The sequence below is a fragment of the Yersinia sp. 2553 StPb PI genome, from assembly GCF_052217105.1.
GTDB classification, from domain to species: domain Bacteria; phylum Pseudomonadota; class Gammaproteobacteria; order Enterobacterales; family Enterobacteriaceae; genus Yersinia; species Yersinia enterocolitica_E.
Genome location: NZ_JAZGPX010000002.1, coordinates 4,780,286 through 4,837,956, shown reverse-complemented (window position 1 = coordinate 4,837,956; position 57,671 = coordinate 4,780,286). Strand labels below are relative to the sequence as shown.

Sequence of the window (57,671 nt, the reverse complement as noted above, 5' to 3'; positions counted from 1 at the left end):
CGAACAACTCAAAATGGAAGTCTATAATCCAGGCGAAAAGAGCATCTTCCCAGTCTCTTCTGAGATTATCAGCGGCAAAACCGAAGTGGTTCTGATTGATGCGCAATTTCAGCGCAATGACGCCGAAGCACTGGTGAAGAAAATCCAGCAAAGTGGCAAAAAACTGACCACCATTTATATCAGCCAAGCCGATCCTGATTTCTATTTCGGTCTGGATGTCATCACAAAAGCATTCCCACAAGCCAAGGTACTAGCCACACCCCAGACCATTGAAGAAATAGAAGCGACCAAAGACGGCAAAATGGCCTATTGGGGACCGATTCTAAAAGAAAATGCGCCTACCCGGATAATTGTTCCGCAAGCACTACAGGGCAAGAGTTTCACTATCGATGGGCAAAACATTGATGTTGAAGGGCTAGACGGCCCATCACCTGAAAAGACATTTGTCTGGATCCCATCCTTGAAAGCTGTTGTTGGCGGTGTCGCTGTCTCCGGTAATATCCATTTATGGGTCGCGGATACTCAAACCGCAGAATCACGCCAGCACTGGCTAACAACATTGGAAAAGATTAAAGCACTCAAACCAGTGACCGTGGTTCCTGGGCATTATCTCGATAACGCGCCACAAACATTGGCATCAGTGACCTTTACTCAGAACTATTTAACCACACTGAATACAGAGATTCCTAAGGCGAAGGATTCCGCAGCACTGATTGCGGCGATGAAAAAACACTATCCAGAGTTGAAAGATGAATCTAGCTTGGAGTTAAGTGCTAAGGTACTGAAAAACGAGATGAAATGGCCGCAATAAGCGGCGCTTAAAATGAATCAGTACGGCATTACCCTGTCATCAACCAAAGTGCCAGAAGGCGGTAACTTGAATGGTGACGGGGACTAAGAGGAGAACATAATGACCCCGCTAACTTTACATTACATTTTCGACCCTTTATGCGGTTGGTGCTATGGCGCAGCGCCATTGGTGCAAGCCGCACAAAGCATTCCTGATCTGACACTGGTACTGCACGGTGGTGGGATGATGTCTGGACCGAATCGTCGCCAGATAGATAGCCAATGGCGTGGTTATGTGATGCCTCATGACAAACGTATTGCCGAACTCACCGGACAAACGTTTGGTAAGGCTTATTTTAATCACTTGCTGAATGATACTTCAGCGATTATGGATTCCACGCCACCTATTGCCGCCATTTTAGCGGCTGAACAATTGGCCGGACAAGGCGCGGATATGCTCCATCACATCCAGCAAGCTCATTACGTAGAGGGCCGCCGTATCGCCGACACCTCGGTATTAATTGAACTTGCCACTGATATTGGGTTAAGCCGGACAGCATTTATCAACGCATTCAGTTCCGCCCAGACAGCATCGACTCAGCATATTGCTGATAGTCGCGCCTTACTGGCGAGGGTGCATAGACACGGCTTCCCAACCTTTGTACTACAAGATAGGCAGGGAAAACTGTCCGCCCTACCCGCAAATGAATATTACGGTGATCCAATTGGATGGACCAAGATGCTGAAAAGCATGCTGGTGCACTAAAAGTTGGCAGGGGCCGCTTCATAACAACCTTGAGCCGACCGCCCAGTAGTCGGTAAACAAAAACGAGCAACAGATTGATTGAGCTGGAATGCTTGTTTTTGTAATACCTCCGATGCACCGGTGGATTGCTGGGCTAACTCAGCATTCAATTTTGTCACTTCATTAATCATCCCCACTTGTGTGGTTATCCCCTCAATACCTTGACTCTGATCGTGTGATGCAGCAGATATTTCCGCCATCAAATCAGTCACCTTTTTAACTGCATCAATAATAGCCCGTAAGTTATCACCTGACCGCGCTACCAAACCGCTCCCTGTGGAGATAGAGCTGGATGAATTATGAATAAGCCGCTTAATATTCAGCGCGGAATTGCCACTTTGATGTGCCAACAAGCCAACCTCTCGTGCTACAACGGAGAAACCGCGCCCATGCTCACCGGCGTGCGCTGCTTCAATGGCAGCATTTAATGCTAAAATATTGGTCTGAAAAGCCACCGATTCGATGAGCGTAATAATTGCCGTTATTTCCTGCGAACCGGCAGAAATATCAGCCATTGATACCACGACGCTAGACATCATTTCCCCGCCTTCACGGGCGATAACGCCGGTTTCATTAGCCAGAAGATTGGCTTGATCGGCACTCATCGTGTTCTGTTTTACCCGGGTAGTGAGCTGATACATGCTTTGTGTTGTTGCGGCCAGTGATTGTGCTTGCGACTGTGTTTGCTCAGCAAGACGATGGCTATCTGCGGCGATTTGATTAACACCTGTCAGGATGATTTCTGCACCTGCGCGAACCTGACTCACCAAGACAATTAAGCCTTGTTGCATTTGGCATATGCTATCAGCCAATTGACGAGCCTCGCGGCTGGTAAACGATGAATATGTAATCTGGCGTGATAAATCACCGGCGGCAATAATGTTAATATGGGAAATAAGGTCATTAAGTGGCCGGATAATTAAGCGTGTAACACCGAGCCAAACCGAAAAGGCAAGGCACAGCAATACCGCCAATGCTGTAATAACCCCCTGCTTTGCTGACGATAAGGACGATAATAGCTGGCTATCCATTACAGCCCGATTACTCTCACTTTGCTGCAAATAGTGGTAATACTTTTCGGTAAAATCACTTTGAAAGCCTTGTATCGGGACTTCAAAAAACCGATCAATATTACTGTTCTTTGACAACCCCTGCCCAAGCTCAGTCAAACCTTGATATAACTGCTGATAACTTTCCTTTAATGCAATGAATTCTGGTCGTTTATCGTGAACAGAAAGAAGTAATAACTCACGATAATTTTGCTGTGACTGCTGCATAGATTGCAGTGCTTCATTCAAAAGACTATGCCAGCTCCCCTCAGAACCGGTCTCTTTGTCCTCCATATAATAGATACCGGCCCGATTGAATTTGTCGCTAGCAATTAATAGCTCCATTCTGGCGCGATCCATCAACACTTCTTGCTGATGGCTATAGTGCGTTTTTTCAACATTAACGGTGGTACTATCCAATATATGAGATAAATACCCGATGGAAAATAACTGCAATAAGGAGAAAAGGCTAATAACGAGTATTAGACCAAACAATATACCGATTTTTCCATCGGAGATTGGGCCTAATCCTTTAACATGCGAGAGAAGCCTTATAACAAACAACCTGATGTGATATAACATTATTTTTACACCGACGATAATTAATATACCAACATTACTCGCCAAATATTACAAGTATATTTCAGGAGATTACATCATGTATCACTGCGTGTTAATAAGCGAAAATTATGAATAGGATGCCCCTGGGATTGTTCAATCAAAATAGTATTTTCATCTAATTTATAGAAAACAGGGTAACTTATTGCATAGGGTGTATTAAGGAAATCATATAAACAATTATCGTCATTATTATATATTGATAGAGATAACACATCACCGATAAAAACTCCTTTACTCGCATCAACCACACGAAAGACAATATTACGCCGTGCTTTCAAATCATGATTTTCACCATACACATCGGCAGATGAGTTTATCTCTCTTCCCATAATATTAACTCTGGAGTAAACATGATAAGTGTTAGGTGAATGATTAAAACAATAGTTAACCTCCCAATAGCCTTCAATCTCTTTCATTGGGTGAATATAAGAATATATACGCCCAGCGCCATACCCTAGCCCTATTGATATAAAAACACTAAAGATCAAAATAAATATTATTTTCGCTCGCATATCAGCTCCCCAGTTTGATATTTACAAGCAATATACTCCCCCTGTTTTGTTTTCTTTAAGTAAACGTAGGGTGCCTTGCGGTATGTGGATAAGAAAACTTCATCTAGCGTGTTATCCAAACCTATCAATATAGGCATGATTGTAGGATGTAATATCTTAATTGTATGGGAATTTAATGTCACATATAACGAAGTAAAAAAACAACTTATAAACACTGCCAGTAAAACAACTTTATAACGAAAACCAACGCCGGATAAAATATATTTATTATTTTTAACAACATCAAGACAATCTACTCCTCCCCCACCACCTCTTTCTTTTTCTTTTTCTTTTTCTTTTTCTTTACTTGAAATAAAAATCGGTTTAATACCAATGCAATATCCTTTTTTGGGGATAGTCGTCACTAATTCATGTGCTTTATCATCTAATGCATTACGCAAGTTACTAATTGTTTGTGTTAGTGTGTTATCTGTTACATAGCTACCTCCCCATATCTCCTTCTCAATATCATCGCGGGTGAGAGAGTCTGGATAATTATGGCATAATAAAAATAACACTTCAGACTCTTTATTCCTCATTTTTATGAAAGAACCCCCTTTATTGATTATTCTCTTTTGTGGAGTAAAGAGAATATCTCCAATCATTATTTCATCCATTTCCTTCCCCACATGGTAGTCATCACTAAATAAAATAGCAGAAATAGTGTTACCTGACAGTCTCCTTCAAACATTAATAAAGTTAAATTCGTTAGTTTTAAGCGAAAAATGATAGAGAACATAAGAATCAATAGCAAAGGTGAAAGTCTATCAATAAATATTGATAACCAACAAAAAATATCCACCATGAAAATTACATTTTTGAGATATTATTAGTAACAATGAAAAATCAAGAAGGTGAATGATCATAATGAAACTCAGGGTGATTTTATTTTTCACACCAATTATTTTTGGATGCCAAACACACAAAAATGAAAATTTAACTCAAAAAGTAAAAATAGAACAATTAACTGCATTAACGGCTGGGATGCGTTATCTAAAAGAAATATGTGGTATGGAAAAGTTACCAAGTGAAGAGAAAATAGTGAATAGTGCCATAACTATGATGAATTCTGATAACTCTCTCAGTTTACAGCAGAGTAGTCATTCGCGGTCAGAACTAACAGAGGTAAGATATGAAAAATTAAAAAATGACGGTATGAATAACGATTACAAATGTAAAGAGTTGAGCGAAATATTAAATAAATTCATTATTAAAATAAGCTAATAACCTCCCCTAGAAATAGATGAGCCACACTAGCCAGACAAATATAAGGGCCAAAGGCGATGTGTTTTACTTTCTTCTTTGACAAGAGAGAAATCACCATAGAGATAATGATACCTAAACTAGAGGATAACAATATCAACATGGGTATTGCTGATACACCAAACCAAGCTCCCATAGCTGCCATTAATTTAAAATCACCATATCCCATTCCCTCGACACCCTTAAATAACTTAAATAACCAATAGGGTAACCACAAAAAAACATAACCCACTACAGCACCTAGCACTGCAGATGACAGAGAACAAAAAACATTATTTATATTAAAAACAAGTCCTATCCATAATAATGGCAATGTAATACAGTCTGGAAGTAAGTAACAATCAAGATCGATAAAAGACAACGTAATCAGCGACCAAATTAAAAGTAAACAGGCAACTGTTGAATAATCGCTTTCAGCCCAAAAGGCAACAAGTAAGGTTAAAATAGCCGTCAATAACTCTACAATTAGATAACGAGGATTAATTCTCTGATGGCAGCACCGGGATCTACCACATAATAATAACCAACTGACTACGGGGATATTGTACCTAATAAGTAACTGGCTATTGCAATTTGGGCAAAATGATTTTGGAAAACATAAATTAATGTTGTCTTTGAGGCTATCATCCTTAATTCGTCGACTGACGACCCTATGTTTGGGTGCAGTAGCAGAAAGCATAATTGGTAGCCGATAGATAACAACATTCAAAAAACTCCCTATGCATAGCCCAACAACAGTATAAAATAAAAAACCGACCAGACTATAAGTATCAATCATAATTTAATTATATTCCTTTTGATTCTCGCTTTACAAAATAAATATTCCCCATTACATACTCACCACTTTCACTGTCATTACGATAAATATTCACATCACTAATATAAATATTATAGTAGTGAGACATAAAATGAATCACATCTAGTACGTTAGAAAATTTAACCCCATCAAATTTTATAGCAGCAGTTCCATCGGATAATGTCGATATCTGCAAGATGTTATTCCCGCCGTTAAAAATATTAATAATCTCTTTATCAAATTTGTCATGTGAATAATAATCATGCCATACCTTATACTGCCGACGTAGATTTAGATTTGTAGATTCTGTAGAATAATGAAGAATTTCATCCCTTAATAGCACCTGTTTCTGCCGTAATATATTACAATCCACCAAAATTTTAATTGTATAAAGTACCACAATAACCATCAATAAGAATGATAGGATGGTTCTTAATTGCCAAAAATAGTATAGAATAGAATGTGAATTTAACTTCATGGTGTATTATTAAAAATAATATCATGCGTACTATGGCCATTGGCTATTTTATTTAAAATCACTCCTTTAAGACTTTCATTTCCTTCGTTTAATTCAATTGCTATAGCATCAGGTTCACTTGTGGAGATATTATATGACATCATTTGTGTATCTCTATTAAAATTAACACTATTTACATGCAAATTAAACCTATCAATAACAACACCTGATTTGTGCATTAAATCAAGAAAGCTGGTTTTTGATAACATATCTCTATGATGACCGATGTAATCATTAAAATGACTTATATCATCAATGTCACTTTCATTAACTGGAAAAAAATTAGTATAAAAATATGTAGATTCTACATTTAGCATATCAATATCCTTCATTATTTTATATCTATCAACCCCATAATTTAGGCATACAAAAATAGATAGAAGCAAACACAGAAAAATAGGTTTAAAAATAGGTTGGCACTTAATAATTCTTTTAAAGAAATTATTATACTTACCGCAGAGAAGATTAACATCAGTATGAGCGACATTTTCAGCCATAACTCGGAGCACATCGCAATATTGTGTTGATTGCCAATTGATAGCTTTACTGCTAGCCGGATAAAAGGTATTTTTATGAACAGATGACAACCTTGAAGCATATATTTTTTCTAATATTTCACTACAAATTGAAAAGCCTGACATTTCACTATCTCTGATCAACCATTCATGGTCTAATTTTACCGCAAACCATTGTCCAAGACTAAATGGTAGAGCCAATACATCAGGCACAATAGTTTTTGCAGTGATATCAGCATCCTTTAACCATCCTATCCAGCGATTCATTAATTGATGTTCGACAGCGGCTACATAACAGAAATCATCATCACATTTTAAATTAATAGTATGAAATTTATCTATATCATCCACAATTGATTCCTCAAGTAAAAAAGAAATAACTTTCATATTTTTACTTGTTGCCACTCCTTTGATATCAATTCGTCTGAATATTATACAACTTGCTGGAACTAATATTTTAACGGTATATTTAGGATCTAATTTTAGATTTTTAATTTCAGTATGACTCTTGAGTTTACCATAACTACTCTTTTTACCATCATGCGTTTTGATATACCAATAAACAGAATCGTGCTCATAATTCCCGAGTCTAATCAGTAGAGTAGCCCGAAAGGCAACACTATTCATTATATGGTTCGCCAATACCATACATCCGCTGCAATACCGTAACTTGTTTCTTTTTAATATGAAGGAAGTTACTTAATTGATAATATTCATCCTTACCATCAAGACCAAATGATAATGAGATAAAATACTCATCTGTTGCAAAGTTTGACATGGAAATATCTCTTATCTTTTGTCTATCATTGATTGCCACCACTGAATTATTTAACATCGAATCAAAGAAACTTTCAACATTACCCCAGCCAGTTGCTGGTTTGGATAATATAACCCTGACAATATCTTCTTCACTAAGAGTATTCATGAGCATTGCCTGAACGAGCTTGGCATGTTGTATTTCAAGCGTATTTATATTAACTAATAATACGTTGTCATTTCTAGTACAGATCAGTGGTGTCAGTTGTAAAAGTAACTTATTACTATAATCGGGTAAAAAAACAGCTAAATCATCATTGGAATTAGTATACTTTGGCCTAAGTATTGAACCAGTATAGATATTATATTTGTTATTTTCGCAACAATCACGGTTAATAAAACCAGAGATATATTCCATAATATTATTTATTTCTTCTTTTCCTCCCCCTGAATTAATTAACATGTTTTTAAAAACCGTCCTGGCATAAGATTCCACTGTATTATTGCATGACTTATATTTAATAGAGTAAATATTTAAGCAGTTAGTTCTATCAACCAAATTATAATATATATCATTCTCGTTTATTTTAATGGTTTTGGGATGGGTCAAACTGTGACCTAACTCATCACCTATATATTTAGAATTTAATAGAGGCCCAATGATTCTGTTTAACATCTCACCTTCAATTTCTAATAATATCCATTTCTGTGACTTTCTTATTTCACTTATCTTAAATAGATTATATAAATCAGACCAGTGATAAAGTGACGTGAAAGCCATTGCGCTAATCAATAATAGAATAGATAATACTAGCAATAGTGCAGCACCATGCTGTGTCTCTAAACTATCCACAATTATAAAACTCCACTATTCAATAAAATAATAACTCGTCTTACCATGCCAATACCTCCCAATTCTATGGTAAATTCAACGGCGTGAGGTAAGACAACGTCGCTCCGCCACTCATTTAGCCATTTTCTTTCATGATATATCTGCATTCTAAATGCTGAGACTCCATCTATAGCATCTAAAATCTTGTATTCCGGATCTTCTATGCAACCAATTTTAGTATAAGATAATTTTTGTAAAACTTTATTTTTCAACCTATAGCCTATACTTTCTGGCATATAGTCAAAATCGTATTTTAAATTATCATTATTATTTAGTAAGAAATAAACCCCAAAATCATCACTTCCCAAAAGCCCCTTCCCTATTTGGAAGGAAACGCCTTGGTAATCATTTGAAATAAAATTTTGATATGTTATCGCGTGAGATATATCATCTTGAAGTTTTTCTATTACTTGGTATATTCTATATAATATTTTTGCCTTACTACTCGCGGCGGCACTTCCTTTCGCAATAACAATAACAGCCTGATAGATAGTTAAACTCATCATGGTAAAAATAATAACAGCAAGTAGTACCTCTAACAATGTAAAGCCATAAGATAAACGTTTAGTCATTAGTAATCCGGTGTCTTTGTACTATATAATTAGGATGTTCGCTATTTTCCTGACTACGAATTTCAACGATAACTTCATGATATCCTTTACTATGATTATATACTTCCTTCGTTTGCCAATACCAAAATTGGTTAAGCATAAAATGACGTCCCTTCGCCAAATCTCCGCTTTGTGTAACATTCATTATTTTAATTTCAGCTAAAACGTTATCTGCAACCCAAGAAGATGCCATCTTATCTTCTAACGCTTTGGTCAAAATTAATTGTTCACTAATATTTTTCATAATGCTGATACCCGCAATAGCAAAAATAGCTAATGAGATCATAACCTCTAACAATGTAAAACCTGTATAATATCGCAAGTAATTACCTATGCGTTGTCGGGACTCAAGTTACTACGTATATCTGTTTTAATTATGATGATACACTCCAGTTGCCAATATCATCTTCACTACCTATTTCTCTATCCGGTCCTGCAGAAAATATATCTATCTCTCCATTCTTTCCGGGATTACTCATTTGGTAAGCGTTTCCCCACGGATCTTGCGGTAATCGCCGAATATAACCATATTGAGGATAAATTCTCGGGATGGGTACCTCTGTTGGTTTGACAACCAATGAATGAATACCTTGTAACTCTGTAGGGTAATGGCCATTATCCAACTTATACATGTCCAATGCATTTTCTAAAGCAACAATATCGCTTAATGTCTTTTGCCGGTCAGCTCGGTTTTTATTAGACATCAGACTGGGTATCGTTAAGCTAGCCAAAACACCCAAAATCATGATAACCACCATAATTTCCAGCAATGTAAATCCATCCGATTTCGTCTCCTTCATCATCCATCCTCGATATATATTATGAAATTAGGCTGTTAATCTGCAATATTGGTTGAAATATTGACAAAACAATAAAAAAGATAAATGCAGCCATGAAAATCATTATTGCTGGCTCTAGTATTGTTATAAATATATTTATCTTAACCATCAGTTCATCTTCTTGGACAGCAGTCACTTTTTCCAACATAACATCCAATGTCCCAGTTCGTTCACCTGATGCAATCATATGTATTATCATAGGTGAGAATACTCGGCTAATAGTTAAAGAAGACGATAGACTACTGCCTTCGTTAATTAACTTAGCGGTGCTTTTTAACTGTTCTTTAATATATTCATTTGTCAATGCAGAGTTGCTTATTTTTATTGCCTGGATTAAATCAACGTTATTGCCGTTTAAAATAGTTAATGTTCTTAAATAACGGGATATGTTCAACCTAATAATCACCTCTCCAACCAGAGGGATCTTCAAATAATAATATTCAAAGAGTTTATTTACCTTCTTTATTTTCAATATTCTATTAATTACAATTAACACAGAAGAAATTAACATTAAAATAGTCAATATGTTATTTTTTATCACGTTGCTAACTGTCATGAGAACTTGTGTAGAAAAAGGCAATGCATTACTCTCTAAGTAAAACTGCTCTACTATATTAGGGACAACTACCGATAAAAGGATAATAATCACACTGAGAGACATTAAAATTAGAATAATCGGATATATAAGTGTTTGTCCAAGTTTTCGTTTCACTTTCTGCGCTTGTTCTATATGGTCTGCAAGTCGAGACAACACCATACCTAAATGCCCCGATAGTTCACCAGCAGTGATCATTGACCTATATAATGGATTAAAAACATTTGAAAAATTTGAAAGTGAATCTGAAAATGAATAGCCTTCTATAATCTTCATCCTTATGTCATATATTATACTATTCATTACATTCATTTTATTTTGCTTCTCGATAATTGCCAATACTTCGTCTAATGGTATTGCTGCATTCACTAATGTCGACATTTGTCGAGTAACTAACACAAGATCATCATTATTAACAGTGTTAAAGTACTTCATTACTCTTGTAAAATAATTTAATTTTATGATATTAATCTTTAATAAATACCATCTTCTTTGATAGATAATATTCCTGGCAGCCAACATACTTTCGGCATCAATATTACCTTTTATTTTCACTCCGTTATTATTGATAGCGACATATTTAAATACAGGCATGCTTGTCCTCTAAGCTTATCCTGACCACTTCTTCAATTGTTGTTAAGCCAGTCATAACTTTATCCACCCCATCTTGTTCAATGCTGCGTATAGTTTGCTGCGCCAACTGGACAAGATCATGCTCACTATAGCCTTTATAAATACCTTCCCGTAAGCGATTATCAACAACTAAGAGCTCATGCAAAGCTATTCGCCCGCGATAACCGGCCGCATTACATTTGTCGCAACCTATCGCACGATGCGTATTTCCTGCTATGGTCATTCCATAATTTATGCCCAAGCTGTTTAGTTGCTCCGGCATAAATGTATACTCTTGCCGACACTCGATACATAGTCGGCGCACCAAACGTTGAGATAATACTGCCAATAATGAGCTTGATAGCATAAAGGGTTCGATCCCCATATCTCTCAGCCTGGTTACAGCACCAACAGCACTGTTAGCATGTAACGTTGATAAAACTAAATGGCCGGTTAAAGAGGCTTGTACTGCTATTTGTGCAGTTTCCACATCTCGTATTTCGCCAATAAGAATAACATCAGGGTCCTGTCGCAGTATTGCTCTTAGGCTTCGAGAGAAAGTCATGCCAATTTTTGAATGAACCTGTGTCTGAGATATACCATCAATATCAAACTCGATGGGATCCTCGACAGTCATAATGTTCCTTTCACCTGAATCTATTCCCATTAGAGCTGCATAGAGTGTAGTACTTTTGCCTGCACCCGTAGGGCCAACAATCAATATAATACCATGAGGCTTGAGCACCAGTTTTTTCATCAAGCCATAGTTTTTTGCTGACATATCTAAAGATTGTAAGTCCAACTTAATACTGCTTTTGTCCAGTAAGCGCATAACTACGCGCTCACCATGATTTGACGGTAGAACAGACACGCGAACATCTAAAACTCGCCCGGCCAAGTTCAGTGCAATACGTCCATCTTGGGGAATACGCTTCTCTGCAATATCTAATTTCGCCATAACTTTAATCCGAGAAACTAATAATAGTGCTACACTGTGTTTCAGTTCTAATATATTTTTTAATACTCCATCAATACGAAATCTGATAGCCAGTTTTTTTTCGAAAGATTCTATATGGATATCTGACGCTAAATTTTTAATTGCTTCTGTTAAAATGGTATTGATTAGTCTTATTACTGGAGCCTCATTATCTGAGTCCAATAGGTCTTCACTGTCAGACAATTCACTAGCAAATGAATAAATCGCGATCTCATCACTTATTGCATTCATTATTTTATGTGACTGCATTGAACTATTTTGATACGTGGCCGTCAGAGTATTATTAAACTCATCATCAGTAACAAAATCAAGGCCCATAGGTTGATAGGCGACTCTATTCCCTTCAAGTATTGCCTCAAGCGAAGCTGAATGGCGGCATATAATTTGATATCCATTTTCTACTGGGAGTAAGATAACACCATTATCTTTAGACCAATTCAATGTTAATGGTACTAACTTCTTCTCATCTTGGTTCATAACTCAATCCCTACGTCACGGTAAAATGCCCTTATATCCTTTTTAAGTTTATTGAAATCATCATGATTTCTTTTTTCTCCCCCCTCTCCTTATAATACTTTAGAGCACTATTTATAAAAGGCTTATTTGTATTCCCATGATTATATTCAGTGTATTTCTCTGCGGTCACCAAGTTATAGTCATTTGTTTCCCTGAGTATTGTTGGCTTAATGAATAAGATAAGGTTACTTTTTTCAATTTTCTCTTTTTTCTGCCTAAAAAAACCACCAATAAAAGGAATATCCCCCAAGATAGGAACTTTATTTACTGTTTTATTTATCTTTTTATCTAATAGCCCACCCACAACAACCGTCTCACCACTTTTTACCAGAACTGCATTATTAACGACTCTCTTGTTAAAAATAGAGCCTAAATTATTAGCAGTGACGTCAGAACCGTCAGCAATACTTGATACCTCCTGTCGGATTTCAAGAAGAACCGAATCACCTTTGTTTATCTGTGGTTTCACTTTCAACATGACACCAACATTTTGCCTTGAGATTGAGTTATAGACCCTATCTGTAGATGTTGTTTGTGTCGATGTCAGTACAGGAACCTCTTGACCTACATTAAACTCAGCCTCCATATTATCCAACGTGACAATACTCGGTGTTGCCAGAATATTATTATTTGAATTAGTTGCCAGGGTAGTAAATAAACCACTCCAGTTACCTTTATAAAAGCCTGCAGTTAATCCTGTAATTGCCATGGGCAGTAGACCGTCACTATTATTTCTTGTCCTTCCTGAGTTTGGGATAAAGTTGACCCCACCAGAAAATTTATTTTCCCATTGTATGCCAAGGTTTAATCCCTCTCCATTTTGGGTCTCAACTATGATGGCCTCGACCAAGACTTGAGCTCGTCTGATATCTAACTTTTCGATAACCAAGTCTAACTCTCTCATCATTTTCGGTTCAGCTGTAATGACCAAAGCATTTGTTTGATCATATGCCTTAATGGCAATATTTCCACTCTGTTTCTTGCCTGTCGAGTTTGTTTTTTTGTTACTGAGAAAACCTTGGCTAATGCCAGTTAGCACCTCCAAAAGTTTCGATGCTTGAGCATATTTCATATATATAACTTTTGTGTTTCCATAACTATTCTGTTGATGGTCAAGCTCCTTTATCATTTTAATGGCTTTTTTTCTGATATGGCTATCACCACTCACCAATACAGAGTTAGTCCTATCATCAGCAATCATTCTTCCTAAATTGAATGGCTCTTGTTTGTTGGAAGTTGTTTGATTTATGATTTCATTGACTAGTTTAGTCACATCAACAGCATTAGCATGTTTCAATTTATAGTATTCAACATCTATATCTCCGGCTTGGTCGAATGTATTGATTATCGAGTACAAGCGGTTTACTACAGCAGCGCGTCCCGTAATTAATATAGTATTTGATGGCTCATAGTGAATAATATTACCAGATTCAGAATTATCATTTAATTGGCGCAATAGTGGGGCAAGACTCTTGGCAGAGATATGTTTAAGTGGGAATATTCTATTGATAAGTTCATCCCCATAAGTTTCCCCCGATTCTCTTAGTGTAGGAACAACTGAACCTTTAGCTCGTTTTGATGGTATTACCTTCAAGATATTATTAGGCATTTCCACTACGGTATATCCGTAAACATCGAGTACATTAAGAAAGAATTGATAGTATTTATCTTGATCTAATAGTTCATAACTACGGACGCTAACCAAACCTTGAACTTTAGGATCTATTATTATAGTTTTATTGATATTCTTGCTTACTGTATTAATAAACTCTTTTATATCTGCATCTTTGAACAGCGCAGAGAAACTTTCACTATTTACACCTAGTGGTAAGAAAACTAGCACTATAGTTATTTTTGATAGTGTCAGTGATGTGATTTTAATAAAATAACAAAATATACGACCATATGCCAAGAAGACATTATTGATATGCATTCACACTCCCCTTACATTTTAATTCAGGGCGTACTCACTCCAATATAACCAGTGAATAATAAACCTCATCATCACTAATAATTACTTTATCCTTAAGTATTTTTACAATAATAACACTATTAGTACCGGCTACTCTATCATGAGTAAAGTAGGTTTCTTGTGCCACGCCAGAGTCTATTATGGCGATAGATTTTGACTCGTCTGCATGTTCGAGTATACCAACCAGTTTCAGCCTCCCCATATACAAAGGAGCATTAGCTATATCGTTAGTAACATTGTTTTTTTGTATGTTATCTTTAATGCCCTTGCTAAATAACTTTAACCTTTTGATCTCTTTTATCATTATTTCTTTATTTTTTACCTTATCATTCTCACCATTGTAACCTTTATATAATATTGGAACTGGCATTTCATTTTGACTTGACACTGCATTAATAAGCATTCCGAGGCAATATAAAATAAGTAAGATTAAGAGCACATCTAGCAAATTTATTTTATTACTAAACAGAGTTTGGCTGGGTGTTATAACTATCTTCTTAAAAAATGATAACACCCTAACCTCTCATTTATAATGAGGAAAACACAGATGTGACAAGTCTATTTTAGTAGCCAATAAACCTATCATTCATTTTGTTTGATACCATATTTTTTAATATCCCTGCATCTAATCTAAGACCGTATCTGTTTATGGTTTTAACAATGCCATCAGGTATCCCTGCACTTTTTAAATGTGCTCTAAACTTATGTATTAATTGATGATAATTATTATCTGAAATACTTTTATGATTTTCATACCATACTACTTTTATGATATCTTGCTTACGGTTGACATCACTAAATAAACACATTACCAATCTCTTTTGTTTTTCATTAATATCAATTGTTAGCTTTTTAGTATGAAAATGAATCTTGTTCATACAGCAATCCAGTGATATCTCTTTTTCATAATCAATCACTCCTTTCCCATTGACATCAATAAATTTACTGCCAGAGACAACAGAGACTGTATCGACATACATAAATAACCCCTCAAATACATTCACTCGGTTAATAAAGACCAATCACATACAACATTGATGTGATAAGAAAACAAGTGATTATTATTACTTTTGTTTAATGAATAAAACAAATTAAATTATATATTATAATTATATTTTATATTAAACGATAATTTAATACATATATATAATTCTTAACGAATAAAGTCACCAGATAATAATTGATCAAGTCAATAATTAGACAAAAACCATTAGTCATGAAAATGCATTATTCATAGTAATAAGATAATACAGCATCATGATGGTATCATTCTTATTGAAAATGTTTGAAACTTGTTTTATTCATCCCAAAAGAAACATGCAACCACAGAGGTTAAAATACAATAAAGGCGAAAAACTTCAAGAGATAAATACCATTTAACAATATGAAAGCAAGTTATTTACTTAAAAACAAAATTATAACAATTATATGCTTTGCCTTTACAAATATTCATATACTTATTTTATGCACCCGCGATTCAATTTAAAAAATAATCTTTACTAGACACTCTGCTATCAGCCGTTGATTATAACACCGTCTCATTTATATAAGCATAAATACTATTCTTAGCCAAGCAGGTGTGTGTAATAAAAAAAATAACAGGATATCTAATTTAATACCCTATCAGAAGTAATTATTATTCCCCTTGACGTTTATCAAGGGGAATGGGATAGAATTAAAGCAAACATATTACATAATGAACTCGACCACACCACCATTTAAGTTGTACATGCTACCTACTATTTTTACTTTCCCTTCTTTTTCTAAGTTTCTAATTATTTCGCTATTTTTACGTATCTCATCTATGGTGTGTTTGACATTATTCTTCGCTACAGCATCGACGTATTTTTCATTTTTACTGCTTTTCTCTCCATCAAATTGCGTCGACTCAATTGCTGGCTTAATCTTATTAAGCAGACCAGTCAGGTTGCCAAGTTCAACGTTATCAATAGCTCCCTTGATTGCACCACAAGCCGTGTGCCCCATAACCAGGATGACTTTAGCTCCCGCAGCAGCACAAGCAAATTCCAGGCTACCTAATAAATCATCATTAGAGATGTTACCGGCAATTCTGGCATTAAAGGTTTCACCGATCCCCGTATCCAGCACTATCTCTGCTGGTGCGCGGGAATCAATACAACTCAAAATGACAGTGGTAGGGAACTGCCCTTCTGCACTACTGCGTTTTTGTGCAAGATAATCATGTTGTTGCATTTTACCAGAAACAAACCGCTTATTGCCCTGTTTTAAACTCTCAACTATTTGATCTGGCGTTAACTTATCACGTTCTTCTCTGGTCATAGCCGCTGCATATGATATTTGGGGTAGCCCCAAACCAATCCCACCGATGACGCTCGCAGCAGTGATACCCAATGCAGCTTTTAGTACATTCCGTCGGCTATTCGGGTGGTTATCTTCTGAACAACAACTTGGTATTTTACTCATACTCTCTCCTTGAAACTATTGTTGCCATTTTTGTTACTGCCGAATTAGTGAGCAGTCTTTTAAATGTAGTACATACAACTTGTATTACGCGACTGCCAATAGCGGAATTGAGAAAAAATAGGATCTTCTTGGCACGACAATAATCCTAGTCACTCCTTGCCCTTGAGGGCTTGATGATGGTCTCTCATCCATTGGGCCAACGAATCCAATGTTGGCTGTAATGTTTTGCCCAATGACGTAATTTCATATTCAACACGTGGGGGAACTTCGGCATAGATCTTGCGATAGACCAAACCGCGTTGTTCAAAAGCACGTAATTGCCGGGTAAGCTCTTTTTGGGTGATAGGCGCAATTGCCCGCTGCAACTCACCAAATCGGATAGGAGCCGCAGTGACGATCAAACGATAAAGAATTGGGATAGCCCACTTCCCCGCGATAAGTTCGACAAATTGCACCATCGGACACTTTTCTTCCACAATCGAATTGCCCGGCTCTAATTTATTTTTTGCTGTCAGCGGCTGATAGGTTGTCATTGCTTTCCTGTTGCATCATTAGTATCCAATTGGTACCTACTATACTTTAGATACTTTTGTATTAAAAATGGTCTTCCATTGTTATTAATGAGAAGACTCACCATGAATCGTTTAAATGATAAATATGCACTAATTACAGGAGGAACCAGTGGCATCGGGCTGGAAACTGCTCGTCAATTTCTGGCTGAAGGTGCAACCGTAGCAATCACGGGTAGAAATAGCGCAGCCTTGCAGGCCGCATATGAAGAGCTTGGCGACCAAGTTTTGCTGCTAAATAGTGATGCCAGTAATATTGCCGATCAATATCAGCTAGCGACAAAACTTACCCTGGTTTGGCCACGTCTCGATATCGTCTATATCAACGCAGGCGATGTTACTCATCGTTCGATAGAAGAGTGGGATGAAGAAAGTTTTGAGCGAGTATTATCAACTAATCTGAAAGGCCCTTTCTTCCTGTTACAAGCACTGTTGCCACTGCTGGCTAACCCTGCCTCGGTGATTCTTTGTGGCTCCGCCAGTGTTCATATCGGTTTACCGCAAAGCAACGTTTATGCCGCCAGCAAGGCGGGGTTACTCTCTCTTGCGCGAACCTTGTCAGGCGAGTGGGCAGACAGAGGAATCCGGGTCAATGGCTTGAGTCCTGGGCCGACACAGACGCCGGCACTGCAAAAACTGGGATTATCCGGCAGTGAACAAGAGCACCTTGCTGAACAAATCCGCCAACTGGTACCGATTAAGAGAATGGGAACATCTAGTGAGATTGCCCATGCTGCGGTCTTTCTCGCCTCAGATGAATCCAGTTTTATCGTCGGAACAGAATTACGGGTAGATGGAGGCGTCAGCAGCCTTTAAATACCTTATCTAACAAGAAAATTAGTCACTTACTGGGCATATTGTCTTCATAATAAATTGGGTGCAGATTGGTGACTATTGCTAAATAGCACACTAATGTGAGGTGACACGATGAAGGCTGCAATAGTAGAGGCATTGGGTGAAGCGCCGGTTGTGGGGCAGTTTGTGGAGCCAACACCGCTGCACGGTGAAACGGTGATAAATGTTGCGGTTGCTGGTATCAAACAACTTGATCGCGGTATCGTTAAAGGCACCCATTATTCCAGCCCGAAAACATTACCTATCGTTCCTGGTACTGATGGTATCGGGCATTTACCTGATGGTTCACGTGTTTATTTTGCTTCATTTCGCCAACCTTTTGGTGCCATGGCCGAACGCACAGTAGCATCCTGGTATGTTCCGGTTCCGCCAGAAGTTGACAATGCGACTGCGGCAGCCTTGATTAACCCGGCATTGGCTGCCTGGTTACCGCTTTCCTGGCGGGCCAAGATCCAACCGGGTGAATCCGTGCTTATCCTTGGTGCGACGGGCACCTCAGGCAAACTGGCCATCGCAGCAGCACGTCATTTAGGGGCGGGCAGAGTCATCGCCGCCGGGAGGCGTCAGGATGTATTGGCAACACTGGGGGCCGATGCCACAGTAGACCTGACATTGCAGGGTGCGGAATTGACGCAGGCATTTACTCAAGCGGCGGGTCCCGCTGGGTATAACGTGATTGTGGATTATATCTGGGGGCCTGCTACCGAGGCTCTCTTCGCCGCACTGACCCATCATGACCTTGCCTCTCATGCTGGTGGCTCTGATCAAGGCATACGTTTAGTCAATGTTGGTTCCATGGCATCTCCAACACTACAACTCCCCGCCGCGGTGTTACGCAGCGCAAATTTGCACATACTGGGTAGTGGTACAGGTAATTTCCCAGCGATCCCTGAATTAAAACAAATTGTTTCAGATATTTTCGTTCTGGCGGCACAACAAAAGCTCGCTATTGAGACCCAGCTTCATTCACTGGATGATGTCACGGCAGTCTGGGATATCAATAAAAACAGCGATATCCGCTCGGTGCTATCCATCGGATAATATCTGAGATAGAAAGAGCAAAATACGGGTTGGCCGAAATGGGCACAACCCGTGCTATCGCATTAAGATATCTGCAAGAAACGATCGAGCTGCCTGCGCAGTTGGTCATTTTCTTTCTTTAGCTGCTCAACCCTTTCCAGCAATGTTAGGGTCATTGCTACACCAGACCAGTCCAGATCCAACTCATTTTGTAGCCGCTGGGCGCGTTGAAGGCAACTCAGTGCATCAGCGTCAAAAATCCAGACGCTGTCAGCAGGCTCAAGTGGCACAATCACACCCAACCCGACCACCTCGACCAGTTCATCCTGCATTATTCCTGTTGACTGACATAATTCAGTCACGGTATAGGTGATTTCTATTTCAGCCATAATCTGTTACTCCCACCCGGTGCGAGGATTAAACGATGCCTGATCTGACAGTTGTTGCCAGAGCGCTCGCATTTTCTCGTCCGGTTTTGGCGGCATCACTACCTTGAGGATCGCGTACAGATCGCCGGTGCCTTTTTTGCTGACTAGCCCCTTGCCTTTGATACGCAATTTCTGACCACTTTGGCTACCTGCCGGGACCGTTAACGTTATTTTGCCCGTCAGTGTTGGCATCTCGACATTGGCACCTAATGCTGCTTCCCATGGGGCTAACGGCACCACTATTTGCAAATTCTGACCATCAACATCAAACAATGGATGCGGCGCAATACGAATAACCAGGAATAAATCGCCATTGGCTCCCCCGGCAAAACCCGGTGCACCCTGCCCTTTAAGACGAATACGCTCGCCATCTCCCACACCCGCAGGAATTTTCACTTTTAGCGTTTTGGCGGTCTCCGCTCCCGGATACCCCGAAGCATCAACTGTCGGTATTTTATAAGAAATAGAACGCGTCTGTTCCGCTAAAGTCTCTTCTAAAAAGATGGGTAACTCCATCTCAAGATCCTGGCCGCGTACACCGCGAGGTGATCGCTGAGAGGTGTGATGAGCGGAAGCACCACGGTTGGCAAAGAAAGATTCAAAAAAGTCTGAGAAATCTTGGGAACCGGCACCCGCACTGCTGTGCCATTGTTGATTACCTGAATTATAGGCAGCCTGTTGCTGTGTAAAACGCGGGTCATTACGGTGTAGCCTTAACTCGTCGTATTCGGCGCGCCGTTCAGTATCTTTTAATACCTCATAGGCCTCAGCGACCTCTTTGAACTTACTTTCAGCATCGGGTTCAGAGCTGACATCCGGGTGGTATTTACGCGCTAACTTGCGATAGGCCGTTTTAATATCTTTCAGGGAAGCGGTTGGTTCTACTCCCATCACGGCATAATAGTCTTTAAATTCCATGCGGTAATATCCTTAAATTCAATGTGCTATACCCAATAGATTTCAAGGTGCAGGAAGGCGGCAAGAAAAAGACAAATCGGTGGTGAACCGATTTGAACAACGTTGATACTCGCCCCGTCAGGTGAGCCTTAATCAGGCTCACTAATCCCGATCATGCTCACTCACGACAACTCAGTGATTAGGGGGACAAATCTGTCGGGAGCAGATTTGAACGCTGCTTGCAGCGGCCCAGAGGCAAGCCCATGAATGGGCCAAGTAACGGGAACAGCCAACCCACCTGCATTCTGAAAGATGACGGGTAAGATATAAGATATCCCCATCTGACTTATATAAAACTCATTTATGCATATTTCTCTCTTTGCCCGCCGTAAACAGTGCAAAGCTAACTGTAAACTATAGCGGTAATTGCTATTTTATGAGATAGACATTGATGATTTTCCATACTAAGAATTACAAATCATATAACTGATCCAATGGCTTATTTGCCGTAGACATCACTCTTTTCTGATTGACCTGCTTGACCGAAGCACGAGCCACTAATTTGCCCTGCAATAAGGTATTACTGAAGGGCGCATCTGGGCGTAATAAGCGTCGTTGCAATAACTGTATAGCTTCAGCCCCCAACTCATCTCGGGGAACATGCACCGCCGTCAGTGGAACATCATGAATCTCTGCCAGATTAAAACCATCCATACTCATAACGGATACGTTATCAGGCACGTTCATGTTCAGTTTATTCAATGCATTAACCGCACCAACCGCCATATAGTCCCCCCCGGCTAAAATGGCTGTCGGCAGTTGGCTCTTATCTTCACAACCTATGATAAAAGCGGTTAACGCTTGCTCAGCCTCTTCCGCGCCAAAGCCATGAGTGGTAATCAGATGCTGCCCATCATCAAAGCGCATATTGTTATCGGCGAAAGCCTCTTTTATTCCCACCAAGCGCAGTTCCATTGTGTTGCGGCGTAAACATTGCAGGGTCAGAATGCGCCGATGCCCTTGCTGTATCAAGTAGTTGGCAGAAAACTCACCAATCAGTTGGTGGTCTGGCGACACACTATCCAATGACATTTCTTGGTCACGGCAATTAATTAACACCGACGGCTTATGCACCCCAGCTGCTAATGTATGAATGCGTGGATCGTCGATACCAATAATGATTGCTGCTTCGGTTTGAGGATGGGTTATTTTTTCCAAAAATAACCCAATATCACAGTGAGTTTCGGATAATCCACAGTAGCGAATCATGACTTCATGTTGGCTGACCGCCTCAATAATCCCCTGAATAACTTTGTAGTAAAAAATATCGGTACGTACATCAAAGGCGCGATGAGGAGCAAATACCATAATATTATTTAGCATCAACCGCCCGCTGGACAAATTCTGCAATATCCCCTGCGACTGCGCATACGCCATTACCTGCTGTTTTGCTTTCGCACTGGTATTGGCTTTACCGGCTAATACTCTCGATACCGTGCTAATTGAAAGGCCAGTCTGATTAGCAATTTCTTGTATTTTTAGCTTTCCATTCATTTTGTGATCTCTCTCAAATTAGCAAATGAAAAAATTCTCATAGCCGGTGAATAGCTTATTCAGGCCGTTATTCAATATAAATGCTGAAATATTGCCCAGCTTATGAAAATCCTTTCAAAAAAATGCGTATTAAAGCCAATTTAAGCTAGCTACCTTGTTTTGGTAAACCAATTTTAAAAACTTATCAGTCCGGTTAACTTTGATTAAACATACAAAAAACAAATATTATCAATAAGTTGAGTTTTTTAAATCGAGTTTAATGTGAACGGAGTCACATTAAAACTCAGCGTAATCTTAATAACCGAGAATAGATCATACCAAAACAATAAGTTGGTCCGGTTAATTTACTGCCGACTAACATCAGGAGGCTGGGATGAGTGTTGAGATTAATCAATCCGCTAAAGTTGTCGAGCGGCGAAAAATAAAATCATTACGCTGGTGGATGCTGGCACTATTTCTACTCGGGGTCACCGTTAACTATATTACCCGTAACTCTCTAGGTATTCTGGCCCCTGAGTTAAAAACCAGCCTGAATATGACCACTGAACAATACTCGTGGATTGTGGCGTCTTTTCAGTTGGCTTACACCGTCTTCCAGCCACTCTGCGGTTGGCTGATTGATGTCATCGGCTTGAAAATGGGGTTCCTGATCTGCGCCAGTGTCTGGGCGGTGGTATGCATGATGCACGCAGGGGCTGGTACCTGGTTTCAATTGGCGGTGCTGCGCTTCTTTATGGGTAGTGCTGAAGCGGCGGCAACACCGGCAAACGCCAAAGCGATTTCTGACTGGTTCCCGAAAAAGGAACGCCCCATTGCTGCTGGCTGGGCGGGGGTGGGGTTCTCTATTGGTGCGATGTTAGCCCCACCAATTATCGTATTGGCTCATGTGGCTTTCGGCTGGCAAGGTGCATTCTTATTCTCCGGTGCTTTGGCTATGGTTTGGGTTGTGCTGTGGTGGCGTTTTTATCATTCACCTGACACCCATCCAAACCTGAGTAAGGAAGAGTTTGAACTGATTCACCAAGACAATGAACCGGTACTCCCTCGACTGCCTTTCCTTAAATCATTGGCTATTCTGAGTAAGAATAAGAAATTTTACGGTATCGCTATCCCGGCATTTTTAGCCGAGCCAGCATGGGCAGTATTTAGCTTCTGGGTTCCACTTTATTTGGCAACCGAGCGGGGCATGGACCTGAAACAGATTGCCATGTTCGCCTGGCTCCCCTTCCTGGCGGCAGATATCGGCAGTGTTGCCAGTGGCTATTTAACCAAACTCTACCAAAAATGGTTCGGTTGCAGTCGTATCAACTCAGTGGTTGCCAGCTCCGTAACCGGTGCCTTTATGATGGTTTCACTGGCCTTTGTTGCCATCACCAAAGACCCTTATCTGGCTATTGCTTTAATCTCTATTGGTGGCTTCGGTCATCAGGTTATCTCTTGCATGCTCAGTGCGTTAGTAGTTGATTCTTTTGATAAAAACCAAGTGGCCACCGTCAATGGTCTGCGCGGCTCTTCCGCCTGGATTGCCAGCTTCCTGTTTACTTTATTGATTGGGGCCGTATCCGACACCATTGGCTTTAACCCGCTGTTTATTGCTATGGGTTTCTTCGATTTGATTGGTGCTGTGTTCCTGGTTGCCCTGTTTGCTGAGCGCCGCAATAAAACACAACCGGTTGCCTGATGCTATTAACCCGGCAACGGTGCACCCGTACTGTTGCCAGAAAAAAGATGAGCTGTGATGAAAACATTAAAAAACTGGCAGTTAATAAATCAATATCCCGACCATTTGGAATTACTGGTCGATGATCATCATATATTTTGTCTGTATATATTAGAGCAAAACCTCTGCCGTGTGCTGATTAAAAAGAATGGTGAACTGGCCTTAAACCGCACCTGGAGCATTGCCCCACAAGGCGATGTGCCATGGTCTGGCCGTGACCGACTTAGCCTGGACGGTTTCTCCATCCCAGGTTATCAATTGGAACACCATGAACAACAGTTGATAGTCACCACTGAATGTTTGCGAGTGACCATTTATCAACCGCTATATCTGGCATGGGAATATAAAAATCAGCACGGCGAGTGGCAGCCACTGGCGGCGGATCGGCCCACCAGCGCTTATTTACTCAGCCCCCATGGAGAAGCTATTGCTCACTATCAGCGGCGATATCCCAATGAGCAATATTACGGATTAGGTGAAAAGGCCGGTGATCTTAACCGTGCGGGTCGCCGCTTTGAAATGCGCAATTTAGATGCTATGGGTTACAACGCCGCCAGTACTGACCCACTCTACAAGCATATCCCGTTTACCATCACTCGCCGTGATGATGTCAGCTTTGGTCTTTTTTATGACAATTTAAGCAGTTGCTGGTTAGATTTAGGGAATGAGATTGATAACTACCATCTGGCCTATCGCCGCTATCAGGCTGAAGCTGGCGATCTCGATTACTATATGTTCCTCGGCCCGAAAGTGTTGGATGTCACCAAGGCATTTGTCCGCCTGACCGGCAAAACCAAATTTGGCCCCAAATGGAGCCTTGGGTACAGCGGTTCAACCATGCACTACACCGATGCTCCCGATGCACAGGTGCAATTGCAAAAATTCATTACACTCTGTCAGCAGCATGATATTCCTTGCGACTCTTTCCAGCTCTCATCGGGCTATACCTCAATCAACAACAAGCGTTATGTTTTTAACTGGAATTACGACAAAGTGCCGCAGCCCAAGGTGATGAGTCAGGCTTTCCTGCAAGCGGGCATTAAGTTAGCCGCCAATATTAAACCGTGTCTATTACAAGATCACCCACAATATCAGCACGTTGCCGAACGCGGATTATTTATTCGTGATGGCGAAAGCGGGTTGCCAGAGCGCTCTTCATTCTGGGATGATGAAGGCTCCCACCTTGATTTTACCAATCCGGCAACCGTGGATTGGTGGCAGGAGAATGTGACCAAACAACTGCTGGAGATGGGGATCGGTTCTACCTGGAATGATAATAATGAATATGAAGTGTGGGATGGTGAAGCGCGCTGCAATGGATTCGGTGAATCTATCGCTATCAAACATATCAGACCGGTAATGCCTTTGCTGATGATGCGTGCCTCAATGGAGGCTCAACAAGCATTTGCACCAGATATACGCCCGTATTTAATATCACGCTCTGGTTGTGCCGGTATGCAACGCTACGCCCAGACCTGGAGTGGTGACAACCGTACCAGTTGGCAAACGCTGCGCTATAACATCCGCATGGGGCTGGGGATGAGCCTGTCAGGGTTATACAACCTCGGCCACGACGTCGGTGGTTTTTCGGGTGACAAACCCGAAGCCGAGCTATTTATTCGCTGGGTACAAAATGGCGTGATGCATCCACGATTTACTATTCACTCATGGAATGACGACCACACGGTAAACGAGCCCTGGATGTACCCTGCTGCCACGCCGATGATTCGTGATGCTATGGCGCTGCGTTATCGGTTACTGCCCTATTTTTACACCTTACAGTGGCAGGCCACCCATGATGATGAGCCTATGTTGCGCCCTACTTTCCTCGATCATGAGCACGATAGTGGCACGTTTACAGAAAATGACGACTTTATGCTGGGTCGCGACTTGTTAGTTGCCAGTGTGGTAGAAGCCGGACAACGCCTGCGGGAAGTGTACTTACCTGATAATAGCCAGCCTGATAATAATGGCGGCTGGTATTGTTTCCACACCGGCCAATGGTATGGCGGCGGGCAAAAGATCATCCTTGATGCGCCACTGGAGCGTTTGCCACTATTGGTACGAGCCGGCGCAGCGCTGCCGCTGTCACGCCGCATCGCCTTTGTTAATGCCAAGTTGGACTCACAACGCGAGTTGGCACTCTACCCCACCAAGGGCGCGGGGCGATCGAGTGGAATGCTGTTTGAAGATGATGGCGAAAGCCACCGCTGGCAGCAGGGCCATGCATTGTGGCTGAGTTGGCAGGTGACTACCGATAATCACCGTATTGATATCACCTTTGCGCGCACCGGCAGCTATCAACCGGCGTGGCGTGAATTATCCGTTAGCCTGCCCGCAAATGAATATCGCAAGTTGTATATCAATGGTGTCGCCGGTAACGTATTGCAATTAAGCCAGTTAACTTAACCCACTGATAGCCAATAAAGAAACGGGTTCCATGCCAGAACCCGTTTTTTTTCCATTGATAACCGACCTGACTAGCGCAGCAGTTTTAACGCGCCAGTCAATGATCGAATCCATTTTTCTGGCCCGACCAATCCCAAACCATCGAGCTGTTCATCACAGAGAGAGTGTTGCGGGAACGCATCTGCATAATCCTGAAAGCTGTGCATTGCACGCGCAAATGCCGGGAAAGGCACAATTGCCCGTTCATTGGTCGCCGCCAATGCTTTCAACAACACCTCTCTCATCTGCGAAGCATTTGCCTGTAAAATAGGTACCGGTAATTTTGAGCTAACATCAATTTCTTTCCCCCCTGAATCGGACAACATTGTCCCCGCCAGTTGCGGAAATTTTGCTGCTAAACCAATCCCTACCGCGCTGGTGGTATTGGCAATTAAACCAACAGGGAGTTCAGGGTTAACCATAATCGCGATCCGCATTTGCTCTGCCATAGCCACTGTCCTTTTACCGATAATATATGCTCATAATCATATCCCTCGCTGGTAGATAAGTGCTTTCTTTTATCACCTAAATTCAGCTAATATTGGTAATACATTCCCAAATAAAATAACAATCAGGTAGAAAATGCCATCATCACTCATAACACCGGCAGATATTAAAATACTGAAACAGTTACAGCATGCTGGCCGTATGACGAACCAGGAGCTGGCCGATAAAGTCGGGATGGCAACCTCCCCCTGCTGGCGGCGGGTAAAGCAATTAGAAGAGAGCGGAATTATTACCGGTTATCAAGCCAATATCGATCGACGAAAAATTGGTTTGGGAATCTTGGCATTTATTCGGGTGAAAATTGACAGCCACAGTGAAGAAGAAGCCAAGCTATTTGAAATGCAGGTAGGGGAGTTAACGCCGGTTATCGCTTGCTATGCTGTCGCTGGAGATGCTGACTTCCTGCTGCAAGTGGTCGCGGAAGACCTCGATAGTTTCTCCACTTTCGCCATGTCAGTTATCCGCCGATTATCGGGCATTAAAGAGATGCAAACCACCTTCGTCCTGCGCGAGGTAAAACCACTCGATCATTTGCCGCTGGAATAGATAAATGCTACGACCAGGCTATGGTGTTCGTATAGCGGCTAGTTATCGGTAAAGAGAGGTCAGCTAATCCCCCACTTATCGGCCTATGCCGCCAGCACCCTATTTCGCCCTGCCGCTTTTGCACGGTAAAGAGCCTCATCCATGCGTTTGAATAAGCTATCAGTATCTTCGCCAGCCTGATGTTGTGCTACACCAATGCTTACAGTGAGTCGCGGCATATTGGGTTGACAGACTAACTGAACAGCCTCACGAATAGACTCCGCCACTTGTAATGCGCCCGCTAAATTGGTTGAAGGAAGCAGAATGGCAAACTCTTCGCCTCCCCAGCGGAAAATCATGTCACTTTCACGAATGCGAGATTCCAGGGTTCTTGCCAGTAATATCAAGACTTCATCACCCTTATGATGCCCGTGCAAATCATTTACTTGCTTGAAATGGTCTGCATCAACCAACATCAAGCTGAAGCCTTGTGCATAACGTTGGCTTTGCGCATTAGCATGTTCAACAAGATTAAAGAATTGCCGCCGATTCCCCAAGCCAGTCAGTGGATCCCGTAAGGCCGCATCTTCTAATGCCTGTTCAAGGCGTTTTTGTTCAGTAATGTCATGAATGATACAAAGCATTAACCGCATACCATCCAACTCAACGGGGCCGGCGTAAGTTTGCACGTGGCGGGTATTTCCATCGGCTAATTTATGGATGAAGTTGAGAGGCTTGTGCCCACCAGGTAGCTTGGCCACTTCACGCATTACGGGCAAAACATCCTTACCCATGGTATTAATTTCCCAAGTATGTTTCATACACATCTCATCCCGGGAATAACCATAGAAACGGGTTGCTGCTTGATTAGCATCCACAATTTGGCCATCGTCCGATGGATCAATCAATAACATCGGGGCGGTGTTGGTGTCGAAAAATTGCTCATAAAAACCCCGTTCGTCGCGACAGTAGGGTTTAGAGCACAATCGACCGACATTGGGGCGAGTAACCTCCGCACCTGCAATATAAAGCCCTTCGAAAACAATAACGTCTCCGTGCGGTTCCAATTGTGTCAAAGAGAGCCGACAACTCAGGGGAAAGCTATTGCCTGCTGTTTGAATAGTCCAGATTTCAACGATTTGATCTTCTTCTGCCAAAGCCGGCAGGTATGCATCCAAATGCTGCTGTGCATGTGCTGAAAACCGGCCATTGCGCAGTAACTGGAGTGGGCTATCACCTGCAATTGTTCGGGCTTCCTTGTTAGCAAAAAGTATTTCCTGATTTTTGGGTAAAACGACCCAAACAGGCGTGCTCAAAATATTTAACGCATCTAAGTAGGCTATCAACATAGGGAATACCGATAGATATTTGGCATAAGAACAGAATACAGTTAATTACTTTGGTTTCACTACTTTTTAACGGCCGGCAAACAAACAGATCAGAGAGAATCACACTTCCTTCTTTTGTAGGTTATTCAGCGTAAAAACAATCACCTTCTAGCCGTAAATAGCGAGTGAATGTGATCTTTAAGCGATCTGATTCGTCACAGGCTATTACCAACAGAACTGAACGTATCGGGTGTTTTATCGTTCCTAGTGTTTTGGCTGGTTTTGAAGTGAGGAGCATAAAGAATCGCTCCTTTCAGTATGGCGATATCTGCGTTAACGTGCTCACGGTATCGAGCGTAATTTCATATTCCGAGAAGAGGTTTATAAAATAAAACAATAAGTTAAAAAGAAAAAATACAATCGAATCAGATTAATAATGCGTTTTCTCTCACATCTTTTCCAGAAAGTGCTCGCGTAGGCCCCTCTCCGTTGCCAAACTCGCTGAATATCCCAACAACTAGGGAGGGAATTCTCATGGGTGTGCCACAAACCAAATTAGAACTCCTATTAGCAATAGACAAAAACTTTAATAAATTGTCAGGTTATCTCGCATCAATTCCGCCCGAATCAGCATCAGATGAATCAATGGAAGGACATGCGAAAGACACTGTAATGAGCGTTTGCAATCTTGTCTCCTACTTACTTGGCTGGAACAATTTAGTTATCAAATGGATAACGCTTGATGAAAAGGGAAAGCCTGTTGATTTCCCGGAAACGGGTTATAAATGGAACCAACTGGGTCTTCTCGCCCAACGGTTTTATCGCGACTATAGCTATTTGGATTTACGCTCGCTAAGCAGCCAACTACAGAACGCTAAAAGCGAAATCGTTGAATTGATCAATAAGCGATCTGACGATGACCTGTATGGAAAAGCTTGGTATGGCAAATGGACCATGGGAAGAATGATTTCTTTCAATACATCTTCCCCCTACTCCAACGCCTGCGGCAGGTTAAGAAAATGGGCAAAGGAAAACAGCCTCAAGCTATGAGGGAAGCTGCCGGGAAAGTGGGGCGCGGGAAGTGGTTCTTCTGGGTTTGGTACCTCCTCTCAGGTATAGCGTTCAAAAACTGCGACGACGTCCTTATCTCTGCACGACAAACTGGTTACCAGACTCAACCAGATGGCTATGTGCACTTTGACTGGCGCGGTAAACCTATGGAAGGGGAGTTTTACCGGTATGAGTCGTTTGGCGCTGAAATTGATCCTAAACTTGGATATGTCCGGCCATTTGGTAAAGCGTTCAGACAGCAACTGGTTGATAATTTGCAGGTAACTCAGAGATAGCCTTAACTCCACACCATGACTTTTCATTACCCGGAATTAAAAACGTGCCAGGGAGGCTCCCGGCGGCGTTTGGTGCATGTTATGGTTTATGTCTGCAACGTGCATTGACGATAGCTGGTATGAAACAACCGGGCGAACCAATGGCGAGTTGAAACTGCGGGTAACTTTTGGGTGGTACAATTTGATACCCCCATATATACCCCCCGCTATAAGTAGATTTAAATAGACGAACATGTATATAGGAATAACTAGATTAGCCTGAGAAGTGCGAATTTACTGGGTTTGATGTACTTCGGGAGATACTGCAAGACGTTAGATTGGAGCGGGTGAAGGGAATCGAACCCTCGTATAGAGCTCGCTGTAGCTCTCGTTCACTCTATCTCACCAGTGTAACTAAATGAAGTACCTGATTGCGGCATCTTAGAGGATTAATATGATGTCGATCAAGAACAATATGTACCTTTTCCAGAGAAATGATGGAATCTATGTTTTTCAGGTATTTGTGCCAAAGTATATGAGACACCTTACTGAGGGGAAGAGGGTTTTTAGGCGTTCATCTGGAGAACGAGAGCTACAGCGAGCACAGAACTTTCGTGACCATATGATTATTGAATTTAATAAAATTAAGAACCAGCTTAAACCCGATACTCATCAAATCAAGATACAAAGGGGCATTACTGCATTACATGCCCTGATAAATAAAGAATCTGAAAAACAGAATAATAGTAGATTGTGTATTAACAATATTAGTAATAATCACAGTGATAATAGTAAGTACATCACACCTGTAATCTGTCCCACACTCTCACAGATAAGAGATGAGTATCTATCTGAGTATAAAGATAAAAGAAAGCTATCAACGTTATCTAAAACACTTTTAGCAGTTAACTTATATTTGGACTCATCGAACATTATTGACGTGCCAATGGACAGCATAAAGCGGACTCAAGTTGCTGCATTTATCAGAGAACAAAAGAAAGACAAGTCACCACAAACAATACAGAACTATTTATCTTCCTTATCAGCCATTTATACTTATGCAAGACAGGTATATGACTGCATACCTTCAGATTGCCCTTTCATAGGGTACACACTGGAAGCAAAAGCAACGGTAATCAGCTATGAACCATTTGAATCACATCAGATTGATAGTCTATTGCAGGAAGCAGAAGAAGAAATAAGGGACGTGATACTTATCGGATTATATTCAGGAATGAGATTAGACGAGATTTGTAGTTTAAAAAGAACTGAAATCATTACTATCGAGGGTATCACCTGCTTTAACATCACCAAGGGCAAGACCAAATCCTCTGTAAGATATGTTCCTATCCATACAAAACTTATTGACATAGTGGATAAGTATCTTTCTATGGCTAATGGCGAATATCTATTAACCCATGCAAATCTGGTCAAACGTAAAGATGGCAAAACAGGCCCATATTACAGTCAGAAATTTACAAGACTCAGGAATAGTGTGTTACCTCTAGCTTCTGATAGGCAAGTTTTCCACAGTTTAAGGGGGATGTTCATCACGGAATTAGATAGGCTAGGAGTGCCGGAGCAACGGATAGGAGCTATAACAGGCCATGCAGAGCAAAAGGCAAAGACAGAGGCTTTCAGGACGTATAGCAGAGGTGCGATTATGAAGGAGTTAGCGGGATATATTGAAATGGTAAATTATAAATTAGAAGACAACCTTTGTTAGATAAAAGGCGGGGATTAACCCGCCCTCTGTTCGTTCTGTTTAATCAGTACGCAGGATATGAAGTCATGAGGTCGTTGATCTGACGGTCGTTGTAGCTTGCAATCTTGTTATCCGCTAGTACAGAAAAAACCCCCTCTAAACGCCCTACGTCTGTACTAATATGCACGTCCGCAGGTTTAACAGTTATATGGTTTACTGGTGCTTGGTATTGACTACTAGCTTGATACGGTGTTGGCTGTAGACTGCTTGCTGTAGGAATCATTGCCTGTGGAGATAGTGAGTTAGCATAGGGTTGGTAGGCTTTCATCCCATCACGTCCAACTTCTGCAATCCATTGACGGATGCCACCTTTAGTTAGATTTTCTTGATGATTTTTTATGCTATCCGCTCTAATCTCTTCCTGCGAGCGCAAGAAGGGCAGTTTAGAGACAATCCAAGAAATCAAGAGAGTCAACTTGCCTACGGCAGTTCCAAGGGCTTCAATTAGTGGGGTGAGGTCTTTCAGGCTCTTACCTACTCCCTCACTACCGCCGATGGCCTCTGATAAGGCTATGCTGAACCTATCCCCTAGTGTTTGCCCTGCGGCCCCTACGGCCTGCCCGAACTCTCTAAGCTTTACTAGCTGCTCAATCTCAGAAGAAGTTAGTAGCTGTCCCTTTCGATCCATATCTTCCCAAGTATTAACCAATTGTTTTCCTTGGTCTTTAAAGGCATCCATGAATAATGAGGCATCATCAACTCCTTCGAGGAAGTAGGTCATTTCTGCGTTGGTTTTCTTCAATTGCTTGCCTGACTCGACAACCTGAACCATAAATTCTGTTGGACTCATGGCTTTAATATCATCCATGGATATACCGGTTTTCTTCAGTAACCGTTCGTATAAATCAGAGAATTCCCCACCATTTTGAATTTCACCAGTCTTAGGATTCACTTTCCCCATCTCGGTTAATTCTGCCTTCTTCTCATTGATATCTTTCAACAGATCGATAGGGTCTTTTGTAATGTTGTTCTTCGATGCATAGCGGATAAGTGATTGAGCCTCAAAGCTTTCAACGTTCTGTTTCTGAATCTGTTTGATAAGCATGGCACGGCCTGTACTGCTTTCTGCTGCCGAATATGCGGCGAAACCGCCTGCCATGGCAGCTATGCCAGCCATACCAGTACCAGCGGCTAGCCCAAATCTACCACCCTTAGCACCTGCTGATAGACGTGCTTGGGCTTCACTACGAGATATGGCCCTCGTTGTTTGTAATAATCGTTTAGCTTCAAAATTTAGCTCTTTCATGTCTAAACGTTGTTCTCGGTACTGTTGGCTTAAAGCTTTGGCGGCTTGTACCGCTTTCAACTTCTCCCCAGCGCTCAGTTTATCCATTCTTCCAATATCTAAAGCCATATTTTTTAGCTTCATCGTGGCTGTGATATCTCTGTCAGTGGCTTCCTTCAGGGCTTTGCGATATACCAATCTCTTTTTCTCAGCCTGTGCTGCCTCTCTAGTTGCCTGAGTTTGTGCTTTGCCTGTCTGTTCCATTGCTCTAGTCTGCAATAAGCTTGTCTGTAGCCAGTCTTTTGACGGTTTGCCCAGCATCCCAGTACCCAAGCCACCCTTTACGCCTGCGCTGCCGTACACCTGCCGGACAGCTTTGATTTGTGCCTTTGCTGATTGCTTAGCCATCTTGACACTATTAGCTGCACTTCTTGGAGAGACGGCATTATCTAGAACACCAGCCGCCTCTTTTTTAATGCGTTTCATGTCGTCCCTGACCTTCTTCATGCTCTGTACGTCTGATTTCCATTTCACCATGTTGGTGAGGACTGCTGCTTGAATATTTACACTCATATGTTTATCTTCCTCTTGTTTTTATTATTTCCGTTCGCTCTATTTAGATAAAAAAATAGCCAGCGGTTTAAGGCTGGCTTTATTACTTGGTCAGGACTGGAGTCGTCAGAGCCGCTTCCAATGTCATATTCTGCTCACGCATTCTCCAATGAACGGTTGACTCTGAAATGTTGAATAACTTTGAAAGCTGTCTGATGTTTAATACATTAAGTACATCATTGCCAGATATGCGTCGGATGACTCGGTGCGAGCTACTACCCTCTAAAGTTAATACCATTTTTTATTCCTCTATATAATTCAAATAGCAACAAAAATAGAACGGGACTTATGTAAACCCCGCTCCAGATAAGAATAAGCAGGCATGTAAAGAGGGTAAGCATAAATACCCTCACACCTAACTTAAGCTTTAATAGACAAGCTGAATGTAGCCTGAGGCAGGTTATTTACAGCTAACATGCTGAATTCACTTACAACAGTTGGGAAGCCCCATTCATTAACAGGCAACATATATTGCAAGAACTCACCTTGCTCACCAATCATGGATGTTGACTTGATTGCTGGCCCTGCGTGGTGAACGTGGACTTTAGAGTTTCGGTTAAATTTCGTAATCATATAGCCGCCAGAATCGGCCACACCGTACTGTGCGTTTTGCCCAGTCACGTCAATAAACACGATATTTTTGAATACCCACATCTGATATGCTGGCAAGAGTTCTTTATACTGAGTCAGGAAATTATCAGCTGAAAGTGTGCTAAGATTGTAAATCATAGTCTCTGTAATTGACGGATGATAGCGGAGCTGGTTTGCAAGTTCACCTGAACAGATAATGAAGCGCTGCTCGACGTCACCATTCTTACCTTGGCATTCAATCTGTGATTTCTGAATCAAACTATCTAGTTGCATGGGGACAGAAGCAGATGCAGCGAAATCAAATTCAATATTAGTCTGAGTAGTCCCAGCAAACTCTGTGAAATAGTTCAAATCTCCTTGTCCGGCGAATTGTGATTGGCTCACACCTCTTAATACTGAATCAGCCAGAATCTTATCTTTTGTGTTGTAATATTGAATTACCTGTTTTTCTACCAATTCCAGTTTTGCTTGCTGTAACGATTGGTCATTATCAGTACCAGCACGACGGAAGCGCTCAAGGTCTCGTGAAGTTAATTCATCGATAGAAGCATAATAGGGGAGCTGGTATAAATAGTTTGAGAATTGACTACGTTGGATCGTGTTAAAATTGCTTGAAAAAGGTACATTCTCATTAAATACCTGTTCTGCACGGTCTAATAAACGGTCTAGACTAACATTCAATGTATCATGAGTTTCAACACCAAAGAGGTCGAGGGCGTTAAATAGACGATTTGGTACTTTAATTTTGGTATACAAATCACCAAGGGAAACAATCTCGTTAGATGGGTTATTTGGGGCACGATTAAAAGCCATATTATTTATCTTCCTTATTATTGTTATTATTGTTTGCTCTGCAAATGCTAAAAGTTCTGTTAACTGTTAGCACTCACGTTAGTGAGCATTTTTATTTTTATATTTTATTTTTAGAATCTATTGTGACTGTCTGTTACTGAAGACGGAAGCCATCAGCAATAAGTAATGTTTTTGCTTTCGTCAGACCTGCGATATCTGCTGCCTGCAATACAGCCTCGCGCAATACCACTCCGAAAGGATTTGCGGCGCGAATTGTCTGTACTTCACCTGCTGGATAATCCTCAAGGAGAACGTAGACCTTTATACTTGATGAGGTTGCTAGTGCACCGCTGGTAGCATCAATTACTGAACCTGCATAGGTGACAGTTGGGAGCGTCATTTTGACAAGCTTTTGGCAGAAAATGTGGTCTGCTGCATAAGCGAGGATGTCATTCTGCGAGAGGGGACTTGTTCCGGTCTTACCGTATTGTTGTAGTGACATATTATTATTTCCTTTTATTGTTGTTTGTATTTTTTAGATAAAGAGTCTTCGAAAGATTTTCGAATATCGTTATTACTTTCTTCTTCTTTTACTTCTACTTCTTCAAGCGTAATACCTGCAATTTCCAGAGCTTTAAGTAGTTCCTCTGTAATATCAGCGCCGTGCGCCTTGAATAAGAGCGCCTTATTATGGCCCGAAGCTGCACCACCCTGTTCTGCCAGTGTGTAGGCCAAGTGAGGCCCAAGGGGAGCTTTTTCATCTTTATCAAAATCAAAGGTGACATCTTTTAATAGTGTTTTGGGTTTCATTTAACCTCAATATTGTTTAATGTTGTTGTTTACAGGAACTTTGTTTAAGTTCACTTTGATAGTTCAAAATGATAAGTTATAACTTACTGAATTTCCTTGACTACAGTTTATTGTAGTGCAGAGCCGAAATAAAAGCCCTACTGCAATCCATGCAATAGAGCCATTATCAAGGAGCACAAACAAAAACAATAACAAGGAAGTAAACAAGAAATCAGATTATCAGAGGAAATGCACGTGAGTACATTTATTAAAGTCTCTTTTATGAAAAGAATTTAAGAAATGCATCTGTAGCAGTGCGGGTGCCACAAGGATTTGTCTACAGATAAACATTGATATGTAATTAAAGTTCGATGGCTATTTCGACTTTGATTAATTTTTAATAATTTAAGGAGAGGAATTCTTATGGCTATAAAGTACGTGGTGTGAACTTTAGTTTTAAATCATTCCCCTATATATCTATTATAACATTTTTTCGTGTAGACTACAATATATTGTGGTGATTTTCCTTGACTATTTCTTATTTATTTTAATATTCTTCTTATGCAAGAACACCCCCACATTCTAATAACTCTTTTTCAAATTCTTTTACAGCCTGTTCACCACACTTCAATGCGATATGTTGAACACGGTTAGCTCGTTCTATTAAATCCTGATGATGTTCAGTGAGATATTGTTCATTACTTAAAATAACGGTAGCTAATTGGTCTAATTTATCGTTTGTGTATTCGATTAACGAGAATAGATTGATATCGTCCTTATCAAAATAATTCAGGTCTAGATAGATACTTTCAAGTTCATTCAAAATCTTATTTGTCTTCTTCACTGCTTTCTTCTGTTTCTGTTTTTTCAAAAAGTACATCATAAGTAGTTTCCTTTTATTGTTTGCTCTGCAAATGCTAATAACTATTAGCACTCACATTAGTGAGCATTTTTATTATTGTTATTGTTAACACCGCATTCTGACGTGATAAACACGATGCTCACTAAGTGAGTGCTAATAACTATTAGCATTCGCGGAGCGAACACGGTGTTTTAGATGAGTACACCATAAGGCATAGGGTAGCTTAGGTTTTCTATTTAAACAGCTCACAGCTTGCAAAATCCCACGAGGAATCACATCATAGGAGTGCTATTGCAGTTATTACCATCGTTGCGGCTGGTAGATGTGGAATAATCAATGCTGGGGCAACAAGTGGTAAAGCTACAACCGTCAAAGTAAGCAGGAAAAACAAAGTCAGTATCTTCAATTAACCCCCTGTTCAATTCTCTTTGATTCCTGTTGGGCTATCCAAATCAGATATCCTGCAATTGACCACCCACGAGCATTACATTCTTTTAGTAGTAGTTGATATTGATAACTTTCCAATTCTATAATTAATTTCTTCTTCATTTAGTAATCCCTCTATTCGTGAACTGGAACCCACATACCAGCCTGATGCTCGTTTAACTCGTACTGGTCGCGCTTATTGAAATATAACCAACCCATATGAGGTATATTGGCAAAATCTCGTTGATAGTAACCACCCTCAATATAATCCACAGAGTCTTGAGTGATTTTTAAAGGTTTCTTTCTTTTATTCTTTATGTGCTTTATCTCTAAACTGGTCAGTGCATAGTACAAGGAGTTTGGTTGTTTTATTTGGTTATTTACACAATCAATATATTTCTGTTTGCGTTCAATGCTTACAGTTCTACTAATAACACCCCCTATGAGATAATATAGTTATAATCTACGCTGCTATACTTTCTTGTAAATACTCTTGATTTAATTTATCAATGTAAGCTTTTATTTCTTTTGTTTTTCCTGTTAATGCCAAGTTGCGTATATGCTCTTTCTCTTCTTCTGTAAAGACAACTCCAATCAATGGGTTTACTTTAGCTGGCTCTTGCATAGAGTAAGTTAAGGAGCCATGAGTTTTAGTGTATACCTCTGATAAATCCGGAGCACTCCACTTAATACTCAAAATATGTAGCTTATGCATTTCATCATCAGAGGCTTTAACAGAAGAACTTACTGACTGTTGCATAGCAATCTCTGGTGGTGTAATAGCTTGTTGTTCAAGACGAGAACCACGGCTTCCCCCAAACTTACTGTTATTTGGATTCAGTTTGTGATGTGCTATAGCATCTGATGCGGTTCTTAGTATTTTTGTGTAGTACTCAATAGTCCTTTTGCTGAGTGGCTTATCACCAAAAAACTCTTTCTTTTTATTAAGATAACTTCCAACAATTAGTGTATCAATTTCATCAAGTGTCTGTAATGCCCTGAAAAATCTAATGGGAGATAATCGTGTATCCTTCCCTGCTTGCCCTAATGCACCACAAATACAATCATCAATCCAATTTGGTAATTCTTCATATTCCCAAAAGGAAGAAATATACTCTTTGGTGAATCTATTATCTGTTGCTTTTCTCACTGCTCCTTTAGTTCTTGCCAATCTTCCTCCTATTTATTGTTATTGTTTGTCTTCCTTTAGTAATAAAAGTTTTAATTCTTGTTCTAGAATGTAAATGTCGTACATTTTAAGAGCCAGTTTATACATATGCTTTCTTTTTTCAGTGTACTGTTTGCAATGATTGCCCCTTAGATACACGGCATTCCTGCAAATAGTTCCATCTTTTAATGCTTCTACAACTGCTTGTACATCTGGAAAACGAACTCGTTTATCTGCTTTATCTACTTTAATATTATTTTTGTTAATACTGCCTCCTGATTTTTTAGATAAAAAAAAGACCGGATGCCTTTAGGCTTTCCAGTCTCATATAATGTTCTTCTGTATTATAGAGTAATTTTACTTACCCTATATCTCTAGTATATATGTTTTCCATAAACATTGCAATAGGGTTGAGGTATTTATTTTTACCCTATTCAATACTTCTCATGATAGCAGTTTTCTTATACAAAAGTCCAGATTCTTTACAATTAAAATTAAGGTTCCTTTCCCTTGTAATTCTCCTGCGTTTTAGCCCTTCATGTAGATAGGCTGTAGGTCACAGTGGATTATTGATTTAAACGGCTCACAGCTTGCAAAATCACACGAGACTCGTGCCTCTATCCTTGCATATTAGATAAACCATCTGTAAGACTGTCTGTAAGGTTATCTATAAGGTTGTAGCCTGTCTCTCTGTCATTTAATAAAACGATCTACTATAAGAGATAAGAATAAATCGACATCCCGACTGTCTTTCTGACACTCTGACTATCGATTCCTTCTAACATTCGTTTACTGAGTTAATCACTCTAAGCTTATCGCTTCTCATGCTAACCTCAGACTCATGTTATAAAACGATCTACTATATAGGGTCTTCTTTCGCTACGCTCACACCGAACACCCTACTAACTGTAACCGTATAATTAAATGATTAATGAACACGATAACCCATGTCCCTTACTCTTTTAATGATAAGGTAACACTCGATAACCAAACCATCACATATGTAATATCTTTATCATTACACATGCAATGTTCTTGGTCTCGTGTCTCTTCTATTCACTGTGCAAGCTTTTTAGCTAACCGTAGGTTGCACATATATGTATTTTATTAAAATCTTGCATGGTTTAGGTTTGTTAGTACATAGGCTTAAGATTATTGTTCTTTCTTCTTATTATTAAAAACGTTCTTCTAAAAGCCTATTAGATTATCCCTTTCCAGTTAGATTGGGTGTATAGCTGGTACAGCGTTACTGGAACACATTTATCTGTTATGGCTGTGAACACTCTAACCGAGTGAGTATCACTCTTTCAGCCATTACTCTTATAGTAGTGCGTTTTATTCCTGACTCTGTAAGAGTCTATAGTAGATCGTTTTATCGGTGTAAGAATGGGATGTTTAAGGAGTGAGTAACGACACACCGATAAGTACTATAAGTATGTCGTTTTATTATTTTATAATCTAATCTTTGCCTTTATAGGCTCTATAATATGTAAATATCGCACTGTCTTATTTGATTGTTTATACTGATCAAAAACAACAGTTAATCTAGGGTTTATATAGCCTTAAATAACCGGTAATGATGATGTAATGATTTGCCTGGTTAAAGTGTGATTACACAGTTCGTATAAGGCTGTATACCTCTGTAAGCCCCGCCCTACCTGACCTACATAATATAGGAGTGCCTAGTCTCCTTAACAGGATTACCTCTTAACTCCCAAATCCATGCAAAACTGAAACTGCGACAACATTTTTTTATTTGATTATCATTATTGTTTGTTGTTGATATGCATTCTCATATGTAACACCTAACAAAGAGGTGTTTAGATGTTATTTCTAAGTCACACATTAGTATTCTGTGATATAGAAAACATGCGTAATCATTGACTATCCCATCATTTAGATTAAACTGACTTCATACTAAACATTCTGTGACTTAGAAAACCCAGTAAACAAAAGGAAGTGGCTAGATGAACCTCGTTGATGCAGTAAAAACCAGCGAACAATCTGAACAGATAGGCGAACTACTCCTAAAGCATGGTAATCAAACCTATGCTGACATCTGGAACTTTGGCCTACAGGTAGCCTTACGTATCTCTGACCTGCTATCTCTGACTTATGCAGACGTACAAGGGGACAGGTTGGTTATCATTGAAGGGAAGACCAGCAAGCCTCGTCACATCGTGCTAAACACCAAGGCTAAAGCCATCGTAGAGCGCCGCAAAGCTGATAACCCTACTCATGTATATCTATTTGAAGTCTCTACTAATAGAGCCAAAGGGAAGCCTATAAGTAGGGAGAGCGTATCTAGAAAATTCAAAGAGATAGGTGAGATTATAGGTATTGTTTTAGGCACTCACAGCATGAGGAAAACGAGGGGATGGGTAATGTACAACTCAGGGATAAATATAGAAACCATCGCCAAGGTGCTTAACCACACCAGTCCAGCTACCACTATGCGTTATATCGGTTTAGACCAACAAACAGTTGATAATACCTACACTTCCTTCATCATCTAATCTCACCATGCTAGCGCCCTGCTAACCATTGCATTAAGCCCCGCAAGGGGCATTAGGCATACACACCCACATCTAAACACCAACTCTTCTCTACGGGCTTCCTACGCGCTGGTAGCCAGTGGCACCACACCGAAACAGCACACATATCATTGTGAATATTTCAATAAGTCTATGAGAATGATTCTCGTCTGTGGTGAACTGTCAAGCAGTGCGGACACTGAGCTAACAAATCTAGAACATGCCTGTGATATTTTAAGATAGGAAATAGAGAGAAAGGGGGTGGCATTTGTACCACCTCAAAATAGGGGGGGAAGTAGAACTATGGACAACGTTGCTTACTAACGGACAATAGAAGCCATAAAGCCCCGTTGGTGATACAACAACCATAAGCGGAGCGTAGCGACTTCATCAGTATTCTCATTACACAATAACTTATCAGGATGCCTTGTGTACCATTTGGAGCGTGGGCGAGACGCAGACAGAGCTTGCGTGAGGTGGCAAGTGACCATCACCATAAACCTGTTTTGGCTATCATAGACAGCACATCGGGCTTAAATGCTTATTGTGTAGTGTTTTTGGATAAAGTTTAGAGCCTGCATGGTTTGTGCGGCATAGATTTCTTGTTGTGCTATCGCGGTAAGACTCTGGAAGAACCGCCAGTGTATTGATATGCTACCCAATTAACCACACACCAAAACGCGACAGGTGTTCGTGTAGTTCAATGGCAACAATTAGAGAGACTATGGATTTCTAACTTGTTGATTTAGCTGCGTAGTGTAGCTAAATGAGACAGTGGAGCGGGTGAAGGGAATCGAACCCTCGTATAGAGCTTGGGAAGCTCTCGTTCTACCATTGAACTACACCCGCTTCGGTGTGCGGTTTGCATTATAACCGGTTCTTTCTCGTGGGCAAGCGAAGATATGGTCTAAGCGCCGGTATTTTAAGCGATTAGATTAAACCAAGTATAACTATGGCGGTTTTTGCTTAGTAAAAAGGGTGCCGTAGCACCCTTATAGATTACCGCTACCACAATAAACTTATTTAACCGGACGCATCGCTGGGAACAGGATAACGTCACGGATGGTGTGGCTGTTGGTAAACAACATCACCATACGGTCGATGCCGATGCCCAAACCAGCAGTGGGCGGTAAACCATGTTCCAGCGCGGTGACGTAGTCTTCATCGTAGAACATCGCTTCATCATCGCCAGCTTCTTTAGCACTAACCTGATCAGCAAAACGCTGAGCCTGATCTTCAGCATCATTCAACTCTGAGAAACCGTTACCAATCTCACGGCCACCGATAAAGAACTCAAAGCGGTCAGTGATAAACGGATTATCATCATTACGACGTGCCAGCGGAGAAACCTCTGCTGGATATTCAGTAATGAAAGTAGGCTGAATCAGGTGGCTTTCTGCGGTCTCTTCGAAGATCTCGCATTGAACGCGGCCTAGGCCCCAGCTCTTCTCAACTTTAATGCCTAATGACTCGGCGATAGCCAAAGCTTTGTCCATATCGTCCAAATCTGCCACATTGGTTTCAGGGCGATATTTGCAAATGGCTTCTTTCATGGTCAGTTTGGCAAAAGGCTTACCGAAATCGAATGTCTGCTCACCATACTGCACCACACTGCTACCCAATACGGTTTCAGTCAGAGTGCGGAACAGCTCTTCAGTCAGCACGATCAGATCTTTGTAATCCGCATACGCCATATAGAGTTCCATCATGGTGAACTCTGGGTTATGACGCGGGGAAACGCCCTCATTACGGAAGTTACGGTTGATTTCGAATACACGTTCAAAACCACCCACAACCAGGCGTTTCAGATACAGTTCTGGCGCGATGCGCAAGTACATATCGATATCCAGCGCATTGTGATGAGTCACAAACGGACGCGCTGAAGCACCACCTGGGATCACTTGCATCATAGGGGTTTCGACTTCCATGAAGCCTTTTTCCACCATGAAGCTACGAATACCAGACATCACCTGCGAACGAACTTTGAAAGTATGGCGAGATTCATCGTTAGCGATCAGATCCAAATAACGCTGACGGTAACGGGTTTCCTGATCAGCCAAGCCGTGGAATTTATCCGGCAGCGGACGCAGCGCTTTAGTCAACAGGCGCAGTTCGCTACAGTGGATAGACAACTCACCGGTTTTAGTTTTAAACAGCTTGCCACGAGCACCCAGAATATCGCCCAGATCCCACTTTTTGAATTCTTCGTTATAAACGCCTTCCGGCAGATCATCGCGGGAAACGTACAACTGAATACGGCCACCGACATCTTGTAGTGTGACGAATGATGCTTTACCCATAATACGGCGAGTCATCATACGGCCAGCCACGGTGACTTCGATATTCAGCGCTTCTAACTCTTCATTCTCTTTACTGCCGTACTCAGCATGTAGCTGGTCAGAGAGGTGCTCACGACGGAAATCATTAGGGAACGCAATTCCCTTTTCCCGCAGCAAGGCCAGCTTTTCCCGACGAGCTTGTAACTCACTATTGAGTTCTGGTTCTTGCGCTTGCTCAGCGACTTGTGGTTTTTGCTCTGACATCTCAGTTCCTCATAGCCCGGCTTTCAAACTTGCTTCAATGAATTTGTCCAGATCACCATCCAGTACCGCTTGCGTGTTACGTGTTTCCACGCCGGTACGCAAATCTTTGATACGGGAGTCATCCAGTACATAAGAACGGATCTGGCTACCCCAACCGATATCAGACTTATTGTCTTCCAGAACCTGTTTATCAGCATTTTTCTTTTGCATCTCAAACTCATACAGCTTCGCCTTCAACTGTTTCATCGCTTGATCTTTGTTCTTATGCTGAGAACGGTCATTCTGACACTGAGTCACGATATTGGTCGGAAGGTGGGTAATACGTACCGCAGATTCCGTTTTGTTGACGTGCTGACCACCCGCACCGGATGCGCGGTAAACGTCAATACGCAGATCTGCCGGGTTGATTTCGATATCAATATCGTCATCAACTTCTGGATAGACAAAAGCAGAACTGAAAGAGGTATGACGACGGCCACCGGAGTCAAACGGGCTTTTACGAACTAGGCGATGAACGCCAGTTTCAGTACGTAACCAGCCAAAGGCGTAATCGCCGATGATCTTAATGGTGGCAGACTTCAGGCCTGCAACATCACCATCAGATTCTTCGATGATTTCAGTTTTGAAGCCTTTTGATTCAGCCCAGCGCAGGTACATACGCAGCAGCATGCTGGCCCAGTCTTGGGCTTCAGTACCGCCAGAACCCGCTTGTAAATCCAGGTAGCAGTTGGCGCTATCATATTCACCAGAAAACATGCGGCGGAATTCGAGCTGGCCCAGCTTGCCGTCAAGGATCTCTAACTCGGCAATGGCTTCGTTAAAAGTCTCTTCATCGTCAGCTTCAATCGCCAATTCCAGCAAGCCGGAAACGTCTTCCATACCTTGATCCAATTGATCAATGGTCGAGACAATCTCTTCTAGCGCAGAACGTTCTTTACCCAGCGCTTGCGCACGCTCAGGTTCATTCCAGACGTCGGGCTGTTCCAGCTCGGCGTTTACTTCTTCCAGTCGCTCTTTCTTGGCATCATAGTCAAAGATACCCCCTGAGAACGTCTGTCCGATCAGACAGGTCCTGAATTCGGTTTTTTACCGGGTTTATTTCAAACATGGTTTTGAGTCTTACGTTGAGTCGTAGATGACGGAATGTCATTATACCCGTCATACTTCAAGCTGCATGGGTGTTGGCTGTCTTCGTTCACCCGGATCATTGACTGACGTCAACTCATCGGAATTTACTCAGTTGCCGCCTTCCTGCAACTCGAATTATTTAGGGCACAGAATTGGTAATTCTAACGGATCTGTCCGGCGGTTTATAGCTCGTTGACTATATTTCCTGCTTACTTGAAATCACAGTGGCGTTAACGCGACTTATTCACCCGAATCACTGGCCTGAGCCAGCTCATCGGGCTTCATTGGAATGTTGCCTAATAAGGCCACAAATGCTGGACCAACAACTGGACACTACGATTACCACGATATTCATTGATATCGAGTTTGTAAGCCAGCTTAACCTCACGCACACTGCTGTCCGGCCATAAGGTGGTATCGATATTAAACGCAATACCATCGAGTAGCGGACCGCCATTTAGCGGCTCAATCATCAGTTTTAGATGACGCTCCCCCACCAGCCGTTGCTGCAAAATACGGAATTTGCCATCAAATGTCGGTTCTGGGAAAGACTGCCCCCAGGGGCCACCATCACGCAACAACTCCGCCGTTTCCAGCGATAATTCGTTGCCTTTCAGTTCACCATCGGACCAAATAACGCCTTCCAATTGTGAGGCATCCATCCATTCACCGACTAAATCGGCAAAACGCTGACGGAACTCATCGAATTTATCTTGTTCCAATGATAATCCCGCCGCCATTGCATGGCCGCCAAACTTCAGCATCAATCCTGGGTTCAATGTATCCAGTCGCTCAAGAGCATCGCGCATATGTAACCCAGCCACACTGCGCCCCGACCCCTTCAGTAACCCCTCACCCGCTGGGGCAAAAGCAATGACTGGCCGATGAAAACGTTCTTTGATGCGCGAGGCTAAAATCCCTACCACACCCTGATGCCATTCTGGATGGTACATCGCAATGCCGTAGGGCAATGTCGTGCTGGTACGTTCCAGTTGGTCGCACAGTTGCAGCGCCTCAACCTGCATCCCCTGCTCTATCTCTCGGCGCGCCTGATTAAGGGCATCCAAATCGATTGCTAAAGCTCTGGCCTGAGCGATATCGTCAGTGAGAAGAAGTGCAACCCCAATAGACATGTCATCGAGACGACCAGCAGCATTAAGCCGTGGGCCAAGGGAGAAGCCGAGATCATTGGCAGCCAATTGACGGGCATCACGGTTGGCGACTTCCAATAGTGCACGGACCCCTGGACGGCATTTCCCCGCACGAATACGGCTTAATCCCTGATGGACCAGAATCCGATTATTGGCATCCAGTGGCACCACATCCGCAACCGTCCCCAGCGCCACTAAATCCAATAGTTCAGCCAGATTGGGCACGGCTAAAGCTCGTTGCTCAAACCAACCACTCTCTCGCAAACGGGCGCGCAATGCCAACATCAGATAGAAGGTAACACCCACCCCAGCCAGTGATTTGGAGAGAAAATCACAACCAACCAGATTCGGATTAATGATAGCTTCAGCCGCTGGCAAGGTTTCACCCGGCAGATGGTGGTCGGTAACCAGCACCTGAATGCCCAAGGCATGGGCCAAATCCACCCCGGCATGAGAAGAAATACCGTTATCAACCGTGACGATCAATTCCGCACCACGGGCAGCGACCTGTTCAACCACTTCCGGGCTAAGCCCGTAGCCATCGTCAAAGCGATTGGGCACCAGGTAATCAACATTACTGCCACCCATGCTGCGCAAAGCCAGTACTGCCAGTGCAGTGCTGGTGGCACCATCGGCATCAAAATCGCCGACAATCACGATACGCCGTTTGTCAGCCAGTGCTTGCTGTAACAGGGTAACCCCGGCATCAATGCCATCGAGTTGCTGCCAGGGCAATAGACCTTTTACGCCTCGTTCCAGTTCTGTCGCAGTTTTAACCCCACGACTGGCATAGAGGCGGCGCAGCAACGGATGCAATTGCGCCGGTAAATGGTTGTCATCCGTCGCCTCACGACGACGAAGTTGAGTTTTGAGTGTCACGGGTGATTAACCCGCCGCTTTTAAGGAAGCCTGATGCTTATTCAGCATTGCCAACATCTCTTTCGGCTCCAGATAACCGGGAACGATAGTGCCGTTTTGCAGCACAATCGCAGGCGTGCCCTGAATACCAAACTGCACGCCGAGCTGGTAATGCTTGCTAATGTCTGTTTTACAGGTAGCCGGTGATATCTCGGTACCTTTCATTGCTTCATCGAACGCTTTATTACGATCAGCCATACACCAGATGGATCGCATATCTTTTTCTGCCTGAGAACTTAAGCCCTGACGTGGGAACGCCAGATAACGCACAGTAATGCCCAGCGCGTTATAGTCTTTCATCTGCTCATGCAACTTATGGCAGTAACCACAGGTGATATCGGTAAACACCGTAACAACATGTTTTTCCTGCGGTGCTTTATACACAATCATTTCACTGCTTAATGCTTCAAGTTTTTTCACCAACATCTGATTGGTCACATTGACTGGCTGGCTACCGCTCACATCATACAGTGGCCCTTGCAACAGATGCTGACCGTCGGCTGAGATATAAAGCACTCCGTTTTCGGTCATCACCGTGCTCAAACCTGGGATCGGCGAAGGCTGGACATCAGCTTGCTGAATATCTAATTTTTTTAGCGTCTGTTGGATAGCGGCATCATCTGCGTTAACCGGGCCGGCGAATGCGGCGATGAACACCGGCAGTAACAATAAACTTTTTCTCATTTATGAATCCTATCTCTTTCCACACAACATCGTTTTTCTACAAAACAATCATGCACGTGGATGATGCTGTTGATGTAGCTGTTTCAAACGTTCCGTAGCTACATGAGTATAAATCTGGGTTGTCGACAAATCGCTGTGGCCCAGTAACATTTGTACCACACGCAGGTCAGCACCGTGATTCAGTAGGTGCGTGGCAAAAGCGTGCCGTAATACATGGGGTGAAAGCCGTTCACTATCAATACCTGCAAGGATCGCATAGTGTTTGATGCGATGCCAGAAAGTCTGTCGGGTCATTTGCTGGCTACGATTGCTGGGGAACAGCACATCTAGTGACTGGCCATTAATCAACCATGGACGCCCATGCTCCATGTAGTTTTCAATCCAGTACACCGCTTCTTCGCCCAATGGCACCAGCCGCTCTTTATTTCCTTTACCAATAACCCGCACCACCCCCTGACGCAGGCTGACATCACTGATGGTCAACCCCACCAGCTCCGATACCCGCAAGCCCGTGGCATAAAGCACTTCCAGCATGGCTTTATCGCGCAATTCTAGCGGAATATCAACATTGGGTGAGTTGAGCAGCCTATCAACCTGTGCCTCACTTAAATCTTTAGGTAAGCGTTGCGGCAATTTAGGTGATGAGAGCAGAGCCGTCGGATCATCTTCACGCAGCTTTTCGCGGTATAAATATTGGAACAGACGACGCATCGCACTGAGTAAGCGTGCCGAACTGGTCGCTTTATAGCCGCCTTCAATGCGCTCAGCAAGAAAGGATTGCAAGTCCTGCGAACCTGCACGCAATAAATCACTGCCGTGATGTTCTAACCATCCGGTTAATGCATGTAAATCCAGACGATATGACGCTAGTGTATTCTCAGCCAGGTTTCTTTCCAGCCATAAGGCATCAAGAAACTGTTCAATCAGCGGGTTATTTTGCTGTTGCATTGTTGTTTCTCTCTTTGATTGAACTCAAGCGCCATTATGCCTGATGACGAGACAAATCTGGTACACTCGATGCTATTCCTTATTAGTAATGCTATGGCTATACATCATGAAGATTGGTCTCTTTTACGGCTCCAGCACCTGCTATACCGAAATGGTGGCAGAAAAAATCCGCGATATTCTTGGCGAAGATTTGGTTGATTTGCACAACCTGAAGGATGCCAGCCCCCAGTTAATGGAAGCCTATTCCATCCTGATTTTAGGTATCCCTACCTGGGATTTCGGCGAATTACAGGAAGACTGGGAAGCCATCTGGCCACAGTTAACGCAGCTTAATCTGAAGGGAAAGATTGTCGCCATGTATGGCATGGGCGATCAATTCGGATATAGCGAATGGTTTCTGGATGCTCTTGGTATGCTGCACGATCATATCGCCCCACTGGGAGTGGAGTTTATCGGTTTTTGGCCGACGGAAGGGTTTGAATTTACTAGCCCAAAACCACTCAGCGCCGATGGTAAACACTTTGTTGGTTTAGCATTGGATGAGGTCAATCAATACGATTTGAGCGAAGAGCGCATCGAGCAATGGTGTGATCAAATTCTCTTAGAGATGGACGCGCTGCTGTAGTCAGCCAAACGGGCACCTGATGTGCCCGCTTCTGTATCCCTTGCGTTATATCAATCCCATAAGCGAAACGCGTCGGTACTGCTGCCCTCTACTGCTACCGGTTTATTCACCGTCTTATCGGTATTGGCTTCGGTCGATTTCTGCCCGGTCAATAGCTGTGGGTTAGCCACTTGATACCAATCTAAATGCCGGGTTAACACCATCACTGCGGCCAGAATAATAAATAGCAACCCTGCGCCGAGTAACAATGCATTGTCTTCCGATTGCAGCAAGCCAAACAAAACCCCGTACAACAGCAATAAACCACCAGCAAACAATCCGCCTCGCCGCCACCCGCCCAGCACCGCACTCAGGTAGATAGCGATCAACAAGCTGCAACTCAAACTGGCGATAGTATAAGCCAGCGTGAAGCCAAGATGTTCAGAGAACGCCAGCAACATTAGGTAGAACAGCACCAGGGCGGCCCCCACCAGCAGATATTGAATTGGATGCACACGCAGTGAGGTTAGACTTTCAAACAGGAAGAAGCTGAAGAAAGTGAGGCCAATAAACAAAATGGCATACTTAATGGCTCGTTCGGTTAACTGGTAGTGATCGACCGGTTCAATCAAGCTGGTGCTAAAAGCGGGTAACTCATTGAAGTCGACATGTGGGTCATCACCCGCAAAGTTGATATTTATGTTGTTGGCCAGCCAGTTAGTGCTCCAATGGGCACGAAAGCCTTTTTCGTCCACCTTGCGCTGCAACGGTAAAAACTCGCCGACAAAATTAGGATGCGGCCAATTGCTTTGTAAGGTTAGCTCACTGCTACGCCCGATAGGGACTACCGACAGACTATTGGTGCCAGTCAGCGTCAGTGTAAAGCTAATATCAAATTTTTTCTGTTGAATTTGCGCTAATGAAAGCTCTGCATGAACACCTTGCGCAGTCCGCCCCAGGAAAGCACCGGGTTCGAAGTTAATTTTTTGGCTGCCCACCGTGAGTGGCGAAATTTGCTGTATACCCCGCGAATCGCTCAGCGCCACCACCAGTGACGGTCTACCGATAGTGACGCCGTCATGTATCAAGTCGTCCAATGCCGTAGCGTCAAATTGCGCGTTGAAATTAAGCGCCCCCTGATAGACTTGCGCTTTATAAATACCCAATCGCCGCACATCAACATCCGGCGCACCGCTAACGGTCATGACCTCCGGCAGTATGTAGCGACTGCGATTAACCCACTCTCTCTTTTTTTTGCCATCAACTTCGCTTTCTACCCATTCGCTATAAGGCACCACAATTAGCGGACCAAGGATCTTCTGCGATCGGCTGGTGCTGTCACTGACTTTATCGATAACACTTTGCCGATAACCACTGCGTTCAGAGATAACGTTCAGTAACATCTCTTTCGGGATCATCATCAATAGAATTAAGCCCAGCAATGTGGCTATTTTCCAAAACAGTACGGACTTGAACATGACTTGCGCTCCTTTTAAGGTCAGGAGAGCAGCTTAAGTCAGTGAAGTGAAAGCAGAATGAGGCTATGTGAAGTGAAGGTGAAGTCAGCCAATCATGTGGCATCCAGCGGCAACGTTAAATAGGCACTCACCCCTTGTGGCAAGCGGTTCTCCAGCGAAATCCGCCCGCGATGAATAGCGGCCACCTCGCGCACAAAATTCAGCCCCAAGCCAGTACTTTTCGGGCTATCGGCCCTTGGTAATGAATAAAAACGGTCGAAAATTCTCTCTTGAGCGTAATCGGGAATACCGCTGCCATTATCTTCAACCGTTATCAGATACTCCCCCTCATGCCGATCGCCACTGAGTATCACGGCCCCGCCCAAAGGCGTGAAATCCAGTGCATTATCAATCAGATTGGTCAGCGCCTGACTGAGTAATAACCCATCCCCGGTTAATATTGCGCTATCGGCGCTTTTTAGTTGCAGGCAAATACCGCGGCTGACAGCTTGTGCCTCTTTCGCACTGAAGGTTTGCTTGAGTATGTGACTGATATCCAATGGAGAAAATTGTAAATCAACCCGGCTCTCGAGCCGTGCCTGCACCAACATTTTATCTACTAGTTGCCGGATGCGTGCACTTTGCTGCTCAATATTAACAATAAACCGCTGGGCGGTGGCTGGCGGGGGCGACTCACGTAGCAGTTCAGCTGCACCGGTAATGGCGGCTAATGGGCTTTTCAGCTCATGAGTCATGGTGTGAACATATTGTTCGATGTAGGCTTTGCCATCCAATTTAAGACGCATACTTTCCAGTGCGCGGGCCAAATCATTCAACTCGCTACTGCCGATCGCTGGCAGCGCCACAACCTGCCCCTCGGCCACCCGCTCAGCGTAATCTACCAATTTGCCGATAGCGCGGTTTATCCACCATACGAAGCCCAAGCCAATCAGCAGAGCAATACCGAGCAAGACACCACCAGCCAACAAGATCTTACGCTCACTGCGTTTGATAACGGGCGCCATGGAAATATTGGGTTTACCCACACTGAGCACCCCAATGATTTTGTTTTCAGCAATGACCGGTGCCGCCACATACATTACCGAACTTTGTTCATCTGCGGGATTGGTACGGGTGCTGCGTGCGCCATATTCACCGCGTAGCGTCAGCCAAACATCATTCCAGCGCGAATAATCTTGCCCTACCGCTTTACCCGATGAATCAAAAATCACCCGTCCGTCGGTATCCGTCAGATAAACGCGATATTCGTTACGATCCTTGCGAATACCTTCAATATTGGCACCTATTGGCCGCAAATTTAGCGAAGCAAACGCTTGTGCCAATTGACCACTGGCAACGTTATCCAGCAGCATATCTTGCCGGGCAAACTGTGCCAGTAGTGTGGCGGTATCCACTAATGTGCCTTCGGTGGCGCGCCGGACGCCAGGTTTCACCTCTTGTACGAAAATACGAATAACAAAATAACCGGCAATGGCCACTATCAGAAAGTAACCTAGCAGTAAGCGCACGCCGATTTTCATCGCTGACTCTTCATCATCGGTAACTCAGACTATAGCCCAACCCACGATGAGTGCGGATTGGTGACTCCTCATCGTAAGCCATACGCAATTTTGAGCGCAGGGTTTTAATGTGGGTATCGACAGTACGGTCCTGACTCTCTTCTGCCTGCGCCCAAACAATATCCATCAGTTGCTGACGTGAAAATATGCGCTCGGGGGCCAGTAATAAGGTTTTCAGTAACAGATATTCATAGCGGGTGAGCCAGAGAGGCTGCTGATGATAGGTCACCCGCGCGCCGGCCTCATCCAGGGTGAAATCACCGAATTGATGCACCATAGCAGAGGCGGCCAGAATTTGTGATTTTTGTAAGCGCCGCAATACCGTGCGCACGCGGGCACTCACTTCACGGGGTGAGAAGGGCTTAGCAATATAATCATCGGCACCAATCTCCAGCCCGACAATGCGATCCAGTTCTTCACTACGGGCGGTAAGAAATACCACCGGCAGCGCGGGTTCGCGCGCCAATAGACGGCGGCACAGGTCAAAACCATTGATATCAGGTAAGCCAACATCCACTATCGCTAAAGCGGGCCGGCCATCCGCCAGTGCTGCCAGCGCCGGTTCCCCCCGGTCAAACCACCGGAGGGTAAAACCTTCGCTTTCTAAGGTATAAATCAGCGTATCAGCGATACTTGGTTCATCCTCTACCAGCCAGATTAAGGGTTTCATTGATTCATCCCCTCATCTGAGCCAAATGAATGCCGCAATAGCTGACATAATTGCCGCCACTCATCTTCTGACATACTGTCGGCGGCCAGCCACAACCGCTTACGGGCTGAACGGCTGCTCGACTGCTGTAGATTTAATAACACGCCATAACGGGTAATCCATGGCTGTTTGGCCACGATCCATTCGAGCCTTTTCCATAGTACCAAATTGCCGGGTTTCAACCGGATCTCGCCTTGACAGGACGTAATATTTTTCTGGCTGCGGATACACTCAAACACTACCAGCGTCAGCAATACCAACCACAATGCGGTATACCCTTGAGGCCAAGGCGCAACCAAGGTAAGTATCACTAAAACACCATGAGACAATAAAGAGAAGAGTTGAGTGTGCCAGGATACCCGCAAATCACATCGCCACTGGGCCACGGGCTTTATTTCGTGTTTGAATCAGTTTGACCATCTGACGCAGCTCGCTATCCTGCGGCTCCCCGTGATTCATCAGCCAGTTGAATAAGTCTGGGTCATCGCACTCAAGTAAGCGAATAAATGCCTGCTTCTCGTTATTACTCAAACCATCATACTCATGTTCAAAAAACGGCATGATAGAGATATCAAGTTCACGCATACCACGACGGCACGCCCAGTGAATACGGGCCTTATTATCGATTTCCATGTCCTGATTGACTCCTCAGTGAAGGATATTATCCGAACCCGGCCGCCAATAAGCGCCTGATTCGGTGCGTTGCTAGAGTAACAATTTGATACATCCAACGGGAAGATTATCACCGTTGAATTGTCATTTTAAGATGCTAAATGCTCAGCAAATGCTGTTTTTTTCAAACACCTTTAACATGCTGTTGCAGAATCTGCGGTCATTGTACCTCAGATGTCGGTTAATTTAGATATTGGATAATAATGACCAATCCGTGGAATAACTGCTTGCAAAGCTACTCCGCTATTTTACCATTGGGACATAAGCTCACGGCACCGCCTTGGCAGGTGCTATTCATTGGCAGATACTTTTCATTTGCAGGTAAGCATGGCACATAACACTCCGTTCTCTGCACAACCACCGGTCGCCTCTTCCGGGCTGCCATTAACACTCATCTCGCTCGATGACTGGGCGCTCATTACCTTAACTGGCGCTGACCGAGTGAAATATCTGCAAGGGCAAGTTACTGCGGATATCGATGCTCTGTCCACCGACCAGCATATCCTGTGCGCCCATTGTGATGCTAAAGGGAAAATGTGGAGCAACCTGCGGCTATTTTATCGTGGCGAGGGGTTGGCATTTATTGAGCGCCGCAGCCTGCTGGATAACCAGTTAAGCGAACTCAAGAAATATGCCGTGTTCTCTAAAGTGGCTATTGCTGCACAGCCTGACGCCGTTCTGTTAGGCATTGCAGGGGCAGAGGCGAAAACTGCGCTGGCTGAGGTTTTTGCCGAATTACCGAGTGCCGAGCATCCGGTGACCCAGCAAGGTAATAACACACTGTTGCATTTCTCACTCCCCGCCGAGCGTTTTTTGCTGGTAACTGATGCCGCGCAAGCCCAGCAACTAGTAGAAACACTGGCCGACCGCGCGCAGTTTAACAACAGTAAACAGTGGCTGGCGCTGGATATTGAAGCAGGCTTGCCAATTATTGATACTGACAGCAGCGCGCAGTTTATTCCTCAAGCCACCAATATTCAGGCGTTGAATGGCATTAGCTTCAGTAAAGGTTGTTACACCGGGCAGGAGATGGTGGCCAGAGCCAAATACCGCGGAGCCAACAAACGCGCGCTGTACTGGTTAGCGGGTGCTGCCAGCCGTGTACCGGCAGCCGGTGAAGATTTAGAGTGGCAATTAGGTGAGAACTGGCGTCGTACCGGTTCCGTGTTAGCCGCAATTCAACTCAGTGATGGCACTGTGTGGGTGCAGGCGGTGTTGAACAACGATCTGGCGGCAGACAGTGTGCTACGAGTGCGCGATGATGTTGGCAGTGTGCTGACTATTCAGCCGTTGCCCTACTCACTGAATGATGAGAAGTAGTCTTACTCGAACCAGAGGCCGGTTATCCGGCCTCAATTTATGCATGTGGCTACAGCATCAAACGTACAAATAGATCGCCATAAAGTGGCAGACACTGCCACCCAACACAAAACCATGCCAGATAGCATGACCGAAACGGATACGCTTAGAGGCGTAGAAAACCACCCCTAAAGTGTAAAGCAAGCCGCCAATAGTCAGTAATGCCAACCCGCCAATTTCAAGTTTCACCGCCAGCTGATAAATCACAATCAGTGATAACCAGCCCATCGTTAGGTAAGTCACGAGCGACAACACCTCAAATCGATGAGCAAAAGCCAGCTTAAATATCACACCGAACAGCGCCAGCCCCCAAATGACCGCCATTAACCCTCTGGCCAGTGGCGAATCCAATCCCACCAGCAGAAAGGGGGTATAAGTGCCGGCAATCAAAATATAAATGGCACAGTGGTCAAACTTCTGTAGCCAGAGCTTCGCCTTACGGTGTGGCACGGCGTGATACAGTGTTGATGCCAGAAAAAGCAAAATAATACTGCAGCCATACAAGCTATAGCTGGTTAGCGCTTTGGTATCAGCACCACTGTCTACTGCCTGCACCAAAAGCAACACCAGCCCGATAATTCCAAACACCACACCAATACCATGGCTAATGCTATTAGCTATCTCTTCTGCCCATGGATAGGCTGGGGTCGTTGTGGCCGGTGACAATATCGAGGGGGCCGCAGAAGTAGGTGGTGTAACTGTAGCAGAGGGTGTAACTGATTTATTATTCAATACTTATTATCCTGAATATTAGCTGTTGTATACCCAAAGACATTGGCGTTGCAGTCAAGCTGCAAGGTAATCAATCCCGATGAGCGGCACGGTAGGTAGCCAATTGCGCAAATATACTGCACTCAGGTTAACTGAGAATGATTCCAGTGTACACGTGTAAGCTTAAATATTCTGTCAATACATGTAACTCGCCATGTCTATCGCCAGATGAAGCAAAAAGAACAGAGTAATTGCAGATAATCAGGTAACGTATTACCGGTCTACCTTTATCTGATTTGAGGGTTGTTTGTTATGTCATTAACACTGCCAGTTCTGGATTTTGGCCCCCTGACCGAGACTGTCCAGTTTCTGATGGAAGTTGATAAGCTAAAAGATATACAGCGCCGCACCAAAGTGATTGCCAGCTTACGGCAGGAAAACTCCGCTGAGCACAGTTGGCATTTTGCGGTGGCGGCAATGAGTCTGGCCCCCTATGCAGGCCCGGATGTTGATATCAACCGCGTAATTCAAATGGCACTGCTGCACGATATTGTTGAAATCGATGCCGGTGATGTCATCGTTTATGATTTGGCCGCCAGAGCCGCCATTCATGAACAAGAAGTGGCCGCGGCTAAACGGTTATTCGGTATGCTCCCTCCCGCTTTAAACGCGCAATTTACCGCGCTGTGGGACGAATATGAAGCAGAAGAAACCGCCGATGCGTGCTTTGCGACCGTGCTGGACCGCATTTTGCCAATGCTGATTAACCTGCATACCGAAGGGCAAAGCTGGATAGAAAATGGTATCCGTTTGCAACAAGTGCTGGATCGCAACCAACGAGTCGCTGAGCGCTATCCTCAGATCTGGCAATATTTACTGCCCCAGTTACAGGCTGCGCAGCAAAAGGGCTGGCTGAAATAATCATGTTGAAGTACATGCGGTTAGGCCAGCTATGTCAATCGACTGGCAAACCGCATCTGTTTTATTTTCCGCCCGCCAGGTCCAATACACTGCCGGTGACATAAGAGGCACAGTCTGACAGCAACCAAACAATCGCCTCAGCAACTTCATGTGGGTGACCACCCCGTTTCATGGGTAACAAGCTTTGGATCCGGTCAACCCGCCCGGGTTCACCACCACTGGCATGGATATCGGTATAGATAACACCTGGCCGTACCCCGTTAACCCTAATCCCCTCAGCCGCCACCTCCAGCGACAAACCGATGGTCAGTGTATCAATAGCCCCTTTGGAGGCCGCATAATCCAAATATTCCCCCGGCGCACCAAGGCGGGACGCGGCAGAAGAAACATTAACAATTGCCCCACCATGGCCACCATGGCGCATAGCCATGCGTTTAACCGCCTCGCGACTGCATAAGAAATACCCTGTCACATTGGTCGTTAGCACTCGGTTAATACGTTCGGCGGTCAAGCCTTCAATACTGGTTTGTGGGAACAGAATACCGGCATTATTCACTAATGCACTGATTGGCCCCAGTTGCGCCTCAAGTTGTTCAAACAGCGCCACAACCTGTGATTCATCAGCAATATCCGCCTGTAACGCAATCGCCAACCCTCCCGCAGCCGCTATCTCCGCCACCACCTGCCGCGCGGCCTGCTGGTCATTGATATAATTGACCGCCACCCGATAACCATGTTTTGCCAACAGCAATGCGGTCGCACGACCAATTCCCCGGCTGCCGCCCGTCACTAATGCAACTTTCTTATTCATATCCCGGTTCCCTATGCTGCGATAAAGAGTTGCCAAACTAGCATGCCAATACTGGCGAGATAATCAACATAGCAAAAGGGCCGCATACGCGACCCTCAGATTCATGCACAACTTATCTCTATTTTAAATTACTCATAATCAGCAATTGGGACACATGAGCAGAACAGATTACGGTCGCCGTACACATCATCCAAACGTTTCACCGCTGGCCAGTATTTGTTCTCCATCACACCTGCAACCGGGAACACAGCCAGCTCACGGCTGTAAGGGTGCTGCCAGTCCCCCACCAGCTCCGCCTGAGTATGAGGCGCATTCACCAGCGGGTTGTCTTCCAGCGGCCATTCGCCTTGGGCCACTTTGTCAATCTCGCTACGAATCGCTAACATCGCATCGA

57 protein-coding genes and 1 tRNA gene (2 of these 58 running past the window's edge) are annotated in these 57,671 nt (G+C 43.0%); 15 read left to right on the top strand and 43 right to left on the bottom strand.

The window, feature by feature from the left end; genetic code table 11:
- A protein-coding gene (locus tag V2A84_RS23350) for an MBL fold metallo-hydrolase (protein ID WP_083162834.1) crosses the window boundary here: on the top strand, window positions 1-811 show its 3' portion. The gene continues 77 nt to the left of window position 1, outside the view; 811 of the gene's 888 nt are visible here — the last part of the coding sequence; its start codon lies off the left edge, out of view; the stop codon is at window positions 809-811.
- 99 nt (window positions 812-910) lie between these two features.
- Window positions 911-1,555 (top strand): DsbA family protein, encoded by a 645-nt coding sequence (locus tag V2A84_RS23345; RefSeq protein WP_442849102.1) that lies wholly within the window; start codon window positions 911-913, stop codon window positions 1,553-1,555.
- On the opposite strand, the gene V2A84_RS23340 is transcribed toward V2A84_RS23345, so the two are convergent.
- The 3 genes from V2A84_RS23340 to V2A84_RS23330 form a co-directional block, all read right to left on the bottom strand.
- Complete coding sequence (locus tag V2A84_RS23340) at window positions 1,552-3,225, bottom strand: methyl-accepting chemotaxis protein (RefSeq protein ID WP_083162830.1); 1,674 nt, start codon at window positions 3,223-3,225, stop codon at window positions 1,552-1,554. The two genes, V2A84_RS23345 and V2A84_RS23340, sit on opposite strands and share 4 nt — an antisense overlap.
- Window positions 3,226-3,299: 74 nt before the next feature.
- Window positions 3,300-3,776, bottom strand: a complete 477-nt coding sequence (locus V2A84_RS23335; RefSeq protein WP_083162827.1) for a hypothetical protein — start codon at window positions 3,774-3,776, stop codon at window positions 3,300-3,302.
- Window positions 3,761-4,432, bottom strand: a complete 672-nt coding sequence (locus tag V2A84_RS23330; protein WP_083162825.1) for a winged helix-turn-helix domain-containing protein — start codon at window positions 4,430-4,432, stop codon at window positions 3,761-3,763. The genes V2A84_RS23335 and V2A84_RS23330 overlap by 16 nt, the downstream gene beginning before the upstream one ends.
- A gap of 250 nt (window positions 4,433-4,682) precedes the next feature.
- Between V2A84_RS23330 and gspS the strand changes: the two genes are divergently transcribed.
- On the top strand, window positions 4,683-5,039 hold the full coding sequence (gspS, locus tag V2A84_RS23325) for a type II secretion system pilot lipoprotein GspS (RefSeq protein WP_193784788.1): 357 nt from the start codon (window positions 4,683-4,685) through the stop codon (window positions 5,037-5,039).
- Here gspS and V2A84_RS23320 read toward each other — a convergent pair.
- The 14 genes from V2A84_RS23320 to V2A84_RS23255 form a co-directional block, all read right to left on the bottom strand.
- Entirely contained in the window at window positions 5,026-5,856 is an 831-nt protein-coding gene (locus tag V2A84_RS23320; RefSeq protein ID WP_083162821.1) for a prepilin peptidase, read from the bottom strand. The genes gspS and V2A84_RS23320 overlap by 14 nt on opposite strands.
- Window positions 5,857-5,863: 7 nt before the next feature.
- The gene (locus V2A84_RS23315; RefSeq protein WP_083162819.1) at window positions 5,864-6,352 is read right to left on the bottom strand and encodes a hypothetical protein; all 489 of its coding nucleotides are present in this window, start codon (window positions 6,350-6,352) and stop codon (window positions 5,864-5,866) included.
- On the bottom strand, window positions 6,349-7,533 hold the full coding sequence (gene gspL / locus V2A84_RS23310) for a type II secretion system protein GspL (protein WP_442849101.1): 1,185 nt from the start codon (window positions 7,531-7,533) through the stop codon (window positions 6,349-6,351). The genes V2A84_RS23315 and gspL overlap by 4 nt, the downstream gene beginning before the upstream one ends.
- Window positions 7,526-8,515, bottom strand: coding sequence for a type II secretion system protein GspK (locus V2A84_RS23305; RefSeq protein ID WP_442849100.1), 990 nt, complete (start codon window positions 8,513-8,515; stop codon window positions 7,526-7,528). Before V2A84_RS23305 ends, gspL begins: the two co-directional genes overlap by 8 nt.
- Window positions 8,516-8,517: 2 nt before the next feature.
- Entirely contained in the window at window positions 8,518-9,126 is a 609-nt protein-coding gene (gspJ, locus tag V2A84_RS23300; protein WP_083162811.1) for a type II secretion system minor pseudopilin GspJ, read from the bottom strand.
- Entirely contained in the window at window positions 9,119-9,487 is a 369-nt protein-coding gene (gene gspI, locus V2A84_RS23295) for a type II secretion system minor pseudopilin GspI (RefSeq protein WP_083162809.1), read from the bottom strand. The genes gspJ and gspI overlap by 8 nt, the downstream gene beginning before the upstream one ends.
- Before the next feature lie 52 nt (window positions 9,488-9,539).
- Window positions 9,540-9,965 (bottom strand): type II secretion system major pseudopilin GspG, encoded by a 426-nt coding sequence (gspG, locus tag V2A84_RS23290; RefSeq protein ID WP_083162807.1) that lies wholly within the window; start codon window positions 9,963-9,965, stop codon window positions 9,540-9,542.
- Between the two features lie 19 nt (window positions 9,966-9,984).
- Entirely contained in the window at window positions 9,985-11,193 is a 1,209-nt protein-coding gene (locus V2A84_RS23285) for a type II secretion system F family protein (RefSeq protein WP_442849099.1), read from the bottom strand.
- Window positions 11,180-12,685, bottom strand: a complete 1,506-nt coding sequence (gene gspE, locus V2A84_RS23280) for a type II secretion system ATPase GspE (protein WP_442849098.1) — start codon at window positions 12,683-12,685, stop codon at window positions 11,180-11,182. The genes V2A84_RS23285 and gspE overlap by 14 nt, the downstream gene beginning before the upstream one ends.
- Window positions 12,686-12,716: 31 nt before the next feature.
- Entirely contained in the window at window positions 12,717-14,657 is a 1,941-nt protein-coding gene (gene gspD / locus V2A84_RS23275; protein WP_442849097.1) for a type II secretion system secretin GspD, read from the bottom strand.
- A gap of 34 nt (window positions 14,658-14,691) precedes the next feature.
- Window positions 14,692-15,210, bottom strand: coding sequence for a type II secretion system protein N (locus V2A84_RS23270; protein WP_083162801.1), 519 nt, complete (start codon window positions 15,208-15,210; stop codon window positions 14,692-14,694).
- Between the two features lie 49 nt (window positions 15,211-15,259).
- A complete protein-coding gene (locus V2A84_RS23265; RefSeq protein WP_083162799.1) occupies window positions 15,260-15,676 on the bottom strand; it encodes a winged helix-turn-helix domain-containing protein in 417 nt (138 codons plus the stop codon).
- A 709-nt stretch (window positions 15,677-16,385) separates the two neighbouring features.
- A complete protein-coding gene (locus tag V2A84_RS23260) occupies window positions 16,386-17,141 on the bottom strand; it encodes a carbonic anhydrase (RefSeq protein ID WP_083162797.1) in 756 nt (251 codons plus the stop codon).
- Window positions 17,142-17,290: 149 nt separating this feature from the next.
- Window positions 17,291-17,674 carry a winged helix-turn-helix transcriptional regulator gene (locus V2A84_RS23255; protein WP_083162795.1) on the bottom strand — a complete coding sequence of 128 codons (384 nt, stop codon included), beginning with the start codon at window positions 17,672-17,674 and terminating at the stop codon, window positions 17,291-17,293.
- A gap of 102 nt (window positions 17,675-17,776) precedes the next feature.
- On the opposite strand from V2A84_RS23255, the gene V2A84_RS23250 reads away from it, so the two are divergent.
- Together V2A84_RS23250 and V2A84_RS23245 are read left to right on the top strand one after the other, a co-directional pair.
- Window positions 17,777-18,526, top strand: a complete 750-nt coding sequence (locus V2A84_RS23250; RefSeq protein WP_083162793.1) for an SDR family oxidoreductase — start codon at window positions 17,777-17,779, stop codon at window positions 18,524-18,526.
- A 111-nt stretch (window positions 18,527-18,637) separates the two neighbouring features.
- Window positions 18,638-19,606 (top strand): quinone oxidoreductase family protein, encoded by a 969-nt coding sequence (locus V2A84_RS23245; RefSeq protein ID WP_442849096.1) that lies wholly within the window; start codon window positions 18,638-18,640, stop codon window positions 19,604-19,606.
- Between the two features lie 62 nt (window positions 19,607-19,668).
- On the opposite strand, the gene cbpM is transcribed toward V2A84_RS23245, so the two are convergent.
- From cbpM to V2A84_RS23230, 3 genes are all read right to left on the bottom strand, one after another.
- Window positions 19,669-19,974, bottom strand: a complete 306-nt coding sequence (gene cbpM, locus V2A84_RS23240) for a chaperone modulator CbpM (RefSeq protein ID WP_083162789.1) — start codon at window positions 19,972-19,974, stop codon at window positions 19,669-19,671.
- Between the two features lie 6 nt (window positions 19,975-19,980).
- A complete protein-coding gene (cbpA, locus tag V2A84_RS23235; protein WP_083162787.1) occupies window positions 19,981-20,931 on the bottom strand; it encodes a curved DNA-binding protein in 951 nt (316 codons plus the stop codon).
- 450 nt (window positions 20,932-21,381) lie between these two features.
- Complete coding sequence (locus V2A84_RS23230; RefSeq protein ID WP_442849095.1) at window positions 21,382-22,464, bottom strand: LacI family DNA-binding transcriptional regulator; 1,083 nt, start codon at window positions 22,462-22,464, stop codon at window positions 21,382-21,384.
- Window positions 22,465-22,837: 373 nt separating this feature from the next.
- Here V2A84_RS23230 and V2A84_RS23225 point away from each other — a divergent pair, with 373 nt between their 5' ends.
- Window positions 22,838-24,145, top strand: a complete 1,308-nt coding sequence (locus V2A84_RS23225; RefSeq protein ID WP_083162785.1) for an MFS transporter — start codon at window positions 22,838-22,840, stop codon at window positions 24,143-24,145.
- Between the two features lie 57 nt (window positions 24,146-24,202).
- Window positions 24,203-26,593 (top strand): glycoside hydrolase family 31 protein, encoded by a 2,391-nt coding sequence (locus tag V2A84_RS23220; RefSeq protein ID WP_083162783.1) that lies wholly within the window; start codon window positions 24,203-24,205, stop codon window positions 26,591-26,593.
- Window positions 26,594-26,664: 71 nt separating this feature from the next.
- On the opposite strand, the gene V2A84_RS23215 is transcribed toward V2A84_RS23220, so the two are convergent.
- Window positions 26,665-27,087 (bottom strand): DUF2000 domain-containing protein, encoded by a 423-nt coding sequence (locus V2A84_RS23215; protein ID WP_193784786.1) that lies wholly within the window; start codon window positions 27,085-27,087, stop codon window positions 26,665-26,667.
- A 127-nt stretch (window positions 27,088-27,214) separates the two neighbouring features.
- Between V2A84_RS23215 and V2A84_RS23210 the strand changes: the two genes are divergently transcribed.
- Entirely contained in the window at window positions 27,215-27,685 is a 471-nt protein-coding gene (locus V2A84_RS23210) for an Lrp/AsnC family transcriptional regulator (protein WP_083162779.1), read from the top strand.
- Window positions 27,686-27,768: 83 nt separating this feature from the next.
- Here the strand turns inward: V2A84_RS23210 and V2A84_RS23205 are convergent, their stop codons facing one another.
- Window positions 27,769-29,013 (bottom strand): sensor domain-containing diguanylate cyclase, encoded by a 1,245-nt coding sequence (locus V2A84_RS23205; protein WP_083162777.1) that lies wholly within the window; start codon window positions 29,011-29,013, stop codon window positions 27,769-27,771.
- A 513-nt stretch (window positions 29,014-29,526) separates the two neighbouring features.
- Here V2A84_RS23205 and V2A84_RS23200 point away from each other — a divergent pair.
- The 3 genes from V2A84_RS23200 to V2A84_RS23190 all read left to right on the top strand — a co-directional run bounded on the left by V2A84_RS23200 (window position 29,527) and on the right by V2A84_RS23190 (window position 32,043).
- A complete protein-coding gene (locus tag V2A84_RS23200) occupies window positions 29,527-30,042 on the top strand; it encodes a ClbS/DfsB family four-helix bundle protein (RefSeq protein WP_083162775.1) in 516 nt (171 codons plus the stop codon).
- Window positions 30,012-30,338 (top strand): hypothetical protein, encoded by a 327-nt coding sequence (locus V2A84_RS23195; protein ID WP_442849094.1) that lies wholly within the window; start codon window positions 30,012-30,014, stop codon window positions 30,336-30,338. Before V2A84_RS23200 ends, V2A84_RS23195 begins: the two co-directional genes overlap by 31 nt.
- A 436-nt stretch (window positions 30,339-30,774) precedes the next feature.
- A complete protein-coding gene (locus V2A84_RS23190) occupies window positions 30,775-32,043 on the top strand; it encodes a tyrosine-type recombinase/integrase (protein WP_442849148.1) in 1,269 nt (422 codons plus the stop codon).
- 43 nt (window positions 32,044-32,086) lie between these two features.
- Here V2A84_RS23190 and V2A84_RS23185 read toward each other — a convergent pair whose 3' ends face one another.
- From V2A84_RS23185 to V2A84_RS23155, 7 genes are all read right to left on the bottom strand, one after another.
- Window positions 32,087-33,880 carry a hypothetical protein gene (locus V2A84_RS23185; protein WP_442849093.1) on the bottom strand — a complete coding sequence of 598 codons (1,794 nt, stop codon included), beginning with the start codon at window positions 33,878-33,880 and terminating at the stop codon, window positions 32,087-32,089.
- Between the two features lie 399 nt (window positions 33,881-34,279).
- Complete coding sequence (locus V2A84_RS23180) at window positions 34,280-35,323, bottom strand: major capsid protein (RefSeq protein ID WP_442849092.1); 1,044 nt, start codon at window positions 35,321-35,323, stop codon at window positions 34,280-34,282.
- A 133-nt stretch (window positions 35,324-35,456) separates the two neighbouring features.
- Window positions 35,457-35,804, bottom strand: coding sequence for a hypothetical protein (locus tag V2A84_RS23175; RefSeq protein WP_442849091.1), 348 nt, complete (start codon window positions 35,802-35,804; stop codon window positions 35,457-35,459).
- 14 nt (window positions 35,805-35,818) lie between these two features.
- The gene (locus tag V2A84_RS23170) at window positions 35,819-36,112 is read right to left on the bottom strand and encodes a hypothetical protein (protein WP_442849090.1); all 294 of its coding nucleotides are present in this window, start codon (window positions 36,110-36,112) and stop codon (window positions 35,819-35,821) included.
- Between the two features lie 538 nt (window positions 36,113-36,650).
- Complete coding sequence (locus V2A84_RS23165) at window positions 36,651-36,974, bottom strand: hypothetical protein (protein ID WP_420072471.1); 324 nt, start codon at window positions 36,972-36,974, stop codon at window positions 36,651-36,653.
- A 381-nt stretch (window positions 36,975-37,355) separates the two neighbouring features.
- Window positions 37,356-37,502, bottom strand: coding sequence for a hypothetical protein (locus V2A84_RS23160; protein ID WP_420074032.1), 147 nt, complete (start codon window positions 37,500-37,502; stop codon window positions 37,356-37,358).
- Between the two features lie 340 nt (window positions 37,503-37,842).
- Complete coding sequence (locus tag V2A84_RS23155; protein WP_420074033.1) at window positions 37,843-38,550, bottom strand: hypothetical protein; 708 nt, start codon at window positions 38,548-38,550, stop codon at window positions 37,843-37,845.
- Between the two features lie 1,964 nt (window positions 38,551-40,514).
- On the opposite strand from V2A84_RS23155, the gene V2A84_RS23150 reads away from it, so the two are divergent.
- On the top strand, window positions 40,515-41,063 hold the full coding sequence (locus V2A84_RS23150) for a tyrosine-type recombinase/integrase (RefSeq protein WP_442849089.1): 549 nt from the start codon (window positions 40,515-40,517) through the stop codon (window positions 41,061-41,063).
- 793 nt (window positions 41,064-41,856) lie between these two features.
- Here V2A84_RS23150 and V2A84_RS23145 read toward each other — a convergent pair.
- The 6 genes from V2A84_RS23145 to xerD all read right to left on the bottom strand — a co-directional run bounded on the left by V2A84_RS23145 (window position 41,857) and on the right by xerD (window position 48,453).
- Window positions 41,857-41,930 (bottom strand) — tRNA-Gly (locus V2A84_RS23145).
- Window positions 41,931-42,100: 170 nt separating this feature from the next.
- On the bottom strand, window positions 42,101-43,624 hold the full coding sequence (gene lysS / locus V2A84_RS23140; RefSeq protein ID WP_083162773.1) for a lysine--tRNA ligase: 1,524 nt from the start codon (window positions 43,622-43,624) through the stop codon (window positions 42,101-42,103).
- Window positions 43,625-43,633: 9 nt separating this feature from the next.
- Window positions 43,634-44,732 (bottom strand): peptide chain release factor 2 gene (gene prfB / locus V2A84_RS23135; protein WP_102970535.1). Its coding sequence is split into 2 segments (ribosomal slippage): window positions 43,634-44,656 and window positions 44,658-44,732, totalling 1,098 coding nucleotides; the frame shifts between segments, so codons are not numbered across the junction.
- A gap of 316 nt (window positions 44,733-45,048) precedes the next feature.
- A complete protein-coding gene (gene recJ / locus V2A84_RS23130; RefSeq protein WP_083162769.1) occupies window positions 45,049-46,782 on the bottom strand; it encodes a single-stranded-DNA-specific exonuclease RecJ in 1,734 nt (577 codons plus the stop codon).
- Window positions 46,783-46,788: 6 nt separating this feature from the next.
- A complete protein-coding gene (gene dsbC / locus V2A84_RS23125) occupies window positions 46,789-47,505 on the bottom strand; it encodes a bifunctional protein-disulfide isomerase/oxidoreductase DsbC (protein ID WP_083162767.1) in 717 nt (238 codons plus the stop codon).
- A gap of 48 nt (window positions 47,506-47,553) precedes the next feature.
- The gene (gene xerD / locus V2A84_RS23120; protein ID WP_005185989.1) at window positions 47,554-48,453 is read right to left on the bottom strand and encodes a site-specific tyrosine recombinase XerD; all 900 of its coding nucleotides are present in this window, start codon (window positions 48,451-48,453) and stop codon (window positions 47,554-47,556) included.
- 106 nt (window positions 48,454-48,559) lie between these two features.
- Here xerD and fldB point away from each other — a divergent pair, with 106 nt between their 5' ends.
- Window positions 48,560-49,078, top strand: a complete 519-nt coding sequence (gene fldB / locus V2A84_RS23115; RefSeq protein ID WP_083162765.1) for a flavodoxin FldB — start codon at window positions 48,560-48,562, stop codon at window positions 49,076-49,078.
- 50 nt (window positions 49,079-49,128) lie between these two features.
- On the opposite strand, the gene creD is transcribed toward fldB, so the two are convergent.
- From creD to sdhE, 5 genes are all read right to left on the bottom strand, one after another.
- Window positions 49,129-50,535 (bottom strand): cell envelope integrity protein CreD, encoded by a 1,407-nt coding sequence (creD, locus tag V2A84_RS23110; RefSeq protein ID WP_083162763.1) that lies wholly within the window; start codon window positions 50,533-50,535, stop codon window positions 49,129-49,131.
- A 92-nt stretch (window positions 50,536-50,627) separates the two neighbouring features.
- Window positions 50,628-52,055: a two-component system sensor histidine kinase CreC gene (gene creC / locus V2A84_RS23105; RefSeq protein WP_083162761.1), complete on the bottom strand. Its 1,428-nt coding sequence runs from the start codon at window positions 52,053-52,055 to the stop codon at window positions 50,628-50,630.
- A gap of 13 nt (window positions 52,056-52,068) precedes the next feature.
- Complete coding sequence (creB, locus tag V2A84_RS23100) at window positions 52,069-52,764, bottom strand: two-component system response regulator CreB (RefSeq protein WP_083162759.1); 696 nt, start codon at window positions 52,762-52,764, stop codon at window positions 52,069-52,071.
- Window positions 52,761-53,189 carry a protein YgfX gene (locus V2A84_RS23095; protein ID WP_083162757.1) on the bottom strand — a complete coding sequence of 143 codons (429 nt, stop codon included), beginning with the start codon at window positions 53,187-53,189 and terminating at the stop codon, window positions 52,761-52,763. Before V2A84_RS23095 ends, creB begins: the two co-directional genes overlap by 4 nt.
- Window positions 53,170-53,436 carry an FAD assembly factor SdhE gene (sdhE, locus tag V2A84_RS23090; protein ID WP_083162755.1) on the bottom strand — a complete coding sequence of 89 codons (267 nt, stop codon included), beginning with the start codon at window positions 53,434-53,436 and terminating at the stop codon, window positions 53,170-53,172. Before sdhE ends, V2A84_RS23095 begins: the two co-directional genes overlap by 20 nt.
- A gap of 366 nt (window positions 53,437-53,802) precedes the next feature.
- Between sdhE and ygfZ the strand changes: the two genes are divergently transcribed.
- Window positions 53,803-54,795, top strand: a complete 993-nt coding sequence (ygfZ, locus tag V2A84_RS23085; protein ID WP_442849088.1) for a tRNA-modifying protein YgfZ — start codon at window positions 53,803-53,805, stop codon at window positions 54,793-54,795.
- 57 nt (window positions 54,796-54,852) lie between these two features.
- On the opposite strand, the gene trhA is transcribed toward ygfZ, so the two are convergent.
- Window positions 54,853-55,566 (bottom strand): PAQR family membrane homeostasis protein TrhA, encoded by a 714-nt coding sequence (gene trhA / locus V2A84_RS23080; protein WP_442849087.1) that lies wholly within the window; start codon window positions 55,564-55,566, stop codon window positions 54,853-54,855.
- Window positions 55,567-55,857: 291 nt separating this feature from the next.
- Between trhA and V2A84_RS23075 the strand changes: the two genes are divergently transcribed.
- Complete coding sequence (locus V2A84_RS23075) at window positions 55,858-56,466, top strand: HD domain-containing protein (protein ID WP_083162753.1); 609 nt, start codon at window positions 55,858-55,860, stop codon at window positions 56,464-56,466.
- A gap of 61 nt (window positions 56,467-56,527) precedes the next feature.
- Here V2A84_RS23075 and V2A84_RS23070 read toward each other — a convergent pair whose 3' ends face one another.
- Window positions 56,528-57,277 carry an SDR family oxidoreductase gene (locus V2A84_RS23070; protein WP_083162751.1) on the bottom strand — a complete coding sequence of 250 codons (750 nt, stop codon included), beginning with the start codon at window positions 57,275-57,277 and terminating at the stop codon, window positions 56,528-56,530.
- Window positions 57,278-57,405: 128 nt separating this feature from the next.
- A protein-coding gene (gene gcvP / locus V2A84_RS23065) for an aminomethyl-transferring glycine dehydrogenase (protein WP_083162749.1) crosses the window boundary here: on the bottom strand, window positions 57,406-57,671 show its final stretch. The gene runs 2,614 nt beyond the window's last position; 266 of the gene's 2,880 nt are visible here — the last part of the coding sequence; its start codon lies beyond the right edge, outside the window; the stop codon is at window positions 57,406-57,408.

What these genes read in the sequence shown, in the direction of transcription:
- V2A84_RS23345 (WP_442849102.1), top strand. Translation starts at nt 911, where the DNA reads ATGACCCCGCTAACTTTACATTACATTTTCGACCCTTTATGCGGTTGG.
- V2A84_RS23340 (WP_083162830.1), bottom strand. Translation starts at nt 3,225, where the DNA reads ATGTTATATCACATCAGGTTGTTTGTTATAAGGCTTCTCTCGCATGTT.
- V2A84_RS23335 (WP_083162827.1), bottom strand. Translation starts at nt 3,776, where the DNA reads ATGCGAGCGAAAATAATATTTATTTTGATCTTTAGTGTTTTTATATCA.
- V2A84_RS23330 (WP_083162825.1), bottom strand. Translation starts at nt 4,432, where the DNA reads ATGGATGAAATAATGATTGGAGATATTCTCTTTACTCCACAAAAGAGA.
- gspS (WP_193784788.1), top strand. Translation starts at nt 4,683, where the DNA reads ATGAAACTCAGGGTGATTTTATTTTTCACACCAATTATTTTTGGATGC.
- V2A84_RS23320 (WP_083162821.1), bottom strand. Translation starts at nt 5,856, where the DNA reads ATGATTGATACTTATAGTCTGGTCGGTTTTTTATTTTATACTGTTGTT.
- V2A84_RS23315 (WP_083162819.1), bottom strand. Translation starts at nt 6,352, where the DNA reads ATGAAGTTAAATTCACATTCTATTCTATACTATTTTTGGCAATTAAGA.
- gspL (WP_442849101.1), bottom strand. Translation starts at nt 7,533, where the DNA reads ATGAATAGTGTTGCCTTTCGGGCTACTCTACTGATTAGACTCGGGAAT.
- gspJ (WP_083162811.1), bottom strand. Translation starts at nt 9,126, where the DNA reads ATGACTAAACGTTTATCTTATGGCTTTACATTGTTAGAGGTACTACTT.
- gspG (WP_083162807.1), bottom strand. Translation starts at nt 9,965, where the DNA reads ATGAAGGAGACGAAATCGGATGGATTTACATTGCTGGAAATTATGGTG.
- V2A84_RS23285 (WP_442849099.1), bottom strand. Translation starts at nt 11,193, where the DNA reads ATGCCTGTATTTAAATATGTCGCTATCAATAATAACGGAGTGAAAATA.
- gspE (WP_442849098.1), bottom strand. Translation starts at nt 12,685, where the DNA reads ATGAACCAAGATGAGAAGAAGTTAGTACCATTAACATTGAATTGGTCT.
- gspD (WP_442849097.1), bottom strand. Translation starts at nt 14,657, where the DNA reads ATGCATATCAATAATGTCTTCTTGGCATATGGTCGTATATTTTGTTAT.
- V2A84_RS23265 (WP_083162799.1), bottom strand. Translation starts at nt 15,676, where the DNA reads ATGTATGTCGATACAGTCTCTGTTGTCTCTGGCAGTAAATTTATTGAT.
- V2A84_RS23260 (WP_083162797.1), bottom strand. Translation starts at nt 17,141, where the DNA reads ATGAGTAAAATACCAAGTTGTTGTTCAGAAGATAACCACCCGAATAGC.
- V2A84_RS23255 (WP_083162795.1), bottom strand. Translation starts at nt 17,674, where the DNA reads ATGACAACCTATCAGCCGCTGACAGCAAAAAATAAATTAGAGCCGGGC.
- V2A84_RS23250 (WP_083162793.1), top strand. Translation starts at nt 17,777, where the DNA reads ATGAATCGTTTAAATGATAAATATGCACTAATTACAGGAGGAACCAGT.
- V2A84_RS23245 (WP_442849096.1), top strand. Translation starts at nt 18,638, where the DNA reads ATGAAGGCTGCAATAGTAGAGGCATTGGGTGAAGCGCCGGTTGTGGGG.
- cbpM (WP_083162789.1), bottom strand. Translation starts at nt 19,974, where the DNA reads ATGGCTGAAATAGAAATCACCTATACCGTGACTGAATTATGTCAGTCA.
- cbpA (WP_083162787.1), bottom strand. Translation starts at nt 20,931, where the DNA reads ATGGAATTTAAAGACTATTATGCCGTGATGGGAGTAGAACCAACCGCT.
- V2A84_RS23230 (WP_442849095.1), bottom strand. Translation starts at nt 22,464, where the DNA reads ATGAATGGAAAGCTAAAAATACAAGAAATTGCTAATCAGACTGGCCTT.
- V2A84_RS23225 (WP_083162785.1), top strand. Translation starts at nt 22,838, where the DNA reads ATGAGTGTTGAGATTAATCAATCCGCTAAAGTTGTCGAGCGGCGAAAA.
- V2A84_RS23220 (WP_083162783.1), top strand. Translation starts at nt 24,203, where the DNA reads ATGAAAACATTAAAAAACTGGCAGTTAATAAATCAATATCCCGACCAT.
- V2A84_RS23210 (WP_083162779.1), top strand. Translation starts at nt 27,215, where the DNA reads ATGCCATCATCACTCATAACACCGGCAGATATTAAAATACTGAAACAG.
- V2A84_RS23205 (WP_083162777.1), bottom strand. Translation starts at nt 29,013, where the DNA reads ATGTTGATAGCCTACTTAGATGCGTTAAATATTTTGAGCACGCCTGTT.
- V2A84_RS23200 (WP_083162775.1), top strand. Translation starts at nt 29,527, where the DNA reads ATGGGTGTGCCACAAACCAAATTAGAACTCCTATTAGCAATAGACAAA.
- V2A84_RS23195 (WP_442849094.1), top strand. Translation starts at nt 30,012, where the DNA reads ATGGGCAAAGGAAAACAGCCTCAAGCTATGAGGGAAGCTGCCGGGAAA.
- V2A84_RS23190 (WP_442849148.1), top strand. Translation starts at nt 30,775, where the DNA reads ATGTCGATCAAGAACAATATGTACCTTTTCCAGAGAAATGATGGAATC.
- V2A84_RS23185 (WP_442849093.1), bottom strand. Translation starts at nt 33,880, where the DNA reads ATGAGTGTAAATATTCAAGCAGCAGTCCTCACCAACATGGTGAAATGG.
- V2A84_RS23180 (WP_442849092.1), bottom strand. Translation starts at nt 35,323, where the DNA reads ATGGCTTTTAATCGTGCCCCAAATAACCCATCTAACGAGATTGTTTCC.
- V2A84_RS23175 (WP_442849091.1), bottom strand. Translation starts at nt 35,804, where the DNA reads ATGTCACTACAACAATACGGTAAGACCGGAACAAGTCCCCTCTCGCAG.
- V2A84_RS23170 (WP_442849090.1), bottom strand. Translation starts at nt 36,112, where the DNA reads ATGAAACCCAAAACACTATTAAAAGATGTCACCTTTGATTTTGATAAA.
- V2A84_RS23165 (WP_420072471.1), bottom strand. Translation starts at nt 36,974, where the DNA reads ATGATGTACTTTTTGAAAAAACAGAAACAGAAGAAAGCAGTGAAGAAG.
- V2A84_RS23160 (WP_420074032.1), bottom strand. Translation starts at nt 37,502, where the DNA reads ATGAAGAAGAAATTAATTATAGAATTGGAAAGTTATCAATATCAACTA.
- V2A84_RS23150 (WP_442849089.1), top strand. Translation starts at nt 40,515, where the DNA reads ATGAACCTCGTTGATGCAGTAAAAACCAGCGAACAATCTGAACAGATA.
- lysS (WP_083162773.1), bottom strand. Translation starts at nt 43,624, where the DNA reads ATGTCAGAGCAAAAACCACAAGTCGCTGAGCAAGCGCAAGAACCAGAA.
- dsbC (WP_083162767.1), bottom strand. Translation starts at nt 47,505, where the DNA reads ATGAGAAAAAGTTTATTGTTACTGCCGGTGTTCATCGCCGCATTCGCC.
- xerD (WP_005185989.1), bottom strand. Translation starts at nt 48,453, where the DNA reads ATGCAACAGCAAAATAACCCGCTGATTGAACAGTTTCTTGATGCCTTA.
- fldB (WP_083162765.1), top strand. Translation starts at nt 48,560, where the DNA reads ATGAAGATTGGTCTCTTTTACGGCTCCAGCACCTGCTATACCGAAATG.
- creD (WP_083162763.1), bottom strand. Translation starts at nt 50,535, where the DNA reads ATGTTCAAGTCCGTACTGTTTTGGAAAATAGCCACATTGCTGGGCTTA.
- creC (WP_083162761.1), bottom strand. Translation starts at nt 52,055, where the DNA reads ATGAAAATCGGCGTGCGCTTACTGCTAGGTTACTTTCTGATAGTGGCC.
- creB (WP_083162759.1), bottom strand. Translation starts at nt 52,764, where the DNA reads ATGAAACCCTTAATCTGGCTGGTAGAGGATGAACCAAGTATCGCTGAT.
- sdhE (WP_083162755.1), bottom strand. Translation starts at nt 53,436, where the DNA reads ATGGAAATCGATAATAAGGCCCGTATTCACTGGGCGTGCCGTCGTGGT.
- ygfZ (WP_442849088.1), top strand. Translation starts at nt 53,803, where the DNA reads ATGGCACATAACACTCCGTTCTCTGCACAACCACCGGTCGCCTCTTCC.
- V2A84_RS23075 (WP_083162753.1), top strand. Translation starts at nt 55,858, where the DNA reads ATGTCATTAACACTGCCAGTTCTGGATTTTGGCCCCCTGACCGAGACT.
- V2A84_RS23070 (WP_083162751.1), bottom strand. Translation starts at nt 57,277, where the DNA reads ATGAATAAGAAAGTTGCATTAGTGACGGGCGGCAGCCGGGGAATTGGT.